This is a genomic window from Streptomyces coelicoflavus, assembly GCF_003112555.1.
GTDB lineage: Bacteria > Actinomycetota > Actinomycetes > Streptomycetales > Streptomycetaceae > Streptomyces > Streptomyces coelicoflavus.
Genome location: NZ_BEWB01000018.1, coordinates 115,344 through 173,014, shown reverse-complemented (window position 1 = coordinate 173,014; position 57,671 = coordinate 115,344). Strand labels below are relative to the sequence as shown.

Genomic DNA, 57,671 nt, shown 5'->3' with positions numbered 1-57,671 from the left:
ACTTCATTCCAGTCCCCGAAGGGAGACGCAGTCCCTATGATCCGCCGGCGTGAACCCGTGCCGTTCGCCTTCGTCGCCGAGGCCGACAGGTTCCGCAGCAATGTCACACCCCCGCCGCCCGAGCGGGCGTCCTTCGGCCAGCTGGCCGGACGCTGGCTCCTCGGCGTCACCGTCGTCGCCGGTCTGGTGGGCTCCCTGGTGATCGGGATGCCCGCTCTGTCGGCCGACCAGCCCTCCCCGCACAAGCAGCCGTCACAGGCGTCCGAGGGACGCTAGGAGCGCACGGGACGGCCGGTCGGACTCCGTCCGGACCCCCGAGGGTGGTGACGGCAGACACAGGTCGGTAGCCTCACCGGGCACAACACTTGCCATGGAACGAGTGAGGACCAGCCGTGCCCCTGCCCTTCCTGACGGCCGACCGCGCCTTTGACACGGCCGACGACGTCGCGCTGCCGTACGACGACCGCGACCTCTGGCGCCGGCCCTACCGGCCGGGGCCGTGGCGCGTGGGGACGGCGGCGCTGATGCTGCTGCTCGCCTCGTTCGTCCTGTTCGCGGCGGTCATCATCGCGGCGACCGGCGGGGTGTCCTCCGCCGGGGTGGTCTTCGGCGTCGCGGTCGTCGTCATCCTCTGCGCCCTGCGGATGCTGCGCATGGGCGCGTGGGTGAGCGCGCACGGGGTGCGTCAGGTGGGCTTCCTCACCACGCGCACGGTGGCCTGGCAGCAGGTGGCCAGTGTGCGCACGGTGCAGCAGCCGGTGCGCTGGCTCGGACTGCCGCGCACGGTGCAGGGGCAGGCTCTGCTGCTCGTCCGCAACGGCCGGTCCGCCGAGCCCATGGCCCCGCTGCTGACCACGCACAACTCCGACTTCCTCGCGCGCGACGGCGCCTTCAACCGGGCGGCCGACGCGGTGGAGGCGTGGGCCGCCGAGTACCGACGGGACTGACGCACCCGACAGTCGGGACGCCGGGGCCCGGACCGCACAGCTGCGGTCCGGGCCCCGGCGTCTGGCGTGCGGTCCGCTCAGGCGGCCTCGACGTGCTTGCCGTCGTGGAGGGCGATCGCCCGCTGCATCGCCTTGCGGGCGCGCGGGGTGTCGCGGGCGTCGTGGTAGGCGACGGCGAGGCGGAACCAGCTGCGCCAGTCGCCGGGGGCGTCCTCGGTCTCGGCCCTGCGCAGGGCGAAGACCGCGTCGGCCGACTCCCGGTCGACCCGGCCGCTGGGGGTGCGCTTCAGCTCGTCGACGGGCAGTCCGCCCTCGGCGTCCAGCTCGGCGGCGAGCTGGTTGGCCCTGCGGACGAACTGGGTGTTCTTCCACAGGAACCACAGGCCGATCACCGGCAGGATCAGCACCGCGACGCCGAAGGTGACGGTGAGCAGGGTGCCGGTCTTGATGAGCAGCACGCCGCGGCTGCCGACCAGGAGGAAGTAGAAGACCAGGACGGCGGCCGTGACGAGGTAGGTGATCTTCGCGCGCATCAGGGTGAGGGCCTCAGTTCAGGTCCAGGAAGTGTTCCAGGCCGAAGGTGAGGCCCGGGGTGGTGACCACCCGGCGGGCGCCCAGCAGGATGCCCGGCATGAAGCTGCTGTGGTGCAGGGAGTCGTGCCGGACGGTGAGGGTCTCGCCCTCGCCGCCCAGCAGGACCTCCTGGTGGGCGAGCAGTCCGCGCAGCCGGATCGCGTGGACCGGGACCCCGTCCACGTCCGCGCCGCGGGCGCCGTCCAGGGCGGTGGCAGTGGCGTCGGGCGCCGGTGCGGAGCCTGCCTTCTGCCGGGCCGCAGCGATCAGCTGGGCGGTGCGGGTGGCGGTGCCGCTGGGGGCGTCCACCTTGTTCGGGTGGTGCAGCTCGACGACCTCGACGGACTCGAAGTACGGGGCGGCGATCTGCGCGAACCTCATGGTCAGCACGGCGCCGATGGAGAAGTTCGGCGCGATGAGCACGCCGGTCTCCGGGGAGGCGTCGAGCCACGCGTTGAGCTGCGCGAGGCGCTCGTCGGTCCAGCCGGTGGTGCCGACGACGGCGTGGATGCCGTGGCGCAGGCAGTAGTCGAGGTTGTCCATCACCGAGGCGGGGGTGGTCAGCTCGACGGCGACCTGGGCGCCGTTCTCGGCCAGCGCCTCCAGACTGTCGCCCCGGCCGAGGGCGGCGACCAGCTCCATGTCCTCGGCGGCCTCGACCGCCCGGACCGCCTCGGAGCCGATCCGGCCCTTGGCACCGAGGACGGCCACGCGCAGCTTGCTCATGTCACATGCTTCCTTCTCGAACGTTTCGCGACGGAACCGTCAGGCGACGGCGTCGTGCAGCCGGGCCGCCTGCTTGTCCTTGAGCGGGCCGATGACCGACAGGGACGGCCGGCGGCCCAGGACGTCGCGGGCGACGGCACGGACGTCGTCCGGCGTGACCGAGGCTATCCGGGCCAGCATGTCGTCGACCGACATCTGCTCGCCCCAGCACAGCTCGCTCTTGCCGATACGGTTCATCAGCGCGCCCGTGTCCTCGAGGCCGAGGACCGTGGAGCCCTGGAGCTGGCCGACGGCGCGGCCGATCTCGTCGTCCGTGAGGCCGTGCTCGGCGACGTGGTCCAGCTCGTCGCGGCAGATCTTGAGCACGTCGTGCACCTGGGAGGGCCGGCAGCCCGCGTACACGCCGAACAGGCCGCAGTCGGCGAACCCGGACGTGTACGAGTACACGCTGTACGCCAGCCCGCGCTTCTCCCGGACCTCCTGGAACAGGCGCGAGGACATGCCGCCGCCGAGGGCGGTGTTGAGCACGCCCATCGCCCAACGGCGCTCGTCGGTGCGGGCCAGGCCCGGCATGCCGAGGATGACGTGCGCCTGCTCGGTCTTGCGGCCGATGAGCTCGACGCGGCCGGCGGCACGGACGGTGCGCCGTCCCTCGCGCGGGGCGAGCGGTTCGGCCCCCGGGTTCCTGAAGGCGCCGGCCTTCTCGAAGGCGGCGCGGACCTGGCGTACGACCTTGTTGTGGTCGACGTTGCCGGCCGCGGCGACCACGAGGTGGGTGGGGTCGTAGTGCTTCTTGTAGAAGCGGCGGATGCGGTCGGCGGTGAGGGCGTTGACCGTGTCGACGGTGCCGAGGACGGGGCGGCCCAGCGCGTTGTCGCCGAACATGGTGTGCGCGAAGAGATCGTGCACGCAGTCGCCGGGGTCGTCCTCGGTCATCGCGATCTCCTCGAGGATCGCGCCGCGCTCGACGTCGACGTCCTCCTCCTGGATCAGCGAGCCGGTCAGCATGTCGCAGACGACGTCGATGGCGAGCGGCAGGTCGGTGTCGAGCACGCGCGCGTAGTAGCACGTGTACTCCTTCGCCGTGAAGGCGTTCATCTCGCCGCCGACCGCGTCGATGGCGGCGGAGATGTCCAGGGCACTGCGCTTGCGGGTGCCCTTGAAGAGCAGGTGCTCCAGGTAGTGGGTGGCGCCGTTCAGGGCCGGGGTCTCGTCGCGGGAGCCGACGTGCGCCCAGATGCCGAAGGTCGCCGAGCGGACCGAGGGGAGCGTCTCGGTGACGATGCGCAGGCCGCCGGGGAGGGTGGTCTTGCGGACCGTGCCGATGCCGTTCTCCCCCTTGATCAGGGTTTGGGTACGGGCGACGGCCCGCGCCTCCGAGGAGGTGCGGGCCGTCGCCTTGGCGCTACGGGACGTCACTTGTCGGCGTCGTCCTTCTTGTCGTCGCCCTCTTCGCCCTCGATGACGGGGATGAGGGAGAGCTTGCCGCGGGAGTCGATCTCGGCGATCTCGACCTGGACCTTCTGGCCCACACCGAGGACGTCCTCGACGTTCTCCACGCGCTTGCCGCCGGCCAGCTTGCGGATCTGCGAGATGTGCAGCAGACCGTCCTTGCCGGGCAGCAGCGAGACGAACGCGCCGAAGGTGGTCGTCTTGACGACCGTGCCCAGGTAGCGCTCGCCGACCTCGGGCATGGTCGGGTTGGCGATGCCGTTGATCGTGGCGCGGGCGGCCTCGGCCTGCGAGCCCTGGGCGGCACCGATGTAGATGGTGCCGTCGTCCTCGATCGTGATGTCGGCGCCCGTGTCCTCCTGGATCTGGTTGATCATCTTGCCCTTGGGGCCGATGACCTCACCGATCTTGTCGACGGGGATCTTCACGGTGATGATCCGCGGCGCGTTCGGGGACATCTCGTCCGGCGTGTCGATCGCTTCCATCATCACGTCGAGGATGTGGAGGCGGGCGTCACGGGCCTGCTTGAGGGCGGCGGCCAGGACGGAGGCGGGGATGCCGTCCAGCTTGGTGTCGAGCTGGAGGGCGGTCACGAACTCCTTGGTGCCGGCGACCTTGAAGTCCATGTCGCCGAAGGCGTCCTCCGCACCGAGGATGTCGGTGAGGGCGACGTAGTGCGTCTCGCCGTTGCTCTCCTGGGAGATCAGGCCCATGGCGATACCGGCGACGGGGGCCTTGAGCGGCACACCGGCGTTCAGCAGCGACATGGTGGAGGCGCAGACCGAGCCCATGGACGTCGAGCCGTTGGAGCCGAGGGCCTCGGACACCTGGCGGATCGCGTAGGGGAACTCCTCGCGCGTCGGCAGCACCGGCACGATGGCGCGCTCGGCGAGGGCGCCGTGGCCGATCTCGCGGCGCTTCGGGGAGCCGACGCGGCCGGTCTCGCCGACGGAGTAGGGCGGGAAGTTGTAGTTGTGCATGTAGCGCTTGCGGGTCACCGGGGAGAGGGTGTCCAGCTGCTGCTCCATGCGGAGCATGTTCAGGGTGGTGACGCCCAGGATCTGGGTCTCACCGCGCTCGAACAGCGCCGAGCCGTGCACGCGCGGGATGGCCTCGACCTCGGCGGCCAGGGTGCGGATGTCGGTGACACCGCGGCCGTCGATGCGCTTCTTCTCCTTGATGACGCGCTCGCGGACCAGGGACTTGGTCAGCGCGCGGTACGCGGCGGAGATCTCCTTCTCGCGGCCCTCGAACTCCGGCAGGAGCTTCTCGGCGGCGATGCCCTTGACGCGGTCCAGCTCGGCCTCGCGCTCCTGCTTGCCGGCGATGGTGAGCGCCTGCGCCAGCTCGGGGCGGACGGCGCCGGTCAGCGCCTCCAGGACGTCGTCCTGGTAGTCGAGGAAGATCGGGAACTCGCCGGTCGGCTTGGCGGCCTTGGCGGCGAGGTCGGCCTGGGCGCGGCAGAGCACCTTGATGAAGGGCTTCGCGGCCTCGAGACCGGCGGCGACGACCTCCTCGGTCGGCGCCTCGGCGCCGCCCTCGACCAGCTTGACGGTCTTCTCGGTGGCCTCGGCCTCGACCATCATGATCGCGACGTCGCCGTCCTCCAGGGCGCGGCCCGCGACGACCATGTCGAAGACGGCGTCCTCGAGCTCGGTGTGCGTCGGGAAGGCCACCCACTGGCCGCTGATCAGCGCGACGCGGACGCCGCCGATCGGGCCGGAGAAGGGCAGGCCGGCCAGCTGCGTGGACGCGGAGGCGGCGTTGATCGCCACGACGTCGTACAGGTGGTCGGGGTTGAGGGCCATGATCGTCGCGACGACCTGGATCTCGTTGCGCAGGCCCTTCTTGAAGGAGGGGCGCAGCGGGCGGTCGATCAGGCGGCAGGTGAGGATCGCGTCCTCGGAGGGCCGGCCCTCACGGCGGAAGAAGCTGCCGGGGATCTTGCCGGCGGCGTACATCCGCTCCTCGACGTCCACCGTGAGCGGGAAGAAGTCGAGCTGGTCCTTCGGGTTCTTCGAGGCGCTGGTGGCCGACAGCACCATGGTGTCGTCGTCCAGGTACGCCACGGCGGAACCGGCGGCCTGACGGGCCAGACGGCCCGTCTCGAAGCGGATGGTGCGGGTGCCGAACGCGCCGTTGTCGATCACGGCTTCGGCGTAGTGGGTCTCGTTCTCCACTAGTGATTTCTCCGATACTTGTCGTCTTTTGTCCCGCCCCGCCCGTGTGGCGGGGGGAACGGTGCCGGAGAAGCGTTCCGTGCAATGCGGGCCGGTCTTCGATCGAAGCACCCGGGGATCTGCCCCCGGGGGCCACTACCGAGGACCGGCGGCGGCGTGAGGTCCGCTTCTCCTTGGTTCGTTCGTCTCGTTCGTACTCGTTCGCACGCGTTCGTGCGTCGTACCGACGCGTCGTGCTGGTGCGTCGTGCGTCCTGTGTTCTGTGTTCTGTGTTCTGTTACCACACTACAAAGAGGCGGCGACAGTGCGCACGTACAGCAAAGGGAGCGGCCCCCGAACGATGGGAACCGCTCCCTTCACGGCGTCCTAGCGGGCGCCCGCCGCACCGCGGCGGATGCCGAGGCGCTCGACCAGCGCACGGAAGCGCTGGATGTCCTTCTTGGCGAGGTACTGCAGCAGGCGGCGACGCTGGCCGACCAGGATGAGCAGACCACGACGGGAGTGGTGGTCGTGCTTGTGGGTCTTGAGGTGCTCGGTCAGGTCGGAGATCCGACGGGACAGCAGAGCGACCTGGACCTCGGGGGAGCCAGTGTCGCCCTCCTTGGTACCGAACTCGGTGATGATCTGCTTCTTCACTGCGGCGTCGAGCGACACGCGTACTCCTCTGGGTCTGTGACTGGCCACCGAGTGCCCCCGGTCTACGTCTCGGGGGATCTTCCGTAACTCGGAAGGCGGGGATCCGCCGGGCGCGACCTCCAGGGCTCGGGGCTCCGGGGGCGCGTACACAAGCGGCCGTCACACAGGGTACCAGTCGGGAGACGCGCCACTTACCCGGCGCTTTCGATGCCCACTGCGACCTGGTCGGTCCCACCGACCTCGCCCTCGTTGTACGGGCCCACGACGGTGCGCGCGGCGAAGAATACGCGCCCGTGCTCGTACACGATGTCGTTGTGCGCCGGATCGTCCAGTGCGCTGACCTCCGCTCCCCCGGCGAACAGGAGCAACAGGGTCTCCTCGCCGGACTCGGGGTCCAGGGCGACGATCGCGTCGGGGCGGCCCAGGCCCCGGCCCGGGCGGTAGGCGATCAGATGGTCCCCGCTCATCTTCAGGGGGTGCATCTCGCCGCCGGCGGGAGCGTCGAACTTCTCGTCGCTCCGGCCGGTGGCCAGGTCGTAGGAGACGATGTGGTCCTCCTCCGAGAGATACAACTGCCTGTCGCCGACGACGATCGCGTCGCAGCTCTCGACCACGGCGCTGAAGGTCCGGTCGCAGTCGAGGACCTGGTGGTCGCGGTTCAGGCGGATGGTCGCGCGGCGCTTGCCCCGCTCGTCGAGGGAGATCAGGTCGGTGACGACGACGTCGCCCGCAGCCACGGCGACGACGGCCGGTGAGCTGGAGACCAGGTAGACGCCTTGGACGCCCCGGGCGACCCGGTACGTCCACTCGGCGTCGCCCGTGCGCGGGTCGATCTTCTGCACGCGGTAGGCGGGATCGGCCGAGTCGCCGCAGGAGAGGAGGGCGAGAAGGTCGCGGCCACCGGCGAAGCCCTCGTCGGTGCACGCCGACGGATCGGTGTCCGCCCACAGCCTCTTTCCACCGGTCAGCTCGTACGCCGCCGAGCCCTGGCCCCAGGCGGTGACGACGGTGCCGTCCGTCATCGTCACGTTGACGGCCAGGGAGGAGCCGGCGCCGGCCAGCTTCGTGTCCCACATCTTCTTGCCGGTGTCGATGTCGAACACCGCGAGCCGGTCGCAGACGCGGGTGAGCGGGTCGGAGTCCGGCCCGCCGCCCGAGTCTTCGCCTTCCCCTTCGCCTTCGCCTTCGTCTTCGCCGTCGCCGGCGCCGGCGTAAGCGATGGCGGTACGGCCGTCCACGCTGACGTGCCGGGTCACCGCGCAGAGCGGGCCGGGGAGGGTGAGATGCCAGGCGGTCTCCGACGCTTCGGAGCCGCCGAGCCGGAAGCCCTTGATCTCGTTGCCGAAGCTCTTGGCGAAGACCTTGTCCGTGGCCCAGGTGCCCATCGCCGAGACGTTCCGTCCGACGGTACGGAGGGTCTCCTCGTACGACACGGCCGCGGTGCCCTCCACGGACGGCGGCCGGGTCTCCACGGTCTCCCTGATGTCGTCCGGGGCCTGATGGGCGGCCACCGGACGTCCGTCGGGCGCGGAGTCCCCGTCGGCCCCTCCCGTACCGAATGCCCACAGCCCGGCCGCCAGGGCCACGAGCGCGACCGCCGCGACCGCACCGACGGCCGCCCTCCGGCGCCCGGAGCGCGGCGGTGGACCGGGGCGGGTGTCCTGCGCGGGCGCGTTGTAGGGGGTGGGCGGGGGCCCGAAGCTCACAGTGGACGCCTTCCGAACAAGAGAGTCGATGTCTCGAGGAGTCGAGATGTCAAGAAGTCGACGGCATCGTCACTCCCTGCCTGGTGAGACGTGCGCGAACCGCGAGGCACGAAGGTGGGCAGCAAGTAGGGTAGCCGCACAGTTCGTTGGCACAGCAGGGAGGACCGGAGCCACGATGGCCGATGCCGAGGACAAGGAACTCCGAGCACGCAAGGACCGGGAGCGGGACGAGCTCTACGCCCTCGACATCTCCGGCGTCGAATGGCACAGCGCGCCCGGCACCGAGGCTCATGAGGAGCGGGTCGAGATCGCCTACCTCCCGGAAGGCGCCGTCGCCATGCGGTCGTCCCTCGACCCGGACACCGTGCTGCGGTACACGGAGGCTGAGTGGCGGGCCTTCGTACTCGGCGCGCGGGACGGGGAGTTCGACCTGGAGCCGGCGCCCCAGGACAGCGGGAACGACACCGAGTGACACTTTGGTCGGGCGGCAAGCCGATGCCGCCCGTTCGTCGTACCGTCTCGCCGGGCGCCCCAGGGGGTGTCCGGCTTTTCTGGCTCCTTGCTCCTCGGCCCACTCGTCCCTGACCCCGGCCTGTCCCTCCGGTCCCCACGCGTGGCGCCGCGCGGGCGCCGTCCTCAGTCGCTCGTCATCGACCGTGCCGAGGCGTAGACGTCGAAGACCGCGAGGGCCAGGGGAATCAAGGTGAGGAGAACGAAGACCTCGGCGATCTCCATGAAGCGCCCCCAGAAGGGCGTCACACCGCGACGAGGAGTGATCAGACCGATCGCGGTGACCAGAGCCACGGCCACCCCCACCGCCGCGACCAGCCACACGCTGCGCATGTCGAGGGCCGCGGTGTCACCCTTGAGAGCGTCGTGCCAGTACTCCGTCGGCGGGTTCATGGCCAGTCCCAGGCCGAGGGCGACCAGGCACATGAGGCCGGCGGCCAGCGTGGCGGCGACCTGGGTGGTGTAGCGGAACAACTGCGCCCGCATCGCCATCGCGATGCCCGTGGCGAGCGTCAGCAGTTGCGCCGACACGTTGCCCGTGAAGCCGAGGACGATCGACGCGCCCACGGAGACCAGCGAGCAGCCGCCGACCAGCCCCGCGAGAAGCTCGTGTCCGCGACGGGCCTGGGCCGCCACGCGTTCGGCGTCCACGGGCTCCGGCACACCGGCCTCGTCCGGCGCGTAGGAGCCGCGCGGTTGATTGGGCGGTTCGTAGCCGAGGGGGAGCCTCGCGAAGCGCACGGACAGACCCGGCAGGAACGCCAGCGCGCACACCGAGAGGACCGCGCAGACCGCGGCTGTCTCCATCGGCTGCAGGTGCGTCAGCATCGCCACGAACGTCGCGAGCAGACCGATCGCGGAGGAGAAGACGAACGCGACGAAGGCGCTGTCGCCACTCGGTGACACCAGGGTGAGCACGACGGAGGCGACCAGGACCGCCGCGCACGCCAGGAGGAACTGGAGCCTCCCGATGCCGTGCCCCTCGGCGAGCGGGACCAGTCCGGAGCCGGCCACAGCCACGTTCGCGAGTCCACCCAGGCCGAGGGCCAGAGCGGAACCTCGGTCCCGGTAGATGCGCGCTCGGACGCAGGCGAAGATGACGAGCAGGACTCCGGCAACGGCGGCGAGGATGCCCTGGAGACCGTGCATGTCATGGCGGACCTGGGAACTCCAGGCCACGAACGCCAGCAGCACCGGGAAGACTCCCGCCGCGGCCAGACACGCCGCGCGGGTGAGCGCGCCGTCCCACAGCGTGCGGTCGTGGACGACGGCCGACGCGACCGCCTCCGACACGTCGTCGAACACGGCCGGGGGCAGCGAGTCGGCGAACGGACGCAGAGTGAGCAGCTCGCCGTCCAGGATGCGCTGCGCCGCGAAGGAGCGGGCGCTGTCGAGGACGGTGCCGTCACGGCGTACGAGGTGATACCCGACGGGCGCGCCCTCGGCGGGGCTCTGCCGGGAGAACCGCAGGATCTCGGGGTAGAGGTCGGCGACCGGCACGTCGTCGGGCAGGGCCACGTCGATACGGCTGTCGGGGGCCACGATCGTGACTCGGCAGAAGCCGAGTCCCGAGCCCGCTGCGGCAGCGCTTCCGGCACCGGTGCGTGTTCCGCCCGTCGCACCGGTCGGCGCGGAGGCCGTCATGCTCACCCGTTGTCCCCCTCATAGGTGATGTCGGCAAGGTGCGGCGCCGACGCCCCGCCTCTTGGCAACGATCCTGCTCGGTTGTTCCGTCGCCCCCTTCACCGCTGCGGGGCTCGGGGGCCGCTCGTACGCGGCGTTGCTCTCCCTGCGGGATTCACTTCTCTCCGGGCAGGTTCGCAACTGCTCACGCGTCGCACAGGCACCCTACCGCCCACTGTTGTCCGTGTGTGTCAGTAGGATCGCTCTTCGCGATCGACGTGCACCGGTAGACGGACGGTGGACGGAACAGTTCGGGCCGGCAAGGGAATTGGTGCGGAGTGAGCCACATCGTCGTCAAGCGTCCGCCTCGGGCGCTGCCGAAGAACGTGCCCACGGAGGAGGTCCACCTTCAGTCGCCGCCGGAGCTGCCGCGCGGACAGCAGGAGGGCGCGTGGATGCAACTCCTGCCCATGCTCGGCATGGGGGGGTCCGTGGTGTTCTTCTTCAACCCCTCGGCCCAGCCCATCATGAAGATCATGGGCATGGTGATGATCGCGTCCACGATCGCCATGGGCATCGCGATGCTGGTGCGTTACCGTCGCGGCAACCAGGGCCAGATGGCCGACACGCGCAGGGACTATCTCCGGTATCTGTCGCAGACCAGACGCACCGCCCACGAGACGGCGAAGGCCCAGCGTGACGCGCAGTACTACCTGCATCCTTCGCCGGACCAGCTGTGGGCGCTGGTCGCCGAGGGCAGCCGGCTCTGGGAGCGGCGCACGGGCGACGAGGACTTCGCCCAGGTGCGCGTGGGTCTCGGCCCGCAGGCCCTGGCTACTCCCCTGGTACCCCCGGAGACCGCTCCGGTGGACGAGCTGGAACCGCTGACCGCCGGTGCCATGCACCGCTTCCTCGCCACACACAGCACCCTCGAGCACCTCCCGATGGCGGTCTCCCTGCGGGCGTTCTACCACCTGACGATCAGCGGCGAGCCGGTCACCGTGCGCGGCACGGCGCGGGCCGTCACTGCTTCACTCGCCGCGCTGCACTCCCCCGAGGACCTGGTGATCGCGGTCGCCACGGGGCGGGAGGCGGCGGCGGAATGGGAGTGGGCCAAGTGGCTCCCGCACGCTCAGGCGGGGGGCGAGGCGGACGGTGCGGGCTCCCGGCGTCTGATGACGGCCGATCCGGCCGCGCTGGAAGAGCTGCTCGGCGCGCGTCTCGAAGGCCGCCCCCGATTCCATCCACAGAGCCGCCCGGTGCCCGACCAGCCTCACCTGGTCATCGTCCTCGACGGGGTCTCCCTGCCACCGACGTCGCTGCTGGCGAGCCCCGAGGGCCTGCAGGGGGTGACAGTCCTCGAGCTGGTCCCCGGCACCCTCACCACCGGACGCGGAGACCTCTCGGTCGTCGTGCAGCCGGACGAACTCCGCCTGGAGGCCGTCCACGGAGCGGTCTACGAGGGCACCCCCGACATCCTGTCCCAGGAGAGCGCGGAGGCCCTGGCGAGGCAGCTCGCGCCGTTGCGCGCGGGCACGGGCGGTGACGACGACGAGCCGTTGCTCGCCAACCTGGAGTTCACCGACCTCCTCAACCTCGGCGACGCCGCATCCGTCGATCCGCGTCGGACCTGGCGGCCCCGCTCCCAGTCCGAACGGCTCAGGGTGCCGATCGGCGTCGGCGAGGACGGCCGGCCCGTGATGCTCGACCTCAAAGAAGCGGCGCAGGAGGGCATGGGTCCGCACGGCCTGTGCGTGGGCGCGACCGGTTCCGGCAAGTCGGAGCTGCTGCGCACCCTCGTCCTCGGCCTGGCGGTGACCCACTCCTCCGAGACCCTCAACTTCGTACTCGCCGACTTCAAGGGCGGCGCGACCTTCGCCGGCATGGCGCAACTGCCGCACGTGGCAGCCGTGATCACCAACCTCGCCGACGACCTGACCCTGGTCGACCGGATGGGCGACTCGATCCGCGGCGAGCTCAACCGCCGTCAGGAGATGCTCCGGGACGCGGGCAACTACGCCAACATCCACGACTACGAGAAGGCCCGAGCGGCCGGCGCCGCGCTGCAGCCCATCCCCTCCCTCGTCCTCGTCATCGACGAGTTCAGCGAGCTGCTCACGGCGAAGCCGGACTTCATCGAGATGTTCGTCCAGATCGGCCGTATCGGCCGGTCCTTGGGTGTCCACCTGCTGCTCGCTTCGCAGCGCCTGGAGGAAGGCCGCCTGCGCGGCCTGGAGACCTACCTGTCGTACCGCATCGGTCTGCGCACCTTCTCCGCGGCGGAGTCCCGGTCCGCTCTCGGTGTCCCGGACGCCTACGAACTGCCGAACGTCCCCGGTTCCGGCTTCCTGAAGTTCGGTACGGACGAAATGGTGCGCTTCAAGGCCGCCTACGTCTCGGGCGTGTACCGCACGACTGCTCAGCAGGCGGCGGCACCCGGCGGTCCCCGACCGGTCGACCGGCGTCCCGTCCTGTTCACCGCCGCCGAGGTCCCGGTGCGTTACCTGGCGGTGCCGCCGCAGCGTGAGGAGACTCCGGACGAGACGGGCGACGCCCTCGCCGACACCGTGCTCGACGTCGTCGTCCGGCGCCTGGAGGCGCAGGGTCCGGCGGCCCACCAGGTGTGGCTGCCCCCGCTGGACAGCCCGCCGTCGCTCGACACCCTGCTGCCCGGCCTCGCCCAGGTGGCGGGGCGCGGGCTGACCCAGCCCGGGTACGAGGGCGCGGGGCAGCTCGTCGTGCCCGCCGGCATCGTCGACAAGCCGTACGAGCAGCGCCGGGACCCGCTCTGGTTGAACTTCGGCGGCGCGGCCGGTCACATGCAGATCCTGGGCGGCCCGCAGTCCGGCAAGTCGACACTGCTGCGCACGATCGTCGCGTCCTTCGCGCTCACGCACACTCCGCACGAAGTGCAGTTCTACGGATTGGACTTCGGTGGTGGCGGTCTGTCGGCGGTGGCCGGTCTGCCCCACGTCGGAGGCGTGGCCTCACGTCTCGACCCCGAGAAGGTACGGCGTACGACGGCCGAGGTCTACGGCGTGCTGACCCGACGCGAGGAGTACTTCCGCACGGCCGGCATCTCCTCGATCGCGGAGTTCCGCGCCCGCCGTGCGCGAGGGGACATCTCGGTGACCGACCAGCCGTGGGGCGACGTTTTCCTCGTCATCGACGGCTGGGGCAACTTCCGCACGGACTACGACGGACTGGAGCCGCTGGTCCTGGACATCGCGGCACGCGGCCTCGGCTATGGCATCCACGTGATCCTCACCGCGTCCCGCTCCATGGAGGTTCGCAGCAACCTCAAGGACCACCTGATGAACCGCCTCGAACTGCGGCTCGGGGACACCATGGACTCGGAGTTCGACCGCAAGGTCGCGGCGAACGTGCCGACGGGCGTGCCCGGTCGCGGCCAGACGCCGCAGAAGCAGCACTTCATGGCGGCGGTCCCGCGCATCGACGGGCTCTCCTCCGACACGGACCTCGCCGAGGCCACACAGGCACTCGGAAGCGAGGTCACCCGGCACTGGCAGCAGCCCGGTGCGCCAGCGGTGCGGCTGCTGCCGCGCGAGTTCCCGGCGCACCAGCTCCCCCCGGGGGACCGGTTCCCGCGACGGGGGGTGTCCTTCGCACTCGACGAGGACAACCTGGAACCGGTGTTCGTCGACTTCGAGCAGGACCCGTTCTTCCTCATCTTCGGCGAGAGCGAGTCCGGCAAGTCGAACCTGCTGAAGCTCCTCATCCGGCGGCTCTCCGAGCGCTACGACGGCGACTCCTGCAAGCTGTTCGTCATCGACAACCGCCGTACGCTGCTGGGCGTCACCCCGCCGTCGCACCTGGCCGAGTACGTGCCCATGTCGAACCAGATGCAACATCACATGGACGCGCTGGCCGAGCTGATGCAGCGCCGCACGCCGACCGCCGACGTCACGCCGGAGCAGTTGCGCGACCGCAGTTGGTGGCAGGGGCCGACGGTGTACATCATCATCGACGACTTCGACCTGGTCGCCACGTCCAGCGGCAACCCGCTGGCCCACCTCACCGAGCTCCTGCCCTTCGCCCGCGACGTCGGCGTGCGCTTCATCATCGCCCGCTCGACCGCGGGCGCGGGCCGCGCCGGCTACGAGGCCTTCACGCAGCGCCTCAAGGAACTCGGCGCCCAGGGCGTCGTTCTCGGCGGCGACCCGGCCGAGGGCGACCTGCTGGGCGGGGTGCGGCCGCGTCCGATGCCGCCGGGCCGGGGCGTGTTCGTGTCGCGGCGGCGGGGGAAGCCGTTGGTGCAGGTGGGGTTGGTGGAGGACGGGCACCAGACGTGAGAGTACTCCGGAAAGCCGGGCTCTTCGGTGTCCTCCCCCTGGTGCTCGCCCTCACGGCCGCGTACGTCTGGTATCAGGTGAGCGACACCGGCAGAGGCTGGCGGTACGAGGACAAGCTCGCGACGTATTGCGGCGGACTGATCCCGTACGACGAGTCGGCTGTCTTCACCGGCCTCAACACCGAGGTCGGCCTCTCGCATGACGCGGAACACGGGTTCGGCGAGGACCGTTTCCGCTCCTGCCGCGTCGCGGACCTGGCGGTGAGTGTCGGACTGATCCGTGCCGACGCGACCCGCTCGGACGTCGTAGCCGACATGCTGAGCACTCTGGACCGAGAGGCGTCGGACCACCTGCCCGTGGGCCTGGGCGGCGGTTGGCGCGGCTTCACGGACGGGCGGACCACGGCTGTCGTACTGCCCTGTACCAACAAGGACGCGTCCCTGGTGGTGAACATCGCGGGCGATGAATCCCACGGGAACGGCGACGAAAGCCGAGCCGTGGGGGAGCTGGCCACCGCTGTCGCGCGCAAGGCGGCCGACCAAGAGTCGTGCGAGGCGTCCTTCGGCGGACACATACCGGAACTCTCGCTCTCGAACGAGCAATACGCCGCGGCCGGTGCTTCGGGCACCTGCGAGGGCCTCGAGATACCGGAGACCCAGTGGGTCAACTGGGTCCAGGGAAGCGTGGCTTCGGACAGCTCACCGCTGGAACTCTGTCTGCTGGGCGAGACGAAGGCGCGGGACGAAATCCTGTACTCCATGGAGGCATCGTTCGGCCCCTACGCACAGCGTCTCCGGCCGGCCGACCACGACGAGCAGTGGCCAGAACCAGGCCTCACGCACGACAGCGCGACGGCGACGGCGTCCTGCCCCGGCAGCACCGTTCCAGCCGTCTTCCGCATCCATGCGACGGTCTACGCCGCTCCGACGGAGCAGTTCCTCCGCTCGGCCCTGCGCACCTTCGCCGAGCGGTCGGCGGCCCGGCACGGCTGTACGGACCTCGAGCTGCCCGACTGACGGCGGCCTCGAACACCGCGAGGGTGGGCGTCTCCCGCGCACGCCCACCCTCGTTGCTTGTCCTTGCGCCTACTGCAGGTACTTGGACGCCGCCAGGTCGCCCTCCATGTACGTACCGCCGGAGGTGCCGACGACATGTCCGATGCCCATGAGGGCCTCGTGAATGGCGGTGGTCTCCGTGCGCCAGGCCGCCAGCTTGACGTTGAAGGCGCCGTGGGCCTTGCCCTCCCAGTACTGCTGGCAGTCTTGCACCAGCTTGGTGAGATGCTGAATGTCCTCGTCGAGGAGCTTCGCCTCGTTGGCGAGGTTCGTCGCCGCGAAGTCGAGTCCGTCGTACGTTACCGCCAGACCGTCGGCGTTACGCCCCATCTCTGCCTACCTCGTTTCGTTCCGGAGATGCTCCGGCTGTAGCTGATGTCTGCATCCCGAATGGTGCCCAAACAGTTCTTCGGCGCCCTAGTGGCCGTTCCTCTCAGAACGAGCTGAGGGGCGACGACCGAAGCGAGGCAGCACCTTCGTAGACGTCGATCTTGTTCACGGCGGCAAGGACTTCGTCTTCCTTGCTGTCCTTGATCTTGCGCGTCGCGGTGATCCCGTCCACGACGTCCGCGAGGATGCGGCCCATGTTCTGCAGCGACTGGTTGATCTCGAGCTGCTTCTTGTCGAACGCGGCACGGCCGACGCCCTGCCACTGACCACCAGTCTCGAGAGTGTCGATCACGCCCTGCAGATTGTGCACCCGCTTGCGGATGTTCTCGAACTTCTCGTAAATGTCCTTCTGCAGCTTGTCTACGGCTAGGTCTTCGAGCTTCTGGTCGGCCATGATCCGCCCCTGCCCTCCCTGTTCCTTTTCTCGTTACGACACCGACGACGCCGGTGTCAGTTCGCGCGCTTCGCCCGCAGCACGGCGAAGGCGCCGCCTCCGAGCACGACCACGGCTGCGGCGGCGCCGAGCGCGATCCACAGCGTGCTGCCGCTGTCGTTCGACGCGTCCGACGCCACGGTCTTCGCGTCATCCGATCCTGCAGCCGCCTGCTCGTCCTTGGGCGCCCCTTCCGCACCTTGTGACGCGGCTGTTGTCCCCGCGGACGGCTTGGCGGAGGCGGACGCCGGCGGAATCTCCGTGACCAGCTTCTCCCCCTCCTGCGTGTTCTCCTTCCGGAGCGGGTCGGAGTACGGCTCGCCGGGGTCGTAGTCCGGGTTCGCCAGCACCGACCGAGGCCGGATGGTTCCGTAGCCGGCGGTCGAGGTCGGCTTGTCCTTGGGCCACTTGCGACCGGCCGTGTCGATCAGGGAGCGGGTGACCTGGTTCGCCGTCCAGTCCGGGTGCGCGGACCAGATGAGGGCGGCTGCGGCCGAGGTGATGGCGGTGCTGAAACTGGTGCCGTTGAGGTTGTGGCAGTACTCGTGGAAGTTCCCATTGCAATAAGCGGGCAGGCCTTCACCCGGCGCCACCAAGTCGACCTGGCCACCCGACTGACCGAAGTCCGAGATGCGACTTTTCTCGTCGATCGACGACACACCAATAACGTATTCGTACGCCGCTGGATATTCGATGTAGCCACTGTCCTGGCCACTGTTGCCGACGCTCGCGATCAGGACTTTTCCCTTGGATGCGGCATACCTTACCGCTGCTGCTTCTCCTGCCCCGTAGAACTCGTTTCCGACGGACATGCTGATGATGCGCACGTCGGTGTCCGCAGCGGCCCTGATTGCTTCCTGCAAAGTGGGCGCCAATTCATCATCCTTGGCGCTGGGCGAGTCTCCCAATGCCGCTTTGTACGGCACAATTTGCGCATCAGGCGCCAGGCCCTGGAGTCGCCCGTCCGCGCCGCTACCAGCGATCAACTCTGCCATGGTCGTCCCATGGCCAACATCATCGTCCGTGGCACCGTACGCAACTTGCTTCGGCACTTCGTCGGCCAGGACCCGGCCTCTGAGGGAAGGCGTGTCGGGGTTCACGCCAGTGTCGATCACGGCGACCTTGATACCCTCCCCCGTGCTGGTCTTCCACATCTTCTCGGCCTGCATCGGCCCCAGGTACCACTGCTCCGACTGCACGTCGGCCGCAGTGGCACCAGGAGCAAAGCTCACGCCGACGACGATCAGGGCGCTCGCGACAGAGCCCCCTACGCGCACTCGCAGCCCTCGGCGTGTTGCTGACTTCATGATGGGATGAGTCCTCGCTCGCGCTCAGTTGACAACCGGCGGCACATCGCGCCGCGGATTCGTAGGCAGGTGTGTCTCTTCGTCCTCGACCAGGTAGTCGGGGCGCTCCGCGCCTTCCTCCCTGCGTTCGTCACGACCGCGCCCACGTCCGCCGGGACCTCGTACGAGCCCCGCACCACCACGGGTCATGCCGTTCCGTTCGGCGCGGGCGGCAGACCTCGACCCCGCGGGCGCACCGGTGATACCGGGCTTCGCCGCGGAGCGGCCCTTTCCCGACTGCGACCCGGCGTCGGCCCCGACGACCGTGCCACGGGGCAGCTTCGGACCACTTCGTCCCGCTACGCCTGTAGTGCTCGCTGGCCGACCGCCAACCACACCACCGGTCCGGCCGGCTCCAGTGACCGGGCCACTCGCCGGTCTCGGCGCCATCGTGGGATTGGGACGTGGTGTACCGCCGCTCACCCCGTGCCCCACGGGGGAGGGCTTGGCTCCTGACGTGATCCCCTTAGCCCCCGGCTGCTGCCCAGCAGGCGTCGGACGTCCCACCTGATTGAAGGGACCCTGGTTGCCCGGACGTCCCGGACCCGGGCCCCCACCCGAACTGGGAGGAGTCACACGCCCCTGAGCGGAAAACGGTGCCTTGGTACGGCCGGTTCCACCATCGGTCCGGCCAGGGCCGCCACGGGGCAGCGGACTGCCGAAACCTGGACCGAACGGCCCAGTAGGCCCACCACCGTCGCCCTGGGGCAGCGTGGTCGGCAACGTGTGACCGGGAGCGGGAGACGTGGGAAGCGTCGGCGTGCCGACACTGTCGATGTTCGTCCCGACAGGAACATCAGTGTAAACATTCTGCCGTGTGATGCCCGCAGGTGAAACGACTGAACCGTCCGCTGCATGCGGCTGAGTCCGGCCCTCCATGACCGAAGTCGAATGACCGTCTGAGAAGTTCCCGCTCTCGCTTCCCTGGGTGCGACGCGGCTGAGGATCGGTCGGCACGCCGACGCGGCGCGCGACTCGAGGCTTCGGAACTCCCACATCCGGCATAGCCTTGAACGTCGGCGGTTCCAGCCCCGCCAGCATCTCCTCCGACACAGCGTAGTAGGACGACAACCGGTTCATCTGGTTGATCGCCTCTTGGCGATTCTTCTCGACACGGACCGCTGCTGCGTACTCGCTGTTGCCATCGACCTGCATAGGCGTCGGAATCTGCTCGGGGCGCAGCGCCTTGCTCGTCGGCCTCGTATCACGTTCCGGCATGGCCGTGCGCACATTCGCCAAGCCCACAGCGGCAGCGGTGATCTGGTCTCCTGCCCCGCCGGCAAAGGTACTCAGGGCGTGTGTGCTGGTGACGAGAGAGCGCCCCCACTTGCGAAACGCTTCGCCCGCCTCGCCGACCCAGTGGACGTTACCGATGTGACCGTCCAGCTCCTTGGCGGCCTCCTTGATGGCGTCCCGTGCATCCCACAGTGCTTTGCCAGAGCTCTCCAGATCTTCCGGATTCGTCTGTTCCACGAGCTCGAGCATCTCGTTGAGGTCGTGGTTCTCGAAGTTTGTTCGGCCCTTCATGGCCGAGCCCAGCGGCGTCGATTCGACAGCCGACTTCAGCATGCCGCCGAAAAGCCTGAACGAGGGGCGCTCTTCCAGGCCTCGGGTCAGATCCGCAGCGGCGTTCTGCTGAGAAACTCGGTCGTAGTCCGCCTCATGGTGCTTGTCGGACATCGTTTAGAGACTCCCGCTGGTAGCCGCCTGATTGCTGTGCAGAGCTTCGCCCTTGGCGCCCTCGATCTTCCTGATCTCCGTCTGGATCTGCGCGAAGCGGCGGCGCTGTTCCTCTTCGAGGTTGTCGAAGCCCACGTGCGCGCCCCTGACAGCGATGCCGATGGCCTCGATCTGAAGATGCAGTGTCTTCGAGAGGCTGGTGAGCTCTTCGTGGACCCGGTTGTACTGCAGGTATAACGCGTGGGCCTCAGGGAAGGCGGCCGTGCTGCCGCTGTTGAGTGAAGAGGGCTTGATCCTCTGTGCGCCGATGCGCGTCGGATCGCCCGCCGACCCTTCAAGATTGCGAAGCGCGCTGTCCACCCGCTTCACGAACGTCGACAGCGCCTCGCCAGTGACCTCCAGGTTGGCCGCCCTGGCGGCGGACACCCCTCCCACCATGTCAGCTGGAAGCATGCTGCTACCTCCCCCGCTTCCCCGTACACCCATCGGCCGAGCCAGACTGAACGGCTCGCGCCCGCAACTGATCGTAACCTCAAGGCTTCGTCACTGTAGTCGCCGGGCAGTTCCTGCCCAACTGCCATTTACGCCAGGCCCGTTACAACCCCACACTGGTTTCGTGTTCAATCACTACGGCAGCCGGGGCCTCGCGCTCGTCCTCGCCAAGCCTGCCTCATTTCGTCACGCCTCCACCATGAGTACTCGTACTCATACGTCGCGGCGGGCACGTCGCACACTGGCCCCTGACAGCCGGGGACGAACGCCAGGAACGTCAGGCTTCCGCGCCGTACATCACGAAGGCTCCCCATGCCTGACTGCCCACGGCGAAAGTGGGACCCTCGGCGTTCTTCGAATCGCGGACGTGGACGGCGCTGGGAGCATGCGCGATCTCGACGCAGGTTTCACCGTCGGGGCCGCTGCTGTGGCTGCTCTTGAACCACGCCAGTGCGACTGCATCCCCGGCGGTGGATTCGTAGATCGTGTCTCTCCCAGTAATTGCTCGATGAAGGCCCTTGAGTCGCCCGGTGGAAGCGCCTGGGCACGGATGGTGCCGTAGCGCAGTTCAAGGATGCGCAGTTGCCTCGGTTCGTGAATGGGCCGACCGTTGAAGACGCCGTCCGAGCGGCCCACCGCCGTCCCGTCCGCGAACTTCAGCACCTCGATCCTGCCGCCGATGCCAGCGTGAGGTCCGCTGTTCATCGGCATCACCTGAAGGGTGACGTTAGCCAATAGCCCTACCTCCAGGAGGCGTTCGACCTGTTGTCGTCGCACCCGTGTGCCTCCGACGCGACGGCGAAGCGTCGCCCCCTCCAGGACGAAGCAGAGTGCCGGCGCCGGACACCGGTCATAGACCGCCCTGCGTGCGATGCGCGCCGCCACCAGGCGTTCCGGGTCCTCCGGGGAGTAGGCGGGCTGCCGGCACTCCAGCAGGGCCCGGGCATGCTCGGGTGTCTGCAGCAGGCCCGGGATGCTGTTGCATTCGTACGCTCCGATCTCCGCCGCCTTGGCTTCCAGCCGAGTCAGCTCGCGCACCTTCTTCGGATACCGAACCTTCGCCACGTCCTCCTTCATGGCGGCGAGCAGCCCGCCAGCACCCAGCAGTTCGTCAGCCGTGTCGAGGTACTCGGGGCGGGGAATCCGCCTCCCGCCCTCGATTTTGTAGATCAGGTCCTCGCCGTACCCGGTCGCCTACGCGAAGTCCGGGACTGTCATCCCCACCACCTCACGCCGCAGCCTCAGCTGCCGCCCCACGGTCTCGATGACCGCGACACCCCACTCGTCGTCGGGATCGACCTCCCGCCCCGGCTCGTCCGATTCACTTCTGAGCAACCCCGCGTCGCCATCAATCGCCACCATGCCCGTGCCCCTTCGTCGTGGCGCATCGGCTCAACGTCGCCCTACCGCACCGCGTTTCCCGGTAGGCCCGGACATGACTGGACAAGACCTGGACGGTGACGATATGTAGCAGGATTGTCACGATTCACGATAGGTGCAGGCCAGCGCGGCGCGCGGCGCGAACAGCGAGATCGCTGGCCTCGGGCCAATCCGGCGGCTCAGCCTCTACGGTCACCAGGACTACGTCATCGCCCTCCGCCGCCATGCCGGCGACACGGACCGCCCCATCAGCCTCTTCCCGACCACGTGACCGGCGGCTTCGTCGGGGCCCTGTACCGGCGTTCCACCCGGTTGCGGCGTCGTCACACGCGCTCCTTGGCGCTCCATCTCACCGCCTCAAAAGGACTCCGGCGACCGACCGTTGTCGAAGACGACCCCGTGCTCGCCCACGCTCACCGGGACATCGACCCATCGGGCCTCGCCGTCGACGGTCGAGACGTACTGACAGTGGTGGCCGGTGTCCTGGTCGTACGCGACGCCTTCGACGTCCGGCACCTTGTCGCAGCGCAGATGCTTGCTTACGCCGTTGTACTCCCTCCAGAGTTGGCCGTAAACGGACTTCGCCGTCAGCACGGCCTGGCCGGCGTTGGTGATGTCGTAGGAGTTCAGGTCGTCGGTCAACTTCTCGAACTCGATCGACCAGGTGACCTCTTGGCCCTCGTAGGTGACGGTGCACCCCGTGGTGGCACCCGGCTCCTCGCTCACCTTGCCGCCCTCGCACGTGGCGCTGGTCTTCCCGGGCGTCCCGGCCATGGCCACGGTCTTCTTGCGCAACTCCCACAGCGTCCGCTCGGTGAACGGGGCGTCGTCGGCGGGCTCCGGCGGCAGGGCGCCGCTCAGTGTCGTCACCGTCAGGAGTGCTGGCTCGGCCGAGGTGATCGCGACGGACAGTTGCTTGCCGTTCTTCGGCGGTGCGGTGCCCGCGGGGCGGGAAGCGCTGTCGTCGGCCGATCCCGACCCACTGCAGCCTGCGGCGACGAGCGTGATCAGGGCCACGCCCGCGAGCTTTCCACCGATACGCATGAGGCCTCACGCTAATCCATGGGCGAGGCCCGGGTACCGTTCGCCGAACGCCCCGTCGGCGGGTGATGGTATAAGCGACAGGTGATCAGGTCGGTGGCCGGGCGAGCGCGGTGCAGTGGCCTGCCCGAATGGAAATGGGGGAATTCATGACGTTCGAGCAAGAATGGGCTCACCTGCACACGGCGGCGGCCGAGCGGACCGGCATGCAGATCGACAGCCTGTCGGCCGAGGGCGGCGGAGGCGGAGGCGGCGGCAAGGACCTGGTGGTCCACCGGGACGACCTCGGCGCCATCGGCAATGACGCCTACGACCTGCTGGGGCGGCTGACGAAGGACGGTGACCACGCCCGGGTCGCCACGTTCGACGCGGCGACGGCACTGACGAACGGGAACTTCGCGAGCGGTTCGGGGCTGCTGAAGGTGCACGACAACTGGCAGACCCATCTCCGGACATTGCTGGACGCCTGCGGACAGATATCGAATCACCTCGATTACAGCAAGGCCCGGCACGCCAAGGACGAGGCAAAGGTCGAAGGGGATCTGACTCGGATCTCCGTACTCACGAAATACATGCAGTAGGGCTCGGGGGAGCGTGCAGCGTGCTGAAGTACGAGGACATCATCGACGCCCCGCTGGGCAAGCTGAAGACCGCCGTCGACGACTGGTCGGACATGGTGGGAAAGCTGGACACCCTCGCCACCGACGCCGGCGACGGAATGAAGGCCAAGGCGGACAAGGCGGCCTGGGAGGGCGTCAACGCCGGCGTCACCAAGACGTTCATCACCAAGACCGTCAAGGAGTTCGCGGACGCCGTGGTCGAGGCCAAGGGCGTGCACCGGATCCTTCACGAGGGCTACACGGCCATCAAGAAGGCCATGGACGACCTGGTCAACATCAGGGACCACGAGGGCCCCGCGGCCGGTGTCCGCGTCGACGGCAAGGGCAAGGTCACGGCGAAGCAGCCGCTGTCCGAGATTCCCGCGGCACGCCACGACCCCGACTACAGCAAGCTCCTGCACGAGGAGCGGAAGAACATCGAGTCGTGGCAGAAGAAGATCGACGATATCGTCGACAACTGCAACGACACCGACGTCTCCCTGAACAACACCCTCGCCGCCAACGCCACCGGCCGCAAGGACTTCGGCGCCCCCAAGTACACCAAGCTGGACCAGGAGGAGGCCGACCGTGCCGCGGCCCTGGCGGCCAAGGGCCGGGACATCTCGCACGAGGACCTGGAGAAGCTCAACGAGCTGCTGAAGGACAACAGTTCGTCGGCGGAGTTCTCCACGCACTTCTACAACAAGCTCGGCCCCGAGAAGTCCCTCGCGTTCTTCGGGCAGCTCGCCACGGACACGTACGACTACAGCAAGGTCGACCCGGAGCGCCTCAAGGACGTCCAGGAGCTCCAGAAGAACCTCGGCCTCAACCTTGCCACCGCCTCCCACGACAATGCGTTCACCGACAAGTGGGGCCCGGAGCTGCGCAAGCTGGGCACCGAGCACATCCCGCTGTCCAAGCACGATGCGGGCGGGCCCTTCGGGTATCAGCTGCTCGGCGGGATCATGCGGTACGGCAACTACGACGCGAAGTTCCTCAACCCGATCGCCGAACACGTGGCGCAGCTGCACGCCAAGGACCCCGGCCTGTTCGCCGAGACCAAGATGGTGAACAGCTGGCTCAAGAACCCGTTCAACCCCTCGGGAGTGAACGGCGCCGGCTACGAGCCGACCACCGCCATGCTGGAGGCGCTCGGCAACAGCCCGGAAGCGGCGAAGAAGTTCTTCACCGATCCGCCGACCGCGTACAACGAGGACGGCACGGTCAACCACGGCGCGACGGCCGACCTCGGCAAGGACAAGGACGGCCAGGCGTTCGACAACTACCTCGACTTCTTCACCAACGAGAAGTGGGAGTCCTTCGGCGACGTCAACTCGCTCGACCCGAAGGAGCTCGAGGCCTCGCTCGGCTACATGCCCGACGCCCTCGGCCACGCCCTGGAGTCGGCGACCCTCGGCTACCCGGCCGGGCACCCGGACGCCGACGTGGTGCGCGACGAGGCCAACGTCGCGGTCATGCAGCAGGTCATGGAGAAGTACTCCGAGGACCCGGGTCTCCTCAAGGAGCACCACGAGGCGATGGCCGACAGCCTGGGGGTCATGGGCGCCGGCTACATCGACGACATCAACTGGGCGTTGGCCAAGAACGATCAGGAGAGCGTCTTCGCGCCGAGCAAGAACCCGGAAGGGCACCTCGACTTCTCGGACACTGTGGACGGGAACGGGCGGAGCGTCGTCCGGGGCTTCCTCAGTACTCTGGGGCAGCATCCAGACGCCTACGCGACACTTTCAACCGCGGAGCAGGTCTACACCCGTAGCGTGCTGGAGGGGACCGTCGGCCCGGACGGAATCATTGAGGGTGCTGCCAGGGCGACCGTGCGTGTGGGCGCCGAGGTGCAAGGCATGCTTGACCAGTCCCGAGCCGACCAGGTGGAGGCGACGAACCTCAAGACCCACGAGGACTACGAGAAGGCGGTCGCCAAGCGGGCGGGCTGGGTCGAGTTCGGAGCCACAGCTGGCATCGCTGCGGGCGTCGCCTTTCTGCCCGCGACTGCGGCCGTGGGCACGGCTGCGGTGCTCATCCCGTTGGCCACCGACACTGCCAGCGGGGCTGCGGAACAGCTCATCAGTCAGATGGTCGGCGACGTGTCCGACAACTCGGTGGATGAGCACAAGGAGAAGATCGAGGACCTCACCGAGAAGGAGAAGGAGAAGATCTACTCTGCCGGTGAGAGTATGGCTGAGGCTCCGATGGAGGAGTTCCTGGCATACAACGGCGTGGACGAGAACAGCGACTTCAATCAAGACCTGCACGAATCAATGCTGATCGGTTACGGGGTCGGTAACGACCGGGAGAATCAGCAGGGCAACGGTCCGGAGACCGGCTGATACCGGCGGACGAAGGGCCGAAGACACTTAAGGATGGGGACAGTGATCAGTCGTGGACCGGTACGCGGGAGGCTCCTCTCCATTGCCGTGGCCGGTGCCTTGCTCGTAGCGGCCACCGGTTGTGGAGACGACGGGGACGAGGACGGGGTTCCAGACGACTACAAGGTCGTTGCGGGAACAGAGCTTTGTGGTGGCAGCGCCATCTCCTCCGACGCGGCCAAGTCACTCAAGGTGATCACGGGCTCGTCGCGCTTCGAAGCGTCGGCGGAGGAGTACACGGTCAAGCAAGCAACAGCAGACCTTGCCGACGCGTACCCGCGCGCCACCGGGAACAACGACATCTGCCGTATCTACACGCCCCGCGGCACCCCGGACTTCGACCTCAGAATCACCTGGGACCTGGCGGACGGCCCTCCGACAGGTGACTCGGCCCCGGAGTTCACCGAACTGAAGATGGGAGAACTGGCCGTGACGGCCGCGGACAAGGCCTATGTCTTTTTCGCATGCCAGAGCGACAAGCTGGGCTTCCCGCCAGACGTTCACGTCGTCATCGGGGTGCGGCACTGGGCCACGCCGACAACGCCCGAAGGTGACATCCAGGCGCTGAAGGACGCCTATGCGACCGTGGCCCACTCCGTCTCACTGGCCATGGCCAAGGAACTGGGCTGCAAGGACAACGGCGGGCTTCCCGCAAAGCCCGTGCTGGATCCCGCGTAGCCGCCGGTGAGGCGCCACGGGGACTATGGCACCGTCACTCCTGGCTCCGCCCTCCACCACCCCGCCGCCGCGAATCCCGTACCGCCACCGCTGTACCGCCCAGGCCGGCTGCCAGGACCAGGGCGCCGACGGCCACGTAGGTGCCCAGGCGGGTGTTGCGTTCCTCTGCGGTTTCGCCGAGGTGGAGAGGTGGGACGTCGGGGGCTATGGCGTGGACGTCTGGTTGTTCGGCTGCGGGGGACTCCACCGGGTGGGCGGGGTCCACGGCGGTCAGGGCCCTGACCGGGTCGATCACGCCCCAGCCGACGAGGCGGTCGTGGCCGGGGATGGAGCGTTCGGCCGTCTGCTCGATCTGGGCGACGATCTGCTCGGCGGTCCACTTGGGGTAGGCCGACTTCAGCAGGGCCGCCACCCCGGCCACGTAGGGCGCGGAGAAACTGGTGCCGTTGTCCGAGCAGTGGCCGCCGCCGGGGACGGTGGAGATCATGTCGACGCCGGGGGCCGCCACGCCGACGAACTCGCCGGCCTGGGAGAAGGGCGCTCGTTCGTTGTTGCGGTCGGAGGATGCGACGGCGAGGACGCCTTCGTACGAAGCCGGGTAGGTCGTCTTGTCCTTGCCGCCGAGGCCGTCGTTGCCCGCCGAGGCGACGACCACGACCTCCTTGCCCAGGGCGTAGTCGACGGCCGACTCCAGGGTCGAGTCGGGTTTGATCGCCTTGGCCGTGTCCTGGGAGATGTTGATGACGTCGGCGCCGGCGTCCACGGCGTAACGGATCGACGTGGCCAGGGTGCCGGCCGTGCCGTTGCCCTCCGCGTCGTTCTGCTTGATGGGGATGATCGTGGACTCCGGGGCCAGGCCGACGAATCCGGTGCCCTCGGCGGGGCGGGCCGCGATGATGCCGGCCACGCGTGTGCCGTGGCCGACGGTGTCGGTGGTCCCGTGGGCGTTGCCCCGTTCGATCTTCTCGCCCTTGTCGTTCTTCTCGGGCAGGTAGTTCTTGCCCTTCGACGCGTCGACGGCGTCGGTGAGTTGGGGGTTCTTCACGTCCACGCCCGTGTCGATCACCGCGACCTGGACACCCTTGCCCTTCGACTGCGCCCACAGCTCGTCCAGGTTGACGCGCTGGAGGGACCAGGGCCTGCCCTCGTAGTTCTTGGAGGGGAAGGTGCACTCGGCCGCACGCGCCACGGGGGCGGCCGGGAGGAGAGTGAGTACGGTCGGTGCGGCCAGCACGGTGGCGGTGAGCATGGCCGTCCTCATGCTCCGTGTGCGGGTGCGGGGGCTGGTCCGCTGCTTCTGCATGTTTTCCGTCTTCCGGGGAGCCACTTCGTCACGAGCCCTGCGGCTGGCGTGCTGCCGCCTCGGACAGGCGTGGGCCGGTGGGCAGGAACGTGGACCACTGGGCCGGGACGGGTGAGGGTTCCACGCTCTCGTAGCCGAGCCGCGTCTGGGCGATGCGGGACTCGCTCAGCTGCTTCTCGCGCTTCTTCTCGGAGGTGCCGATCCCCTTGTCGTCATCGGCGCTGTCGCTGTTGGACTGCAGGGCGTAGCGCAGTCCGGTGTCGGTGACGAGGAAGACCCCGCCCGCCTTCGTCTCGCTGCCCTGGAACTGGCGGTACAGCTGGCCGGATCCCGGTGTCACGTAGGCGCTGGAGGAGCCGGTGGGCAGTTGGGCGGGGAAGTCGGTGCTCGCCCAGGTGGACAGGGTCGTGGTGCCGTTCTTGGTGTTCACCGAGCGCAGGACGTTGCAGACGGTGTTGCGGCCGGAGTTCGCGGAGGTGCCGTCGTTGACGGTCTTCGGGCGGTACGACGGCCAGTTCCGTTGCCCCTCGAACTCGACGCTGTCGACGACCGCGCCCGGGCTGACCTGCTGGGCCTCGCCTGCCTGCCCGACATCGACGAGGGCGCCGCTGTTGAGGAGCAGGGTGGCCGTGAACTCCGAGACGCGGGCCACGGCGCCGCTCTGCACGACGTAGTACTGCATGCGTCGGCCGTCGTACGCCTTGATGACCATGCCGACCTTGTTGTACTCCCCGAGCGTGTCGGAGGCTCCCGCGTCCGCGCCGGGCGTGCCCTTGATCTCCGGGATCTCGATCGGGTCGCCCTTGTGGAGGGTGTCCAGCCACTCCTGGGAGACGCGCTGCGGAGCCCGGCCCTGGGTGTCCAGGGCCTTGAGGAGTTCCTTGTCGGCAGGGTCGGCCAGAGGGTAGGCGGAGCCGCGGGAGTCGACCACGTAGGGCGACGTGCCGTCCGGTCCGACGACGTACATCAAGTCGCCCCCGGCGAGTTTGTTCTTGCCCTCCGTCCTGGGCCATTCCTTCTCGGCGAATACGAACGCCGCCTTCTGGATGGCCCGGCCGCCGGGGCCGGGGCGTTCGCAGACCGCCCAGCGCTTGGCCTTCTCGGCCTCGTCGGGGCCGGGCAGGCGGTCGGGGGCGTAGGGGATGCCGATCGTGGCGCCGTGCGGTGGCTCGCCGCTGTCGAGGACGCCCTCGTCGACCGTGATGACGCCGTCCTTGTCGGGGTCGAGGAGGAGCTTGGCGGAGGCCATGTTGAGGACCGGGTGCAACTGCTTCCTGCCGTCGGTCTTCAGGACGACGTACCGCGTCGTGGAGTCGCTGGCCACGATCACGTGCCCTCCGACGTCGTCCCAGCCCTTCGGTGCGGTCGGGCTGAACAGTCCGACCGCACCGAACACGGCGAGGACGACGACGCCGACGACCGCGCCGGGCACGATCGCCCGCAGCGGCCGGGGGGCGCCTTCCTCCGAGCCGGAGGGTGAAGGCTGCAGAAAGGACGCGAGTGTGCGGCGCTTCGCGAAGGTGTAGGCGTTCAGTTCATCGCGCCGTGATGCCATGTGTGTTCGTCGTCTCCCCGTACGCGGGCTTGGCGGAGCGGGGGCGCAGCGGACGCCACTGAATTCCCTCTCCCGCTCCGGTTGCCTCCGGAACCTCGGCTGTCGGACCCGGCACCTACTATGCCTGTTGCCGAACGGTGCGGGAGCCACGGGTAGGCTTCCCGGGCCTGCCGTGTGCTGAGCACGATGTCTTCGGTGAGAGTTCGGGGGATTTGGAGTGATGGCTTCCGCATCGCGGACCCGGTCACGCACGCATTCGGCGCCCCGTCGGGCCGACGCTCCGCCGGACGCCGGTCGCACGGCGTCGGCTGTCCGAGCCTCTGTCACACCGCAGTTGCGGGCGCGGCCGGCCCGCGGTGGTTCCTCCGTTCTGCAGCGGTTGGTACTGCTCGAGTTGGCCGCCGCGCTGGCGGTGTGCGGCTGGCTCGTCGGGCCGGTGGCGATGGTGCCGTCGGCCGCCGTCGCCGTGGTGCTGGTGCTGCTGGCGGTGGTACGTCGACGTCGGCGCTCACTTCCCGAGTGGCTGGCCAGCCATCTTGCCCTGCGCGCCCGTCGGCGCGCGGCACCGCAGACTCCGGTGCCGCAGGACATCGACCCCAGCCTGGTCCCGGCGGTGGAGTGCGAGCCGAACCTGCGCACGTACAGCTTCGTTCACCGGGACGAGCGCGATCGTCGGCCGGTCGGCATGGTGGGTGACGGCGGCTTCCTCACCGCCGTGCTCCAGGTGGAGGCCGACGCCGGGGCGCTGCGCGCCGAGCGCGGCCGCAGACCACTCCCGCTGGCCCTGGTTCGGGACGCGCTCGACGTGGACGGCATTCGTCTGGAGTCGGCGCAGATCGTGTTGCACACGCAGACCGCGCCCGCGCCCCATCTGCCGCGGCAGTCGGTGGTGGTGGCCAACTACGCGCAGTTGCAGTCCGAGATCGCCGCCCCCGCCGTCCGCATCATGTGGATCGCGTTGAAGCTCGATCCCGAACTGTGCCCCGACGCGGTGGCCGCGCGCGGCGGCGGACTGCCGGGCGCGCAGAAGTGCCTGGTGCGGTCGGCCGAGCACCTCTCCAGCCGGCTGACCGGTGCCGGTTTCCGGGTGAACCTGCTCACCGAGGAAGAGGTGTCGTCCGCCCTCGCCACCTCGATGTGCGCCAACCCGATGGTGACCGTCCAGTCGGGTCAGGGCGACACGCCCCTGCGGCGGACCGAGGAGTCGAGCCGCAGCTGGCGCTGTGACAACCGGCGGCACACCACGTACTGGGTGCGCCGCTGGCCGCAGTTGGGCGGTCAGGGTGTCGGTCTGCCCCAGTTGGTGGCCCAGTTGACCGCGGTGCCCGCGTTGGCGACCTCGTTCAGCCTCACCCTGGCGCGGAGCGGGCACCAGGACGTGGCGATCACCGGGCACGTGCGGGTGACCGGTCGCAGCAGCCAGGAGCTGGCCGACGCACGCCGGGGTCTGGAGAACCTCGCACGCCAGGCGCGGACCGGACTCGTGCGTCTGGACCGTGAACAGCTGCCCGGCCTGCTCGCCACCCTGCCCCTCGGAGGTGCCCGCTGATGGCTGCTACGCCGTCCACCGCTCCCACTCCCCCGGCGGCCATCCCGGGGCAGCCGGTCGCGACGCTCCGGGAGCGTCTGCGGGCCGGGTTCGGGCTCCTGGGCCCACGTCATCCGCGGCACACTCTCTCCATGGCGCAGGTCGACACGCTCGGTCTGCCCGTCGGGGACGACGGTGTCGTGGTGGGGGTCAACGGCGAGGGTCAGCCCGCCGTGCTCGGGGTGAACCGCCCGACGCCCTTCGACATCCTGCTGATCGGCGGACTCTGGACCACGCAGGTCCTGGCGCTGCGTGTGGCGGCGACCGGGGCCCGGGTGGCGGTGGAGACCGGTCGCCCGGCGCACTGGGCTCAGGTGGTGCAGGCGGTCGGCGGCGGTCAGTCCGGCATGACCGTGCACGAGGTGGGCCGGGTCCCGCCCCAGGGCGCGTCGGCGACGGCTCCGGTCCTCGTCATCCGGGACTGCGGCATGCGCCCACCCCGCGGGCGGGTGGTTTCCGCGCCCTGGCAGTCCGTGCTGACACTGCTGCCCTACCTGAGTCCCCTCGCACCGCGGTTGATGCGCCAGGCGCGCCTGGTGGGCGTGCAGCGCGTCTCACCGGACGAGGCGGCGGAGATCGGCCGGGTGACCGGCCTGCCCCGCTCCGAGTACGAGGCGTTGCCGACCCTCGCCGACGGGGTCACCCTGTGGTGTACGGAGCGGGACCGGCAGTACGTGATGACGCAGCCGACCGATGTGGAGACCGGGCTGCTGGGCACGGCGCGCCGGATGGACTGATCACCGGGTGCCTCACCCCATCGGTCCGGGCGGTCCGTCAGGACTTCTGCGGTGCGCTGCCTTCGATGCCCAGTACGAGGTACATCCACTGCTTGGTCTTGGCATCGGTGGGGACTTGCGCGGACTTGACGCCGAAGAAGAGGCGGCCGTTCTGGACGATGATGTCGTTGTGCTCCATCATCGTCATCAGTCGCGCCTCGTACGGCAGCCCGAAGTAGAGGTACGGCACCTCCTCGTCCGTGCCCGGTTCCAGGGCGACGAGCGAGTTCGGGGCGATGTTGTCCTCGCTCACCCGTAGGGCCAGGAGCTGGTCACCGCTCATGCGTACCGGGTAGAGCAGTGCGCCCCGACCGGAGTCGAACTTCTTGGTGGTCTTCCCGGTGGCGAGGTCGAAGCCGATGATCCAGTTCCACGTCGGTACCTCGGGCTGGTCCTTGCTCCGGATGAAGACCTGGTCCTTGCCCACCGTGATGGTCGGGCAGTCGTCGATCAGGAGATAGTCGGTGAGGAGGCACTCGGCGACGTAGGCGCCGTTGCGGAGACTGATGGTGGCGCGGTTGTGGCCCTGGTCGTCGAGGGAGATGAGGTCGGTGACCTCGCTGTCACCGGCGGACACGGCTATGACCGCCGGGTCGACGGATGGTACCTGAACGTCGCGGACGCCCTGGTCCAGGGAATAGGTCCACAAGGCCTTGCCCGTGGCCGGGTCCAGCTTGCGCAGCTTGTACGTGATGGACCGCCAGACTCCCACGGAGAGCGGGTCCTCGCCGCTCACGCACTGTTCCCGGACGATCAGTCCGCGGCCGCCCGCGACGCCCATGTCCTGGCAGGGCGCGGTGGTTGTCGTGGACCAGCGGGTGTCACCGTTCTTCATGTCGTAGCCGAGGGTTCCACCGCCCCAGGTGACGGCCACAGTGCCGTGGGCGACGGCCACGCCGGGGCGGTCCTTGTCGGTGCCCGGGGCGTCGGCCGACTCGGATCCGGCCTGGGAGACGGGGAATCGGGCTTCCCAGACCAAGCGGCCGTCGTCGAGGTCGACGAAGGCGACCTGGTTGCACAGGGCTTCGTCCGCCCGGTCGTTCGCCCGGAAGAGGACGGCGGTGCGGTTGTCGCCGGTGACGTGGCGTGTGTAGCCGCAGATCGGGCCGTCGAGTGCGAGCCGCCACTTCTCGTCGCCCGGCGCGGCGTCGGTGCCGATGCTCATGCCGACGAGTGTCTTGTTGATGCCCTTGGCGAGGATGCGGTCCGTGGCCCACATCCCGGGCATCTCCACATGCTCCCCGGGCTTCATGTCGTCCACTGTGAACCGGAAGGCCATCTTGCCGTTGATGCTCGCGGGCGGTCTCTCGACCGTCTCACGGACGTCGAGCGGTCCCTGTGCGACCGGATCCTGCGACTTGCCCGATGCGTCGGATCCTCCGCCGCCGCGTCCCCACAGCAACCAGCCGCCGGTGCCCAGCGTCCCGGCGAGGACCAGTGCGAGCAGCGCGATCAGCAGCTTCCGGGGGCCCTTCCGTCCTGTGCCGTTGCCGCTGCCGTGGGGGCCGTGCCGGCTCTCCGTGGGCACAACGGCGGTCGGTGGGCCTGAAGGCATGGACGGGGGCGGGCCGAAGCTCACTCGGGGTCTCTTCCTCTTTCTGGGAATTCCGGTGGTTCTGTCATGGAATTCGTGCGACGGGATGACGGAGATCGTCCCCAACTATGCCGTGCTCACGATCACTCGTTGGAACCGGGTGGTGACGGACGTGGCCATCCTCCTTACGGGGGTGGGCAGATGAGACGGTGTGACGCTTCCGAAACGCCTGTGACGCGATGGGCAGGACTTCGAGGGAGGGCGGGGGCTGCCGGGGCGGGGCTCGTGATGATTAGGCTGGTGTCGGGCGCGACACCAGAACCCGTCAGCGGGCGTCGGCGTCTCAGGGGGAGAACCGGTGGATCGGACGACCTCGGACAACTTCGAATGACGAGCAAGGGTCGCCCCAGCACGGCTTGAGGGTGCTCGACCACACCAGGAGGAACTGTGAGCAGCGACCGGGACGGGATCCGCGGGGGCTGGGCCACACCCGGCGATGACCAACCCGAAGCGGAGTCCTCCATCGAGACGACCGGCGAGTTCACCATCGACTACGCGCCGCCCGCCTGGTACACGCAGAACGCGTCCGGCGACAGCGGGCACGGGGAGGGTGAGAGTGAGGGGGCCGGGGCGGCTTCCGATTCATCCGCTTCGTCCGCCGACACCTCCGGTTCGGCCGTCTCCTCCTCTCCGTCCGGTCCGGGCGTTCCGCCTGGGCCGTCCGTTCCGCCTGCTCCTCGCGGTCCCGTTCCGCCGTTGCCGGGACTGACTCCGCCGCCGCACGCGACGTCCAACGGGGCTCCCTTCGCTCCGGCTCCCGCGCCGGGGGCGCCGTTCACGCCGCCACCGGCTCCCGCTCCGGGTACCGCGTTCACGCCGCCTCCGCCTCCGGGGCCCGGTGCGCCGTTCACGCCGCCGGCGCCGCCGAGCGGGGGGCCGGCCGGGGTGCCCAGGCTGCCGGTCGGGAGCGGGTTCGAGCCGCAGCCGTCGGCGCCTGAGGGGCCCGAGCCCGGGCCGGAGGCCGACCCGGCGCCTGCCGCGGGGCTCGCGTCTCCCACCGCCCTGCCGGCGTTTCCGGCCGGCGGGTTCCAGCTCCAGGCCCCCGCTCCGCCGCCCCCGGCCGAGGAGCCCGCGGCGGTCACCGAGCCCGTGGCAGCCGCTGAACCCGAGTCCGACATCGGGGATCTCGACAACGGCGATCTCGACAGCGGCGCCACCATGCGCTTCTCCTCGGTCGCCCTCAAGCGTGAGATCGCCGAACGGGCCGCCGCGGAGGAGGCCGCCGAGGCGGAGCCTGCCGCCGGTTCCGACGAGGCCGAGGACACTCCGGACGAGGTGTCCGTGCTTGCCGACGGGACCGCGGAGCCCGAGGGCGGCGTCGGCGGTTCGGAGTCCACCGGGCGGGACGACGCCGACCCCGACTCCCATTCCCACTCCGACTCCGACTCCACTGCCGACATGGCTTCCGACGACGCGTCCGACGCGGTCGCCAGTGCCGGGGACGGCGACGTGGAGGACGACCCCCGCCTCGGCGGGCCGGTCCAGGACGCCGAGCCGGAGCCGGCCGCCCCGGCCGTCGTACCCGACCCGGAGCCCGTGTCCGAGGACGCGCCGGGCGACGAGCCCGCGGACGCGGTGCCCGCCGATGCCGCCTCACCCGCCGACGCCGCGCTCCCCGCCGACAGCGCGCCCCAGGACGCCGTTCCGCAGGACGCCACGCCCCCGGCACCCGGCGGAATGCCGCCGCTGCCTCCTTCGTACCCGCCGGTCGCGCCCGCGCCGGCCCAGCAGTGGCCCGCACAGCCGCAGCCCGCTCCCGCCGCCCCCGTTACTCCCGCTGCTCCCGAGCAGCCGGCGGTTCCGGCTCAGCAGCCTCCGTTCCAGCCGCAGGCCCCGCAGCCGGCGCCCGCCGGGTGGCACCAGCCGGCCGCCGCGCCGGTCCCGCCCGACCAGCCGGCCGCTCCGCCTGCCGCTCCGCCGACCGGATACGGCTTCCCCCAGCCCGGTGTCCAGGCTCAGCAGCCCGCGCCTCCGGCTCAGCCGCACTCCCCCGCCCAGCCCGGCGGTTACGGCTTCCCGCAGGCGCCGCACGGGCCGTCGCCGCAGCAGCCGTACCCCGGCGTGCCGCAACAGACACCGCACGCACAGCAGCCCCCGCAGGCACAGCAGATGCCACCTGCCCAGCCGGGGCAGGGCCCCAACGCGCCCCAGGCGAATCCCCAGGCACCTCAGACGCCCCAGGCGCCCCAGGCAATGCCTCAGCCAGGGCAGCAGCCGGAGTACCAGCCCCAGCCGCACCAGCCCCACCAGCCTCAGCCGCCGGCACCGCAGCCGCATCAAGCACAGCAGCCCTCCGACCCCCGGCTCGGTGCCGCCTGGCCGCAGCCCATGCAGCACGACCAGCGGCAGGCCACCAACCCGGGGGCCGCGCCGCTCGGTTACACCGCGGCCGTGGAGCTGTCGTCCGACCGGCTGGTGAACAACAAGCGGCAGAAGGCGAAGAGCAGCCGCCCGGCGGCCGGCGGTTCGCGGTTCAAGCTGGGCGGGAAGAAGGAGGAGGCGGAGCGGCAGCGGAAGCTGGACCTGATCCGCACCCCGGTGCTGTCCTGCTACCGCATCGCCGTGATCAGCCTCAAGGGCGGTGTCGGCAAGACGACCACCACCACCGCGCTGGGCTCCACGCTCGCCACCGAGCGGCAGGACAAGATCCTCGCGATCGACGCCAACCCGGACGCCGGTACGCTCGGCCGCCGGGTGCGCCGGGAGACCGGGGCCACCATCCGTGACCTCGTCCAGGCGATCCCGCACCTCAACTCGTACATGGACATCCGGCGGTTCACCTCGCAGGCCTCGTCCGGGCTCGAGATCATCGCCAACGACGTCGACCCCGCCGTGTCCACGACCTTCAACGACGAGGACTACCGGCGCGCGATCGACGTGCTCGGCCAGCAGTATCCGATCATCCTCACCGACTCGGGCACCGGCCTGCTCTACAGCGCCATGCGTGGCGTGCTCGACCTCGCGGACCAGCTCATCATCATCTCGACGCCCTCCGTGGACGGCGCGAGCAGCGCCAGTACGACGCTGGACTGGCTGTCCGCGCACGGGTACGCCGACCTCGTCTCCCGTTCCATCACGGTGATCTCCGGAGTCCGTGAGACCGGCAAGATGATCAAGGTCGACGACATCGTCGGGCACTTCCAGACCCGGTGTCGGGGTGTCGTCGTGGTCCCGTTCGACGAGCACCTGTCCGCGGGCGCCGAGGTCGACCTCGACATGATGCGGCCGAAGGTGCGGGAGGCGTACTTCAACCTCTCGGCGATGGTCGCCGAGGACTTCGTCCGCCACCAGCAGTCGCACGGACTGTGGACGTCCGACGGCAACCCGCCGCCGGTCGCCGCCCCGCCCATGCCGGGCCAGTCGACGCCCGGCCAGCCGTACCCGCCCCAACCGCAGCCGGGACAACCGGTGCCGGGCCAGCCGTACCCGCCGCAGCCGGGACAGCCGTACCCGCCGCAGCCCGGGCCCGGAGCCGGACAGCAGCCGTATCCGCAGCCCGGCTACGGACAGCAGCAGCCCTACGCCCAGCCGGGGTACGGGTACCCGCAGCAGGGGCAGCCGGGACAACAGGGACAGCAGGCGCACCCTGGACAGCCGGGACAGCCGGGACAGCCGGGGCAGCCCGGGCAGGCGCCCCCTCCGCCGCCGCAGCAGTAGCTTCCAGCCCCCTCCGAAGGCCCGCGCCGTTCCCACGGCGCGGGCCTTCTCGCGTGTGCGATCGGTAACGCCCGCCCCAGGCGTCACCCTCTCACCAGGCAGGCACCAGTGGTCTGCACCAATGAGGGTTACACGTTGGTCAACCAGCCGTTTCCGCAGGCCACATGGGGTTTGCCAGACCGTTGACGCGCGCAGAATGCCGCTGGTAGACACACTCCATTCCGCGTTCACCACCGTTCGAGCCCGCCCCACGCGAGGATGCCCGGCGTCTGCGCGTGCGATGACGCGAGGTCAGGTAGTCATGAACAGACACGATCAGCACGGCAGCGGACGTACCTCCCACCGGCGGCGGAAAACCCGCCTCCTCGCGGCAGCAGGCGCCGGCGCGCTGCTCCTCGCCTCGGGCGCGTTCGCCCCCTCGGCCTCGGCGAAGGAGGGCGGCGACGGAGGTGACGGGGGCGACCAGGTGCTCACCGTCGCCGTGGCGCAGAGCGTGGACTCGCTCAGCCCCTTCCTGGCGGTCCGGCTGCTCAGCACGAGCATCCACCGGCTGACGTACGAGTACCTGACCAACTACGACCCCAAGGACAACCACGTCATACCCGGGCTCGCCACCGAGTGGAAGTCCTCGCCGGACAAGCTGACCTGGACGTACACGATCCGCTCCGACTCCAAGTGGTCGGACGGGGAGCAGGCCACCGCCGAGGACGCGGCCTGGACGTTCAACAAGATGATGACCGACCCGGGCGCCGCCACCGCCAACGGCAGCTTCGTCGGCAACTTCGCGAAGGTCACCGCGCCCAGCCCGACCCAGCTGGTGATCCGGCTGAAGAAGCCGCAGGCCACGATGACCGCGCTGGACGTGCCGATCGTGCCCAAGCACGTCTGGGAGAAGGTCGACGACTTCTCGAAGTTCAACAACGACAAGGACTTCCCCGTCGTCGGCAACGGGCCGTTCGTGCTCACCGACTACAAGCCGGACAGTTATGTGCGGCTGAAGGCCAACAAGGACTTCTGGCGCGGCGCACCGAAGTTCGACGAGCTGGTCTTCCGGTACTACAAGGACCAGGACGCCGCCGTCGCCGCCCTGCGCAAGGGAGAGGTGTCGTTCGTCGCCGGTTCGCCGTCGCTGACGCCGGCCCAGGCGGACTCGCTCAAGGACGAGGAGAACATCCACGTCAACGACGCCCCCGGGCGCCGCTTCTACGCCCTCGCCACCAATCCGGGCGCGCGGGCGAAGGACGGGACGAGGTTCGGTGACGGCGATCCGTCGCTGCTGGACCAGCGGGTGCGCAACGCGCTGTTCATGGCGGTGGACCGCAAGGCGATCGTCGACAAGGTCTTCCAGGGGCACGCGGTCGAGGGGGCGGGCTACATTCCGCCGCGCTTCTCCTCGTACTTCTTCGAGCCGTCGGCCGACCAGAAGCTCGCCTACGACCCGGAGGCGGCCGCCGAGCTGCTCGACGAGGCTGGCTACCGGACGAACGCCGACGGCAAGCGCCTCGGCAAGGACGGCAAGCCGCTGAACTACCGCGTCCTGTGCCACGCGACCGACCCCAACGACAAGGCGGTCGGCAAGTACCTCCAGGAGTGGTGGGGCGAGCTGGGCATCTCGATCACCCTCGACTGCCTGGACAACGTGACCGACCCGTGGCTGGCCGGCGAGTACGACCTCGCCTTCGACGGCTGGTCCGTCAACCCGGACCCGGACTTCGTGCTCTCCATCCACACCTGCGACGCGCTCCCGGCGACGCCGAAGGACACCGGCGCCACCGACAACTTCATCTGCGACGAGAAGTACGACGCGCTGTACGCCCAGCAGTTGGGCGAGTACGACGCCGGCAAGCGCGCGGAGATCGTCAAGCGGATGGAGTCCCGGCTGTACGACACCGGGTACATGAACGTCATGGCGTACCCGAACGCCGTCGAGGCCTACCGCACGGACCAGATCGAGTCGATCACGACGATGCCGTCCGACGCGGGCAACATCTACGGGCAGGACGGCTACTGGAGCTGGTGGTCGGCGGTGCCCGCCGGCTCCGGGGACTCCGGCGGCAGTTCGTCGTCGACCGGGACCGTGATCGGGATCGCCGCGGGCGTCGTCGTCCTCGTCGGTCTCGGGGTGCTCTTCGCCGTCCGCCGCCGGGCGTCGGCCGACGACCGTGAGTAGCGCCACCGGCCGGGTCGTCGGGAAGCGTGCGGAGGACGGGGAGCGGGCGTCCGCGGCGCCGCGAGGGCAGCGCACCCGCAGCGGGTATCCGCGGTACGTGGCGGGCAAGTTGGCGGGCGCGGTCGTCTCCCTGTTCGCCGTCCTCGTCACCAGTTTCTTCCTCTTCCGGCTGATCCCCGGCGACCCGGTGAAGTTCATGACCGGCGGCCGTCCGGTCTCGGCCGAGCAGCTCGCCGTGTACAAGGAGGAGTTCGGGCTCGACCTGCCGTTGTGGGAGCAGTTCACGGACTACTGCGTCAAGGCGCTGACGGGGGACCTCGGGACGTCGTACCAGTTCCACGCGCCCGTCGTCGACAAGATCACCGAGGCACTGCCGAACACCTTGCTGCTTACCGGCACGGCCTTCGTGCTGTACACCGCGCTGGGTGCCTTCCTGGGCACCCGCTCGGCGTGGCGGCACGGCGGGCCCGGCGACCGGCTCAACACCGGTCTGGCGCTGACGCTCTACTCCATTCCGTCCTTCTGGCTGGGGCTGCTGCTCATCATCGTGCTGTCGGTTGGGGTGGATCCGATCCCGGGGCTGTTCCCGACCGGGGGGATGGAGTCGGGTCGTGAGGAGGGCTTCGCCCATGTGCTCGACGTGGCGCACCATCTGGTGCTGCCGGTGGTGACGCTGGTCGCCGTGGAGTACGGGCAGACGCTGCTGGTGACCCGGTCGGCGCTGCTGGACGAGATGGGCAGCGACTATCTGACGACCGCGCGGGCCAAGGGGCTCAGGGACGACCTGGTCCGGCGCCGGCACGCGGTGCCCAACGCGCTGCTGCCGACCGTGACGCTGGTCTTCGTCAATCTGGGGCGGACCGTGGCGGGGGTCATCCTCGTGGAGACGGTCTTCTCCTGGCCGGGTCTCGGCGGACTGTTCTACCAGGCGCTGAGCGTGCCCGATCTCCCGCTGGTGCAGGGGTTGTTCTTCGTCTTCGCCGCCGCGGTGATCCTGATGAACACGCTGGCCGACCTGTTGTATCCGATGCTCGATCCGAGGGTGGGCCGATGAGCGCCGAGACCACCGAACCGCCGGTGAAGCCGGGTGAACCGGGTGCGCGTGCCCTCGCCCGACGGCGTCGCCGTGCCTCCGTCGCCCGCTTCTGGAGGGAGTATCGGAGGCACCGCGCGGGGGTGTTCGGACTGGCGGCGCTGGTGCTGTTCGTGCTCGTGGCACTGACCGCGCCGCTGACCGTCGGGTCGGACGTCGACAGCGTGACCGACGCGCCGGGGAAGCCGCTGGAGAGCCCGAGCGGACGGTTCCCGCTAGGCACCGACCAGTTCGGGCGGAGCCTGCTGGGGCTGCTCGTCTGGGGCTCGCGGGTCTCGCTCCTGGTCGGGCTGCTAGCGGCGGCGCTGTCGGTGCTGATCGGCGCGCTCATCGGGATCACGGCCGGGCACTTCCGCGGCTGGTACGCCACGGTGATGATGCGGATCACGGACTGGTTCCTGGTGATGCCGACGCTGGTGCTCGCGATCGTGCTGGCGACGGTGCTGTCCCGGTCGCTCGGCACGATCGTGCTCGCGATCGGCGTGACCACCTGGCCGACCACGGCGCGTCTGGTGCGGGCGCAGACGCTGGCGGTGGAGTCCCGGCCGTACATCGAGCGGGCGAAGGCGCTCGGGGGCGGGCACTGGCACATCATGTCTCGGCACGTGCTGCCCAACGTCATGCCGCTGATCCTCGCGCAGACCACCCTGATTATCTCCTCCGCGATCCTGGCCGAGGCGACGCTGGCCTTCCTCGGGCTCGGGGATCCGATGGTGGTGTCCTGGGGCGGGCTGCTTCAGGACGCGCGGGAGGCGGGGTCGGTGAGTTCCGGCGACTGGTGGTACCTGGTGCCGCCGGGCATCGGGATCGCCGCCGTGGCGCTGGCGTTCACGCTGTGCGGGCGTGCGGTGGAGGCCGTTCTCAATCCCAGGCTGGGGGTGTCCCGTTGAGTCTGCTCGAGGTCCGGGACCTGAAGGTGACGTATCCCGGCGGTGCGGCCGCCGTGCGCGGGGTCGACCTGTCCCTGGAGGCGGGCGGGAAGCTCGGCATCGCGGGCGAGTCCGGCTGCGGCAAGTCCACGCTGGCACTGGCGCTGCTGCGGCTGCTGCCGCCGGGTGCGCGGGTCGGCGGGGAGATCCTGCTGGACGGCGAGGACGTGCTCACGATGAAGTGGGGCCGGCTGCGGGCGGTGCGGTGGGCGGGGGCGTCGATCGTCTTCCAGGGCGCGATGCACTCCCTGAACGCCGTCCACCGCATCGGCGACCAGATCGCCGAGCCGGTCGTGCTGCACCGCAGGGCCACCGCGGCCGGTGCGCGCAGGAGGGCCGGTGAGCTGCTGGAGCAGGTGGGGCTGCCGGCCGCGCGGGCGAGTGCCTACCCGCACGAGCTGTCCGGCGGCCAGCGGCAGCGGGTGATGATCGCGATGGCGCTGGCCTGCGACCCGCGTCTGATCGTCGCCGACGAGCCGACCACGGCGCTCGACGTGATGATCCAGGCGCAGATCCTGCGGCTGATCGAGGGCCTGGTGGGCGCGCAGGACGTCGGCCTGGTCATGATCAGCCACGATCTCGCCGTGCTGGCCGACACCTGCGACCGGCTCGCGGTGATGTACGCGGGCCGTGTGGTCGAGGAGGGCCCGGCCCGGCAGGTCTACGACGACGCGCGGCATCCCTACGGCCGGGCCCTGTCGGGGGCGTTCCCCAGGATCGGCGACCCGGCCTCGCGGTTCGCGCCGCGCGGGCTGCCGGGCGATCCGCCCGACCCGGCGGCCGTGCCGTCCGGGTGTGCCTTCCATCCGAGGTGCCCGGTCGTGCTGGACCTCTGTGCCACCGAGGACCAGGCACTGCGGGCGGCGGGCCCGCGGCGCCGGGCGGCGTGCGTGCACGTGGGGTCGGACGGCAGGGGCGCGTCGGGCGGCGGCGAGGCCGCCGGCGACGGCGGGCGGGCCGCCGGGCGCGGGCCTGCCGCTGCCGAACGCGGCGTGCGCGCCGAGAACACAACCGCCGGTGACGGCAGAACACCTCCCGGAGCCGGAGAGCCCGCCGGCACCGCGACACCCGGCGAGGGCCGGGCCACCGCCGAGCCCGCCGAGCCCTGCGAGCACATGGAATCCGACGGGCACGCGGAGCCGGCCGGGCACGCGGAGCCCGCCGAACGCACGGAATCCGCCGAACGCACGGAGCCCGCCGGCAACGGCGCCACCACCGACAGCTCACCATCCACCGGCGTCACGAGGCCACCCGGGAGCGGCGGCGCGAGCGGTGCCGTCGCCGGTGACGGCCCTGGTGGCGGCCCTGGTGGCGGCCCTGGTGGCGGCCCTGGTGGGACCGGGGCGGCGGAGGACGACGGAGTGAGGAGCAGTGCCCCATGAGCAGCACCAGCAGCACCACGTCCGGCGACGCGCCCGGCCGCACCCCCACCGGTGCCGCCGCGCCCCCGCTGCTGAGCGTCCAGGGACTGCACGTCACCTTCTCCGGCCGGCGCGGAGCAGCCGCCGCGCGAGCCGTGGACGGCGTCGACCTCGACATCCGGCGGGGTGAGATCGTCGCGCTGGTCGGCGAGTCGGGCTGCGGCAAGACCACTCTCGCCCGTTCGCTGCTGGGCCTGGTCAGGCCGACCGGGGGACGCGTCACTTTCGACGGTGCCCCTCTCGGGTACTCCGCCCGGGCACTCAAGGCGTACCGCGGGCGGGCGCAGCTGGTCCTCCAGGATCCGAACGGCTCACTGAACCCGCGGCACACGGTGTACGACATCGTCGCGGAGGGCCTGCGCATCCACGGTCACGCCGGGGACGAGAGGACGGCGGTCGCCGAGGCGCTGGCGCGGGCCGGGCTGCGGCCTCCTGAGCGCTTCTTCCTGCGTTACCCGCACGAGCTGTCCGGCGGCCAGCGTCAGCGGGTCGTCATCGCGGGCGCGCTGGTCCTGCGGCCCGAACTCCTCGTCGCCGACGAACCGGTGGCGTCCCTCGACGCCTCGGTGCGCGGCGAGATCCTGGCGCTGCTGCTGCGGCTGCGCACCGAGCTGGGCCTGGCCGCCCTGGTGGTGACCCACGACCTGGGGCTGGCCTGGAACATCGCCGACCGGGTCGCGGTGATGTACCTCGGCCGGATCGTCGAGACGGGCGCGGTGGAGCAGGTGCTGACGGCCCCGCGGCACCCGTACACCCAGGCGCTGCTGTCCGTGCTTCCGGAGGCGCCCGGCGCCCCGGTGGTGCTCACGGGCGAGCCGCCGGACCCGTCGTACATCCCCGGCGGCTGTCGCTTCCACGTCCGCTGCCCGGTCCTGGCGGGCGGTGAGGCCGAGCGGGCCGGCGTCGCGGACGCCTGCCGGGACGGGGAGCTGGAGATCCTGCGCGGCGGCGACGAGTCCCAGGTCGCCTGCCACTGGGCCCGTGCGGAGCGGCCCGCCGCCGAACAGGCGGGCTGACTCCGGAGAGGGGAGGGCGTCCTCAGGGCCTGGGGGCGTCCGCCGCGGTGATCTCGCGGCACCTGTCCACGTCCGCGGCCATCTGCACGAGCAGCGCGTCCAGCGTCTCGAACTTCGCCTGCCCGCGTACGAAGGCCACGAAGTCCACGGCGACGTGCAGGCCGTACAGCTCGAGGTCGACGCGGTCGATGGCGTACGCCTCGACCGTGCGCTCGGTGCCCTCGAACTGCGGGTTGGTGCCGACGGAGATCGCGGCCGGCATCGCCTCGCCCTGGGCGTGCAGCCAGCCGGCGTAGACGCCGTCGGCGGGGATCGCGGTGTGCGGGAGGGTCTCGACGTTGGCCGTCGGGAAGCCCATCTCACGGCCGCGCTGGGCGCCCCGGACGACCACGCCCTCGACGCGGTGCGGGCGGCCCAGGATCTCGGCGGCGCCTGCCACGTCGCCCTCGGCGACCAGGCGGCGGGTCAGGGTGGAGGAGAACGGCTCGCCGCCGCCCGCCTCGCCGGTGACGTACAGGTCGACGACCTCGACCTCGAAGTCGTAGACCTTGCCCTGCTCGATGAGGAAGTCGACGTTCCCGGCGGCCTTGTGGCCGAAGCGGAAGTTGGGGCCCTCGACGACCGCCTTGGCGCGCAGCCGGTCGACCAGGACCTTGACCACGAAGTCGGCCGCGGAGAGCTTCGAGAACTCCTTGGTGAAGGGGAGGATCAGCACCGCGTCCACGCCCAGGTCGGCCATCAGTTCGGCCCGGCGGTGGTGCGGGGCGAGCAGCGGAGGGTGGCTGCCGGGGCGGACGACCTCGCTGGGGTGCGGGTCGAAGGTGACGACGACGGCCGGGACGCCCAGCTCGCGGGCGCGGTCCACGGCGTGCCTGATGATCAGCTGGTGCCCGCGGTGGACACCGTCGTAGGAGCCGATGGTGACGACGCTGCGTCCCCAGTCCTCGGGGATGTCCTCCAAGCCACGCCAGCGCTGCACTGTGTCCGCTCCTTGGTGCTTCCGTGGTTTCCATGGTTTCCGTGGTGACCCTTGCGCAGGACTAAGGGTGCCATGCCGTCCGGCTCCCGCCCGCATCGGCATCGGCGCTGTGACCGGGTGCACGCCGTACGGGCCCGGCGAGGGCCGTGGCGGGGGCGCGGCCGGTCAGGCGGGGACGCGGACGCCCGCCAGGCGCTCGATCGTGCGCCGGGTGCTCGGACCCACCAGCGCGGCCCAGTCCTGGGGCGCGTCGGTGAGCCAGCCGGTCAGCCGGGTCGCGAACCCGGGGAGGTGGCGGGCCAGGTCGACCAGGGCGCGGTCGAAGCGGGTCGCGCCGTCCGGGCTGCGGACCAGGAGCAGCCCGGTGCGGTGGACCAGGTCCCGCAGCTCCTCCCCCGCCCACCGGGCGGCGGCGTGCAGCAGCGCGTCCAGGACGGCGGGTTCGTGCTCGTGGGCGAACAGGTGCTCCCGCAGTTCACGGCGGAGCGGGGCGCCCGCCGCGGCGCCGTCGGCGGCGAGGACGGTGGCGAGCGCGGCCCGCACCGGCTCGGGACCGTCGTCCAGGAGGCGGGTGACCAGCGGGAGGAGTACGGCGCCGGGTGCGGGGTCCCGGTCGAGGCGGCGGTCGACGTACGCGGCCAGGTGTCCGGCGGTCTCGGGGCGCTCCGCGACGGCCCGCCCGACGAGGTCGGCCACCCGGTGGGCCAGCGCGGGCGTGGTGGCGTCGGCGAGCGTGCGCAGCGCCTCGCCGGCGTCCGGGCCGAGCAGGCGGGCCCGGAAGGCCTCGAGGACGGGCCCGGGGTGGGTCGGCAGGGCGGTGGCCACCGCGCTCGGCGGGAGGTACGGGTCGCGGGCGGCGAAGTGGTCGAGGGCTCTGGGCAGGTGGCGGTCGCGGCAGCCCGGGTCCTGGACGAGCAGGGCGAGCGCGCCGCCGCGCAGGGGGCTGCCGGAGGGGCCGGCGAGCAGCATCAGGGCGGCGTGGCGGAGCAGGGTGCGGTCGGCGCCGGTGCGTGCGTGCGGGGCGGTGCGCAGGCCATGGGTGACCGCCGCGGTCTGCCGTTCCATGCGCTCGTCGCGCGCCCACCGCTCCACCGCGCGGCAGAGCGCCGACGGCTCCTCCTCGGCCAGGACGCCGAGCAGTTCGTCGGCGCGTCGGTGCGCGCTGTCGACGAGCACCTCGGTGAGGCCGTCCAGGCCGCGGTGCCGGTGGGTGTGCAGCAGCGCCTGTGCGGCCGTGGCGACGGTGGCGTGCGGCGTGGCGGGCAGCGGCCGGTCGTCGTCGAACCAGCGGACGAGCAGCGGTTGTACGGCCGCGGGGTCGGCGGTGAGCAGTCCGGCCACGGTGTCGAGGTGGCGGGGGCCGGGCGCGTGCGGGGGGCCGTCGGCCAGGACGAGGCGGCGCAGCAGGTCGAGACGGGTGGCCCCGGGTAGGCGCAGGGACGTCCAGAATCCGGGGCCGAAGTCTCGAGGCGTCGGCCGGCCTTCTCCGCCCCGTTCCGCGATGCCGTCGGCGAGCAGTCGCAGCACCTCCGTGTACGGCGTCGCGTCGGGTACGCGGGTCAGCACTTCGGCGAGCAGCCGGGCGGCCCACCAGGAGTGCGGGTCGAGGTCGAGGGCGTGCACCAGCTCTTCGAGGGTCAGGGCGAGTTGGGGGACGCCGTGCTGCCGGGCGAGGAGCAGGACCGCCTCGACGACGGAGCCGATGCGGTGGTGGGGGACGGGGAGGGTGTGCGTGCCGTGCGGGGTGCCACGGCGGTGGACGAGGGCGCGCAGGGCCTCGTCCAGGTCGAGGTGGGTGCCCTGGATCCAGTCGGCGACTTCCTCGTGGGCGAAGCGGTAGCCGCTGCCCGCGGGGACGAACAGGCCCTCGGCGAGCACGGCGGGCGCCCAGCCGGTGCCGCCGCCCAGCCGGGCGGGGGCCGGCCCCCACGGGAACAGCGCCTCGAAGGACTCCCGGTCGAGGGCGCCCTGCCCGGGCCCGAGGCTGCGGCGGGCGGCTTCGTGGACCTGCCCGGAGACCTTCGCCGCGAGCCGGCGCACGGCGGTGCCGTGCAGGCCGTTCTCCCCGGCCAGGCGGTGGGCGACACGCAGGCACATCAGGTCGAGGTACGCCTCGAAGACCGCGTCGCGGGTGACCGGTACCGGGGCCGGGGTGCCGGGGAGTGCGGCGTGGACCTCCGAGAGCAGGCGGAGGGTGAGGGGGTGCCCGGCGTCCGCTTCCGCGAGGACGCCTTCCGGTACGCGGTGGCGTGCGCGCGCCTGGCGGGCCTCGTCGCCGCACAGGTCGCCGAGACGGACGCAGGGCGGGAGTCCGGCTGGTGCGGCGGACGCCGGTTCCGGTCCCGGCCCACCGGCGGCGACGGGGGGCGGCCACGGCGCGTCGGGGGTCACCCCGGGTGCCGGCGCGGGCCCACGGGTCGCCTCCGGTGGCGATGCGACTCCACGGGTCGCCTCCGGTGCCGGTGCGGCTCCGCGGTTCGCCTTCGGTGCCGGTGCGGCTCCGCGGGTCGCCTTCGGTGCCGGTGCGGCGGACGCCGGTTCCGGTCCCGGCCCACCGGCGGCGACGGGGGGCGGCCACGGCGCGTCGGGGGCCGCCCCGGGTGCCGGCGCGGGCCCACGGGTCGCCTCCGGTGGCGATGCGACTCCACGGTTCGTCTCCGGTGCCGGTGCCGGTGCGGCTCCGCGGTGCGTCCCGGGTGCCGGCGCGGGCCCGCGAGGCGTCCCCGGTGCCGACACGGCACCACGGATCGCCCCAGGTGCCGGCGCGGCTTCGGCCGGTCCCGGCGACGGTGCCCTGTCGGCCGCGCCGCGCGGCGGCACGGCGCGGTCCGCGTCGGACGCCGGCTTCCGGGGCCCCCGGAGCTCCGGAAGCCCCCGCGCGCCCCCGGCCGACCCGGACAGCCACCCCTCCCCCGCCGCCCCCGCCACTCGTCGGTCGGCACCGGCACCGGCACCGGCACCGGCACCGGCCGCGACGAATCCCGCTCGCCCGGTGTCCGGCCCGTACAGCAGCTCCCTGGGGAACTCCGCCCCCGCGTGCTCCCAGTACTCGGCGCGGCAGGCCACCACGAGCCGTGCTCCCGTCTCCCGCAGCCAGCCGGCCGTGCCCTCGGTCCACTCGGGGAGGCGGTGGGCCAGGACGGGCGGCATCTCCTCGGGGCCGTCGAGGAGGACTAGGAGGGGCCGTCCGGCGGTGCGGGCCAGGTGGGCGAGACGTTCCGGGGTGATGTCGCCGAGGCCGGCGGGGCGGGAGGGGGCCGAGGCGGCCACGATGCGGGCCGCCCTGGCCAGCGTCCGGCGGGCCGCGTCGGCCAGCGACATGTCGTCGTCGTGCAGATCGGCCCCTCGCAGCCACAGCGTGGGCGCCGCTTCCCGGCCCCGGGAACGGCGGGCGGCGAGGGCCGCCAGCTCGGTCGTACGGCCGCTGCCCGGCGCGCCGACCAGGCCGAGGACGCGGGCGGGGCTCGCGGCGAAGGCGGCGAACGCGGCGGCCGTCGCCGCGCGTCGCACCGGTTGCGCCGCGTCCGCTCCGCCGACCGGGCCGGCGGCGGGGTTCCCCTCCGTGACCGATGTCGCCGTGAGGGCGAGCACCCCGGCCAGGTTGAGGTCGGCGCCGTACGCCGGGACCGTCGCCGCGTTCTCGGCGAGGAGGGCGGCGAGCGGGCCGGTGGCCGCGCGGCGCAGCGGTACGGCGAAGCCGACGTCGCTGTGGCCGGAGCTGAGGGCGGTGCCGACGACGCCGAGCACGGCGCCGGTCGTCACGTCGAGGACGGGTCCGCCGGCCGCGCCGCCGCCGAGGCGCAGGGCGTCCCGCCCGGACGTGCCGACGGCCAGCTCCAGGGCGTCGCCGAGGAGGTGGAAGCGGTCGGTGGCCGTGTAGGTGACGTCGGTGGAGCCCAGGACCCGGGCCTCGCGCCAGCCGCCCGCGGCGATGCGGACGTAGGTCCCGGCCTCGACGCGGTCCCGCGCGGTCAGGGGCAGCGGGTCGACGCCGAGGCCCTCGGTGCGGACGAGGGCCAGGCCGAGGGCGGGCAGCGGGGTCACGTCGGCGGCGGCCACCACGCGGCGGCGGTCCCCGGCGGTGCTCAGGACCAGCCGGGACAGGCCGTCGACGGCTTCGTGGCTGGTGAGCACCGTGCCGTGGTGGTCGGCGACGAATCCGGTGCCCCGGGGGCGGCCGGCGAGGTCGTGGACGCGGATCAGGGCGGCATCGGGCGGCTGTCCCGTTGCGTCGGCCTCCCGGACGGCCGGCAAGCCGCCTCGCGCCTCCCGGGAGCCGTCCCCGGGCCGCTCCCCCGCCGTGCCGCCCGTCGCCTCCCGGGACCGGTTCCGCGACGCCATCGTCGAACCTCCCCGCCGTACACCCCTGCTGTGTGCTCGACGGTAGGCGCGTGATGATCAGCGGGACAGATCCCCTGACGAACGCGCCCCCTTCCACTCCCCCGGTTCACTCCGAGCGCCTGCCCGGACGGGTGAACAGAAGGGGTGGGCTGGATAGACCCTAGAGGGTGGGGGAACCGAGGGGGGACCGTGGAGCGGCGGCAGTGGTAGTCCCCGTGATCGCCGCTCCACGGGCGGACCTGACTGTCCGTCGGTTCAGCCGAAGACGGCCAGGCTCTTCGCCTTGCCCTTGTGCTCCTCCACGAGCGCGAGGAGGCGCCCGTCGGGATCGAAGACGGCGACGGCACCGGCGCCCGCGTACTGCTCGGGCATCTCCAGCCGTACGCCGTTGGTGAGCAGCCGGGCCCGCTTGGTGTCGACGTCCCAGCGGGGGAAGGCCGCACCGGCCGCGTCCGCGACGGGCATGACGGTGAGGTCCTGCTGGAGCTGGTCCAGCGTCCGGGCGCTGTCCAGCTTGTACGGGCCGACGCGGGTGCGGCGCAGCGCCGTGAGGTGCCCGCCGACGCCGAGACCGGCGCCCAGGTCGCGGGCGAGGGCCCGGATGTAGGTGCCGGAGGAGCAGGTCACCGAGACCACCAGGTCGAGCACCGGGGTGCCGTCGTCGGCGACGGCGTCCCGGACGTCGTACACCGCGAAGGAGGAGACGGTGACGGGGCGGGCGGGGATCTCGAACTCCTCGCCCTCGCGCGCCCGCTTGTAGGAGCGCACGCCCTTGATCTTGATGGCGCTGACCTTGGACGGCACCTGCATGATGGCGCCGCTCAGCTCGGCGACGCCGGCGTCGATCGCCTCCCGGGTGACCTTCGAGGCGTCTCGCGACCCCGTGATCTCGCCCTCGGCGTCGTCGGTGAGCGTCGTCTGCCCGAGCCTGATGGTGCCCAGGTACTCCTTCTCGGTGAGGGCGAGGTGCCCGAGGAGCTTGGTCGCCCGCTCCACCCCGAGGACCAGGACGCCCGTCGCCATCGGGTCGAGCGTGCCGGCGTGCCCGACGCGCCGGGTGCGGGCGATGCCCCGCATCTTGGCGACGACGTCGTGCGAAGTGAAGCCCGACGGCTTGTCGACGATGACAAGGCCGTCGGGCGTGGTGTGCTTCTCGCTCATTTAGCGGTGTCGTCCGTCTCGTCGGCCTCGGTGTCGTCCTCGCCCGGCTTGCGGTACGGGTCCGCCTCGCCCGCGTACGCGGCGCCCGCGGACGCCTCGCGCACCTTCTCGTCGGACTGCCGCGCCCGGTCGAGGAGGTCCTCGATGTTGCGGGCGGTGTCCGGCAGGGCGTCCATGACGAAGGTCAGGGTCGGCGTGAACTTCACGCCCGCGGCCTTGCCGACCTCGGAGCGCAGGATGCCCTTGGCGCTCTCCAGGCCGGCGGAGGCGGCCTTGCGCTCCTCCTCGTCCCCGTAGACCGTGTAGAAGACGGTCGCCTCCCGCAGGTCACCGGTGACCCGCGTGTCCGTGATGGTGACGTGCGAGCCGAGCCGCGGGTCCTTGATCCCGCGCTGCAGCTTCTGGGCCACCACCTCTCGGATGAGGTCCGCCAGCCTTTTCGCCCGCGCGTTGTCGGCCACTGGTCCGTCTCCCGTTCTTTCTTCTCTTGCCCGATCCGGCTTCTCTTGCCCGATCCGGTCGATCCGGTCTTCTGCCCGGTCTGGTCAGTCGTCGTCGCCGTGGAAGCGCCGCCTCACCGACAGCAGTTCCACCTCGGGGCGGCCGGCCACCAGCCGTTCGCACCGGTCGAGCACGTCGCTGAGGTGGCCCGCGTCGCCGGACACCAGGGCCAGGCCGACGACGGCCCGGCGATGGAGGTTCATGTGCTCCACCTCCGCCGCGCTCACCGCGTACTTCCGCTGGAGTTCGGCGACGATCGGGCGGACGACGGAGCGCTTCTCCTTCAGCGAATGTACGTCGCCGAGGAGGAGGTCGAAGGACAGCGTCCCCACATACATGTGAAACCGGTTCACCCGCCGGTCCGGGATCGATGGCCCCGCCGCGAACGGGCGGGATCATCTGAACCGTACAACGAACGGCCGGGGCCGATCGACGGATATTGTGCTCCGCCGACCGGCCCCGGACCGGTCACTCCCGGAAGTCGCGGTACTTACACCCGCGGCTTCTCGCGCATCTCGTACGTCGCGATGACGTCGTCGACCTTGATGTCGTTGAAGTTTCCGAGGTTGATACCGCCCTCGAAGCCTTCGCGGATCTCGGTGACGTCGTCCTTGAAGCGACGCAGGCCCACGATGTTGAGGCTCTCCGCGATGACCTTGCCATCGCGCAGCAGACGCGCCTTGGTGTTGCGCTTGACCTCGCCGGAGCGGATGAGGACACCCGCGATGTTGCCCAGCTTGGAGGAGCGGAAGATCTCGCGGATCTCCGCCGTGCCCAGCTCGACCTCTTCGTACTCCGGCTTGAGCATGCCCTTGAGGGCCGCCTCGATCTCCTCGATCGCCTGGTAGATGACCGAGTAGTACCGGACGTCCACGCCTTCGCGCTCGGCCATCTGCGCGGCACGCCCTGCGGCGCGCACGTTGAAGCCGATCACGATGGCGTCGGAGCCCATCGCCAGGTCGATGTCGGACTCCGTGACCGCACCGACACCGCGGTGCAGGACGCGGATGTCGACCTCTTCGCCGACGTCCAGCTGGAGCAGGGAGGATTCCAGCGCCTCGACCGATCCGGACGCGTCGCCCTTGATGATCAGGTTCAGCTGCTGGACCTCGCCGGCCTTCAGCACCTTGTCCAGGTCCTCCAGGGACACGCGGCGCGTGCGCTTGGCGAACGCGGCGTTCCGCTCGCGGGCGGCACGCTTCTCCGCGATCTGGCGGGCCGTACGGTCCTCGTCGACCACGATGAAGTTGTCACCGGCGCCCGGGACGTTGGTCAGACCCAGCACCTGGACCGGCGTGGACGGACCCGCCTCGGCGACGTTGTTGCCGTTGTCGTCGAGCATGGCGCGGACGCGGCCGTAGGCGTCGCCCACCACCATCGTGTCGCCGACCCGCAGGGTGCCTCGCTGCACGAGGACCGTCGCCACGGCACCGCGGCCGCGGTCGAGACGGGACTCGATGGAGATGCCCTGCGCGTCCTGGTCCGGGTTGGCCCGCAGGTCGAGCGAGGCGTCGGCCGTGAGGATCACGGCCTCCAGCAGCGAGTCGATGTTCTGACCCTGCTTGGCGGAGATGTCGACGAACATGGTGTCGCCGCCGAACTCCTCGGCCACCAGGCCGTACTCGGTCAGCTGACCGCGCACCTTGGTCGGGTCGGCACCCTCGACGTCGATCTTGTTGACCGCGACGACGATCGGGACGTCGGCCGCCTGGGCGTGGTTGAGCGCCTCGACCGTCTGCGGCATGACGCCGTCGTTGGCCGCGACGACCAGGATCGCGATGTCGGTCGACCGCGCACCACGGGCACGCATGGCGGTGAACGCCTCGTGACCCGGGGTGTCGATGAAGGTGATCTTGCGATCCTCTTCGTTGACCTCGGTCGCTACCTGGTAGGCACCGATGTGCTGGGTGATGCCGCCGGCCTCGCCCGCGATGACGTTCGTCTTGCGGATGGCGTCGAGCAGTCGGGTCTTTCCGTGGTCGACGTGGCCCATGACGGTCACAACCGGCGGACGGACGACCAGGTCCTCGTCGGAGCCCTCGTCCTCGCCGAACTCCAGGTCGAAGGACTCGAGCAGCTCGCGGTCCTCCTCCTCCGGGCTGACGATCTGAACCGTGTAGTTCATCTCGCCGGCGAGGAGCTGGAGCGTCTCGTCGGAGACGGACTGGGTCGCGGTGACCATCTCGCCGAGGTTCATCATGACCGCGACGAGCGACGCCGGGTTGGCGTTGATCTTCTCCGCGAAGTCGGTGAGCGACGCACCGCGCGACAGGCGAATGGTCTCGCCGTTGCCGCGAGGCAGCATCACGCCGCCGACCGACGGGGCCTGCATGGCCTCGTACTCCTGGCGCCTCTGCCGCTTCGACTTGCGACCGCGACGCGCGGGACCACCGGGACGGCCGAAGGCGCCCTGCGTGCCACCACGGCCACCGGGACCGCCGGGACGACCGCCGAAGCCGGGACGGCCACCGCCGCCACCGAAGCCACCGCCGGGACGACCGGCGAAACCGCCGCCGCCACCCGGACGACCGCCACCGCCGCCACCGGGACGACCGGCGAAACCGCCGCCGCCACCGGGACGACCGCCGCCGCCGGGACGACCGGCACCGCCGGGACCGCGACCGCCGCCACCGGGGCCGGGACGCGGGCCGGCAGCGGGACGCTGCGGCATCATGCCGGGGTTCGGACGCGGGCCGCCGCCGGGACGGGGACCTGCGCCGCCGCCCTGCGGACGGGGCATCGAGCCCGGGCTCGGACGGTTGCCGCCCGGAGCCTGGGGACGGGGACCGCCGCCCTGGCCGCCGGGACCCTGCGGACGGGGACCGCCGCCGGGAGCACCACCGGGACCGCCCGGGCGGGGGCCGCCCTGCGGACGGGGCGCCTGCGGGCGCGCCATGCCGGCGTTGCCGCCGGAGGTGAAGGGGTTGTTGCCCGGACGCGGACCGCCGGGACGGCCGCCGGGACGCTGGCCCGGAGCGCCGGGACGCTGGCCACCGGGACGGCCCTGGCCGCCCTGCTGACCGCGGTCCTGACCCGGACCGGACGGACGGGCACCGCCGGGCTTGGGGGCACCGGGACGCGCGCCACCGGGCTTCGGACCGGCCGGAGCCTGGGACGAAGCGGCCGGGGCGGCCGGAGCGGCCGGCGGAGCGGTGAACTCCGGGGCGGCCGGGGCCGGACGCGGCGCGGGCTTGGGGCCCGGCGTCGGGCGCGGACCCTGGGACGGCGCCGGCGCGGGGGCCGACGGAGCCGCGGGCTCCTCGGCGGCCGGAGGCTTGGGAGCCGCCGGAGCCGCGGGACCCGGACGGGGCGCAGCCGGACGGGCCGCCTGCGCCGGGGAGGGCGCCGACGGCCTGGGGGCAGCCTTCTTCGGGGCCGCGGGACGACCGGCGGACCGGCCGTTTCCGCCACCCTGCTGGAAGGCGTCTGTCAGCTTGCGTACTACGGGCGCTTCGATCGTCGAAGACGCCGAACGGACGAATTCACCGAGTTCCTGGAGCTTGGCCATGACGACCTTGCTCTCGACGCCGAACTCCTTGGCGAGTTCGTAGACCCGGACCTTAGCCACTTCGCTCCTCTGAGGTCCGGGTTGCGTCCGGACCGTCGCTAGTTCATGGGCGTACTCATCGCGTACTCATCGAGTGCTCATCGCAATCTCGACCTGCTTTCGACTCGCGAGGTACCAAGCCGCGCGGGGTCTCGCGCGGCATGTCTTCCTTACCATGTTGCTCACACGCTGCTGTCAGCAGCCTTGTCGCAACCTTGTGCCTGCTCGACGTAGTGGCGCAACGCCTTTACGTCGAGCGGACCCGGGACGCGGAGCGCCCGCGGGAACGCCTTGCGGCGCACTGCCTGGTCGACACAGACCGGGACGGGATGTACGTACGCACCCCGGCCGGGCAGCGTACCGCGTGGATCAGGGGTGCAATGACCCTCGTCCGCGACGGTGCGCAGCAGCTCGCTCTTGACCGCTCGCTCCCGGCACCCCACGCAGGTGCGCTCGGGGCATGTTCGGGTACGTGTCCGGCCAGACACTGCTAAGTCTACCTCCCCGGACCGACCTCACCCCTTCGGGGCAAGAATCGAACACGTGCCGCACGCAAAGCTGTCGTGATCTCAGCGGCGTGCGGCTTGGATCTATTCCCCGGCTAGTCGGACGGCCGGTCGTCACGCCGGTCGTCACGCTGGTCGTCCGGCTGCTCGGTGTCCGGGCGGATGTCGATCCGCCAGCCGGTCAGCCGGGCCGCGAGCCGGGCGTTCTGGCCCTCCTTGCCGATGGCCAGCGACAGCTGGTAGTCGGGCACGATCACGCGCGCGGAGCGGGCCGCGAGGTCCACGACCTCCACCTTGGAGACGCGGGCCGGGGAGAGCGCGTTCGCCACCATCTCGGCCGGGTCGTCCGACCAGTCGACGATGTCGATCTTCTCGCCGTTCAGCTCGCCCATCACGTTGCGCACCCGGCCGCCCATGGGGCCGATGCAGGCACCCTTGGCGTTCAGGCCCGAGCGGGTGGAGCGTACGGCGATCTTGGTGCGGTGGCCGGCCTCGCGGGCGATCGCGGAGATCTCGACGGACCCGTCGGCGATCTCCGGCACCTCGAGGGCGAACAGCTTCTTCACCAGGTTGGGGTGCGTGCGGGACAGCGTCACGGACGGGCCGCGCACGCCCTTGGCCACGCGGACGACGTACGACCGCAGCCGCGTGCCGTGCGGGTAGGTCTCGCCGGGCACCTGCTCCTGCACCGGCAGGATGGCCTCCAGCTTGCCGATGTCGACCAGCACGTTCTTCGGGTCGCGGCCCTGCTGGACCACGCCGGTGACGATGTCGCCCTCACGTCCGGCGTACTCGCCGAGCGTCGCGTCGTCCTCGGCGTCGCGCAGCCGCTGCAGGATGACCTGCTTGGCGGTGGTGGCGGCGATACGGCCGAAGTCGGACGGGGTGTCGTCGAACTCGCGGGCCGCCTGGCCCTCCTCGAGGTCGTCGGGGTCCTCCTTCGCCCACACGGTCACGTGTCCGGTGTTCCGGTCGAGCTCCACGCGCGCGTGCCGGCGGCTTCCCTCGGTGCGGTGGTAGGCGATGAGGAGGGCCGACTCGATCGCTTCGACCAGCAGGTCGAAGGAGATCTCCTTCTCCCGTACCAAGCCCCGCAGGGCGCTCATGTCGATGTCCACGGCTACGCCTCCTCCTCTTCCGTCTTGTTGTCGGTGTTGTCGGTGTGCTCGGTGTTCTCGGTGCTCTTGGTGTCCTTGCGGTTGAACTCGACCTGGACGCGTGCCTTGTCGATGTCGCCGAAGGGCAGTCTGCGGGTGGTGGGCCTGCGGCCCTTCACTCCTGGTACTTCGAGGTCGAGTCCGTCCTCGTCCACGGCGAGGATGCGGGCGACCAGCTCGCCGCCCTCGTGCAGCTGGAACCGGACCAGGCGGTCCGTGGCGCGCACGTAGTGGCGGTGCTGGGTGAGCGAGCGCTCCGCGCCCGGGGTGCCGACCTCGAGGGTGTACTCGCCCTCGCCCATCGCGTCGGTCTCGTCGAGCTTCGCCGAGAGCACGCGGCTCACATCGGCGATGCGGTCCAGGTCCGCTCCGGTTTCGGAGTCGACGACCACGCTCAGTACACGCCTGCGGCCGACCGAGTCCACCGCGATCTCTTCGAGGTCCAGTCCCTGGGAGGCGACGAGCGGCTCCAGCAGCTCTCGCAGCCTCTCGCTCTGGGTGGTGCTCATCCGGGTGACTCCTCGGCCGCGTGTGCTGTTGTGGGACGGTGCGCGTGTCTGGTCAAAGGGTATCCGGTCGCGGGGGGTGTTGCCGTCCACCCCGTCCGGTGGGCCGGATCGGAGGGCGGGTCGAGTTCGCGGGTCGGGTTCGGGGGGTCGGGTTCGGGGGCGTGGTGCTGCCGATGAGTGGTGCCCGGGCGGGGCACGGGTACCGTGATCACGGGCGGGCCGCAGGCCGCACCGCGGGTTCCCGACGCGTCGCCCGCCGCTCTGCCGTCGCTTTGCCTCCGCTTCCGTACGAGCCTGTCGAGGACGTCTGCCGTGTCGCTTCCCCCATCGCCGCGCCCGCTCCGGGGGCCGCGCAGAAGGAGCCTGCTCGCGTCGGCCGCCGGGGCCGCCCTTCTCGTCGGTTGTACCGGGGGGTCGGACTCCGACGCCTCCGGGACCGGCCCGTCGGCCGCCGACCGGGCACGCGCGCGTGCGGCCCGGGACAGCGAGGCCCTGGCCGGGCGGTACGCGGCGGTGATCGCGGCCCATCCGGGGCTGGCGGAGCGGCTGGGGCCGCTGCGGGAGGAGGTCGTACGGCACGCGGAGGCGTTCGGTGGTGAGCGGGTGGCCTCGCCCGGGGCGTCGTCTGCCGCGTCGTCGGCAGCGTCGCCGGCCGCGTCTGCTTCGGTCTCGCCCTCGGTCTCCGCTCGGGCCGCCGGTCCGGCGGCCCGTGACGCCGGTGCCGTGCCCGCGGACGAGAAGGGCGCCCTGGGCATGCTCGCCGACGCCGAGCGGAAGCTGGCCGACCGGCGGGCCGGGGCGCTGCTCGACGTGCCGGGTGAGACGGCGCGGCTGCTGGCCTCGGTCGCGGCGGCCGGGGCGGCCCACGTGTTTCTGCTGACGGAGGGTGACGGGTGAGCAAGGCGGAGGACGGGCGGCTGGACGCGGTCCAGGCGGCGCTGGCGGCGGAGCACGCGGCGGTGTACGGCTACGGGGTCGTCGGCGGGCGGATCGGTGAGGAACGGCGCACCGAGGCACGGGCGGCGTACGACGCGCACCGGGCGCGGCGGGACGCGCTGGCGCGTGACGTCCGGGGCCTGGGCGGTGAGCCGGTCGCCGCGGCGGCCGGGTACGCGCTGCCGTTCTCGGTGCCGGACTCGGCGGCGGCGGTACGGCTGGCGGCCCGGCTGGAGGACCGGGTGGCCGGGGTCTACTCCGACCTGGTGCGGGCGGCCGAGGGCGACCTGCGGGCCACGGCGGCCGGTGCGCTGCGGGAGGCCGCGGTCCGCGCGGCGCGCTGGCGGGGCGGGAGCGTAGCCTTCCCTGGGCTCGCCGAGCGGGCCGGCACGCCGACCGGGCGGGGTCCCGCTCCGGATGCCTCCGACACGGCGACGGGGCCGGCGGCCCCGTCGGCGACGGCTTCACCGACTGCGTAACGCGTACGGCTTTCCGTACGGGAAGGGAACGGCTCGCGCATGGCATTCGAACCGCCGCGGCGTTTGATCAGGGCGCTCGGCGAGACGGCGCCGGACGGTGACAGCTGGTTGGCGAAGCTGCCCGAAGCGGCGGAGCGGGCCGTGGCGGTGCGGGGGCTGACCGTTGAGCGGGTGCAGGTGCCCGGCGGGCGCAGCAGCCTGGTGGTGCTGGTGCGCGGGGCCGAGGGGGCGCCTGCGGTGCTGAAGCTCGCCCCTCCCCGGGCGCGTCCGGAGAGTGAGCGGGCCGCGCTCGCGCACTGGGGCGGG

Annotated in this window: 44 protein-coding genes and 2 pseudogenes (1 of these 46 only partly in view); 19 read left to right on the top strand and 27 right to left on the bottom strand. The window is 71.0% G+C overall.

Features of this window, described 5'->3' with window-relative positions; genetic code table 11:
* Positions 1–36 precede the first annotated feature (36 nt).
* Positions 37–276, top strand: coding sequence for a hypothetical protein (locus Sco07f_RS35395; protein ID WP_007387840.1), 240 nt, complete (start codon positions 37–39; stop codon positions 274–276).
* A gap of 116 nt (positions 277–392) precedes the next feature.
* Positions 393–947 carry an SCO5741 family PH domain-containing membrane protein gene (locus Sco07f_RS35390; RefSeq protein WP_007387839.1) on the top strand — a complete coding sequence of 185 codons (555 nt, stop codon included), beginning with the start codon at positions 393–395 and terminating at the stop codon, positions 945–947.
* 77 nt (positions 948–1,024) lie between these two features.
* Here the strand turns inward: Sco07f_RS35390 and Sco07f_RS35385 are convergent, their stop codons facing one another.
* From Sco07f_RS35385 to Sco07f_RS35360, 6 genes are all read right to left on the bottom strand, one after another.
* Positions 1,025–1,480 carry a tetratricopeptide repeat protein gene (locus tag Sco07f_RS35385; RefSeq protein ID WP_003973287.1) on the bottom strand — a complete coding sequence of 152 codons (456 nt, stop codon included), beginning with the start codon at positions 1,478–1,480 and terminating at the stop codon, positions 1,025–1,027.
* A 13-nt stretch (positions 1,481–1,493) separates the two neighbouring features.
* Positions 1,494–2,246, bottom strand: a complete 753-nt coding sequence (gene dapB / locus Sco07f_RS35380) for a 4-hydroxy-tetrahydrodipicolinate reductase (RefSeq protein WP_007387858.1) — start codon at positions 2,244–2,246, stop codon at positions 1,494–1,496.
* Positions 2,247–2,285: 39 nt separating this feature from the next.
* Entirely contained in the window at positions 2,286–3,665 is a 1,380-nt protein-coding gene (locus Sco07f_RS35375; RefSeq protein ID WP_007387857.1) for a M16 family metallopeptidase, read from the bottom strand.
* Positions 3,662–5,878, bottom strand: coding sequence for a polyribonucleotide nucleotidyltransferase (locus Sco07f_RS35370; RefSeq protein WP_054100886.1), 2,217 nt, complete (start codon positions 5,876–5,878; stop codon positions 3,662–3,664). Before Sco07f_RS35370 ends, Sco07f_RS35375 begins: the two co-directional genes overlap by 4 nt.
* Positions 5,879–6,244: 366 nt before the next feature.
* The gene (gene rpsO / locus Sco07f_RS35365) at positions 6,245–6,532 is read right to left on the bottom strand and encodes a 30S ribosomal protein S15 (protein WP_003973291.1); all 288 of its coding nucleotides are present in this window, start codon (positions 6,530–6,532) and stop codon (positions 6,245–6,247) included.
* A 173-nt stretch (positions 6,533–6,705) separates the two neighbouring features.
* Positions 6,706–8,220, bottom strand: coding sequence for an outer membrane protein assembly factor BamB family protein (locus Sco07f_RS35360; protein ID WP_108990289.1), 1,515 nt, complete (start codon positions 8,218–8,220; stop codon positions 6,706–6,708).
* 175 nt (positions 8,221–8,395) lie between these two features.
* On the opposite strand from Sco07f_RS35360, the gene Sco07f_RS35355 reads away from it, so the two are divergent.
* Complete coding sequence (locus Sco07f_RS35355) at positions 8,396–8,692, top strand: DUF397 domain-containing protein (RefSeq protein WP_108990288.1); 297 nt, start codon at positions 8,396–8,398, stop codon at positions 8,690–8,692.
* A gap of 164 nt (positions 8,693–8,856) precedes the next feature.
* On the opposite strand, the gene eccD is transcribed toward Sco07f_RS35355, so the two are convergent.
* Positions 8,857–10,374, bottom strand: a complete 1,518-nt coding sequence (eccD, locus tag Sco07f_RS35350; RefSeq protein ID WP_108990295.1) for a type VII secretion integral membrane protein EccD — start codon at positions 10,372–10,374, stop codon at positions 8,857–8,859.
* Positions 10,375–10,691: 317 nt separating this feature from the next.
* Between eccD and eccCa the strand changes: the two genes are divergently transcribed.
* Both eccCa and Sco07f_RS35340 read left to right on the top strand, forming a co-directional pair.
* Entirely contained in the window at positions 10,692–14,666 is a 3,975-nt protein-coding gene (gene eccCa, locus Sco07f_RS35345; RefSeq protein ID WP_108990287.1) for a type VII secretion protein EccCa, read from the top strand.
* Positions 14,663–15,682 (top strand): hypothetical protein, encoded by a 1,020-nt coding sequence (locus tag Sco07f_RS35340; RefSeq protein ID WP_108990286.1) that lies wholly within the window; start codon positions 14,663–14,665, stop codon positions 15,680–15,682. Before eccCa ends, Sco07f_RS35340 begins: the two co-directional genes overlap by 4 nt.
* A 69-nt stretch (positions 15,683–15,751) precedes the next feature.
* On the opposite strand, the gene Sco07f_RS35335 is transcribed toward Sco07f_RS35340, so the two are convergent.
* The 8 genes and pseudogenes from Sco07f_RS35335 to Sco07f_RS35300 all read right to left on the bottom strand — a co-directional run bounded on the left by Sco07f_RS35335 (position 15,752) and on the right by Sco07f_RS35300 (position 22,486).
* Positions 15,752–16,051, bottom strand: coding sequence for a WXG100 family type VII secretion target (locus Sco07f_RS35335; protein ID WP_108990285.1), 300 nt, complete (start codon positions 16,049–16,051; stop codon positions 15,752–15,754).
* Between the two features lie 103 nt (positions 16,052–16,154).
* Positions 16,155–16,505, bottom strand: coding sequence for a WXG100 family type VII secretion target (locus Sco07f_RS35330; protein WP_174855465.1), 351 nt, complete (start codon positions 16,503–16,505; stop codon positions 16,155–16,157).
* Between the two features lie 56 nt (positions 16,506–16,561).
* Positions 16,562–17,821 carry a S8 family serine peptidase gene (locus tag Sco07f_RS35325; RefSeq protein ID WP_280524577.1) on the bottom strand — a complete coding sequence of 420 codons (1,260 nt, stop codon included), beginning with the start codon at positions 17,819–17,821 and terminating at the stop codon, positions 16,562–16,564.
* A 54-nt stretch (positions 17,822–17,875) separates the two neighbouring features.
* The gene (locus Sco07f_RS35320; RefSeq protein ID WP_108990282.1) at positions 17,876–19,570 is read right to left on the bottom strand and encodes a WXG100 family type VII secretion target; all 1,695 of its coding nucleotides are present in this window, start codon (positions 19,568–19,570) and stop codon (positions 17,876–17,878) included.
* A gap of 3 nt (positions 19,571–19,573) precedes the next feature.
* Entirely contained in the window at positions 19,574–20,023 is a 450-nt protein-coding gene (locus Sco07f_RS35315; protein ID WP_108990281.1) for a DUF2563 family protein, read from the bottom strand.
* 316 nt (positions 20,024–20,339) lie between these two features.
* Positions 20,340–20,456, bottom strand: a complete 117-nt coding sequence (locus tag Sco07f_RS41380) for a DUF397 domain-containing protein (protein WP_439959708.1) — start codon at positions 20,454–20,456, stop codon at positions 20,340–20,342.
* Positions 20,457–20,548: 92 nt separating this feature from the next.
* Positions 20,549–21,424: pseudogene (locus tag Sco07f_RS35305) on the bottom strand (helix-turn-helix domain-containing protein); the annotation flags it as partial.
* A 375-nt stretch (positions 21,425–21,799) separates the two neighbouring features.
* On the bottom strand, positions 21,800–22,486 hold the full coding sequence (locus tag Sco07f_RS35300) for a hypothetical protein (protein WP_159107020.1): 687 nt from the start codon (positions 22,484–22,486) through the stop codon (positions 21,800–21,802).
* A gap of 146 nt (positions 22,487–22,632) precedes the next feature.
* Here Sco07f_RS35300 and Sco07f_RS35295 point away from each other — a divergent pair, with 146 nt between their 5' ends.
* Genes Sco07f_RS35295 through Sco07f_RS35285 form a run of 3 tightly spaced genes read left to right on the top strand, consistent with a single transcriptional unit; the run spans position 22,633 to position 26,147 of the window.
* Positions 22,633–23,064, top strand: coding sequence for a hypothetical protein (locus tag Sco07f_RS35295; protein WP_108990279.1), 432 nt, complete (start codon positions 22,633–22,635; stop codon positions 23,062–23,064).
* Positions 23,065–23,084: 20 nt separating this feature from the next.
* The gene (locus tag Sco07f_RS35290; RefSeq protein ID WP_108990278.1) at positions 23,085–25,430 is read left to right on the top strand and encodes a hypothetical protein; all 2,346 of its coding nucleotides are present in this window, start codon (positions 23,085–23,087) and stop codon (positions 25,428–25,430) included.
* Positions 25,431–25,463: 33 nt separating this feature from the next.
* Positions 25,464–26,147, top strand: a complete 684-nt coding sequence (locus Sco07f_RS35285) for a hypothetical protein (protein WP_174855464.1) — start codon at positions 25,464–25,466, stop codon at positions 26,145–26,147.
* A gap of 34 nt (positions 26,148–26,181) precedes the next feature.
* Here Sco07f_RS35285 and mycP read toward each other — a convergent pair whose 3' ends face one another.
* Together mycP and eccB are read right to left on the bottom strand one after the other, a co-directional pair.
* Entirely contained in the window at positions 26,182–27,396 is a 1,215-nt protein-coding gene (mycP, locus tag Sco07f_RS35280) for a type VII secretion-associated serine protease mycosin (RefSeq protein WP_108990277.1), read from the bottom strand.
* 82 nt (positions 27,397–27,478) lie between these two features.
* Complete coding sequence (gene eccB / locus Sco07f_RS35275) at positions 27,479–29,005, bottom strand: type VII secretion protein EccB (protein ID WP_108990276.1); 1,527 nt, start codon at positions 29,003–29,005, stop codon at positions 27,479–27,481.
* Positions 29,006–29,225: 220 nt separating this feature from the next.
* On the opposite strand from eccB, the gene eccE reads away from it, so the two are divergent.
* Together eccE and Sco07f_RS35265 are read left to right on the top strand one after the other, a co-directional pair.
* The gene (gene eccE, locus Sco07f_RS35270; protein WP_167468316.1) at positions 29,226–30,554 is read left to right on the top strand and encodes a type VII secretion protein EccE; all 1,329 of its coding nucleotides are present in this window, start codon (positions 29,226–29,228) and stop codon (positions 30,552–30,554) included.
* Positions 30,554–31,330: a hypothetical protein gene (locus Sco07f_RS35265; RefSeq protein ID WP_007387831.1), complete on the top strand. Its 777-nt coding sequence runs from the start codon at positions 30,554–30,556 to the stop codon at positions 31,328–31,330. Before eccE ends, Sco07f_RS35265 begins: the two co-directional genes overlap by 1 nt.
* Before the next feature lie 37 nt (positions 31,331–31,367).
* Here Sco07f_RS35265 and Sco07f_RS35260 read toward each other — a convergent pair whose 3' ends face one another.
* Positions 31,368–32,897, bottom strand: coding sequence for an outer membrane protein assembly factor BamB family protein (locus Sco07f_RS35260; RefSeq protein ID WP_244942217.1), 1,530 nt, complete (start codon positions 32,895–32,897; stop codon positions 31,368–31,370).
* A gap of 453 nt (positions 32,898–33,350) precedes the next feature.
* Here Sco07f_RS35260 and Sco07f_RS35250 point away from each other — a divergent pair, with 453 nt between their 5' ends.
* The 6 genes and pseudogenes from Sco07f_RS35250 to Sco07f_RS35225 all read left to right on the top strand — a co-directional run bounded on the left by Sco07f_RS35250 (position 33,351) and on the right by Sco07f_RS35225 (position 43,249).
* Positions 33,351–36,620, top strand: coding sequence for an SCO5717 family growth-regulating ATPase (locus Sco07f_RS35250; RefSeq protein WP_108990272.1), 3,270 nt, complete (start codon positions 33,351–33,353; stop codon positions 36,618–36,620).
* Positions 36,621–36,921: 301 nt separating this feature from the next.
* On the top strand, positions 36,922–38,790 hold the full coding sequence (locus tag Sco07f_RS35245; RefSeq protein ID WP_108990271.1) for an ABC transporter substrate-binding protein: 1,869 nt from the start codon (positions 36,922–36,924) through the stop codon (positions 38,788–38,790).
* Entirely contained in the window at positions 38,783–39,844 is a 1,062-nt protein-coding gene (locus Sco07f_RS35240; RefSeq protein ID WP_108990270.1) for an ABC transporter permease, read from the top strand. The genes Sco07f_RS35245 and Sco07f_RS35240 overlap by 8 nt, the downstream gene beginning before the upstream one ends.
* Positions 39,841–40,773, top strand: coding sequence for an ABC transporter permease (locus Sco07f_RS35235; protein WP_087789370.1), 933 nt, complete (start codon positions 39,841–39,843; stop codon positions 40,771–40,773). The genes Sco07f_RS35240 and Sco07f_RS35235 overlap by 4 nt, the downstream gene beginning before the upstream one ends.
* Positions 40,770–41,831: pseudogene (locus Sco07f_RS35230) on the top strand (ABC transporter ATP-binding protein); the annotation flags it as partial. The gene Sco07f_RS35235 and the pseudogene Sco07f_RS35230, both read left to right, overlap by 4 nt.
* A gap of 359 nt (positions 41,832–42,190) precedes the next feature.
* Complete coding sequence (locus Sco07f_RS35225) at positions 42,191–43,249, top strand: ABC transporter ATP-binding protein (RefSeq protein WP_108990269.1); 1,059 nt, start codon at positions 42,191–42,193, stop codon at positions 43,247–43,249.
* Between the two features lie 22 nt (positions 43,250–43,271).
* Here the strand turns inward: Sco07f_RS35225 and Sco07f_RS35220 are convergent, their stop codons facing one another.
* The 9 genes from Sco07f_RS35220 to rimP all read right to left on the bottom strand — a co-directional run bounded on the left by Sco07f_RS35220 (position 43,272) and on the right by rimP (position 55,950).
* Entirely contained in the window at positions 43,272–44,228 is a 957-nt protein-coding gene (locus Sco07f_RS35220; RefSeq protein ID WP_007444996.1) for a bifunctional riboflavin kinase/FAD synthetase, read from the bottom strand.
* A gap of 165 nt (positions 44,229–44,393) precedes the next feature.
* On the bottom strand, positions 44,394–48,569 hold the full coding sequence (locus Sco07f_RS35215; RefSeq protein ID WP_108990268.1) for a trypsin-like peptidase domain-containing protein: 4,176 nt from the start codon (positions 48,567–48,569) through the stop codon (positions 44,394–44,396).
* 255 nt (positions 48,570–48,824) lie between these two features.
* On the bottom strand, positions 48,825–49,730 hold the full coding sequence (gene truB / locus Sco07f_RS35210; protein ID WP_108990267.1) for a tRNA pseudouridine(55) synthase TruB: 906 nt from the start codon (positions 49,728–49,730) through the stop codon (positions 48,825–48,827).
* Entirely contained in the window at positions 49,727–50,191 is a 465-nt protein-coding gene (rbfA, locus tag Sco07f_RS35205) for a 30S ribosome-binding factor RbfA (RefSeq protein ID WP_087789374.1), read from the bottom strand. Before rbfA ends, truB begins: the two co-directional genes overlap by 4 nt.
* An 84-nt stretch (positions 50,192–50,275) precedes the next feature.
* Positions 50,276–50,569 (bottom strand): DUF503 domain-containing protein, encoded by a 294-nt coding sequence (locus Sco07f_RS35200; protein ID WP_003973319.1) that lies wholly within the window; start codon positions 50,567–50,569, stop codon positions 50,276–50,278.
* A gap of 152 nt (positions 50,570–50,721) precedes the next feature.
* On the bottom strand, positions 50,722–53,799 hold the full coding sequence (gene infB, locus Sco07f_RS35195) for a translation initiation factor IF-2 (RefSeq protein WP_087789375.1): 3,078 nt from the start codon (positions 53,797–53,799) through the stop codon (positions 50,722–50,724).
* Positions 53,800–53,960: 161 nt separating this feature from the next.
* Positions 53,961–54,266, bottom strand: coding sequence for a YlxR family protein (locus Sco07f_RS35190; protein WP_042825294.1), 306 nt, complete (start codon positions 54,264–54,266; stop codon positions 53,961–53,963).
* Positions 54,267–54,379: 113 nt separating this feature from the next.
* A complete protein-coding gene (gene nusA, locus Sco07f_RS35185) occupies positions 54,380–55,402 on the bottom strand; it encodes a transcription termination factor NusA (protein WP_007444953.1) in 1,023 nt (340 codons plus the stop codon).
* Between the two features lie 2 nt (positions 55,403–55,404).
* Positions 55,405–55,950 carry a ribosome maturation factor RimP gene (gene rimP, locus Sco07f_RS35180; protein ID WP_108990266.1) on the bottom strand — a complete coding sequence of 182 codons (546 nt, stop codon included), beginning with the start codon at positions 55,948–55,950 and terminating at the stop codon, positions 55,405–55,407.
* Positions 55,951–56,262: 312 nt separating this feature from the next.
* On the opposite strand from rimP, the gene Sco07f_RS35175 reads away from it, so the two are divergent.
* The 3 genes in view from Sco07f_RS35175 to Sco07f_RS35165 are tightly spaced (at most 39 nt apart) and all read left to right on the top strand, a layout consistent with a single transcriptional unit that may run on beyond the window.
* Positions 56,263–56,847 carry a hypothetical protein gene (locus Sco07f_RS35175; protein WP_108990265.1) on the top strand — a complete coding sequence of 195 codons (585 nt, stop codon included), beginning with the start codon at positions 56,263–56,265 and terminating at the stop codon, positions 56,845–56,847.
* Complete coding sequence (locus Sco07f_RS35170; protein ID WP_054100874.1) at positions 56,844–57,365, top strand: ferritin-like domain-containing protein; 522 nt, start codon at positions 56,844–56,846, stop codon at positions 57,363–57,365. The genes Sco07f_RS35175 and Sco07f_RS35170 overlap by 4 nt, the downstream gene beginning before the upstream one ends.
* A 39-nt stretch (positions 57,366–57,404) precedes the next feature.
* On the top strand, positions 57,405–57,671 hold the beginning of the coding sequence (locus Sco07f_RS35165; protein WP_108990264.1) for an aminoglycoside phosphotransferase family protein. 633 nt of this gene lie beyond the right edge of the window; the window shows 267 of its 900 coding nt (coding positions 1–267); it begins with the start codon at positions 57,405–57,407; its stop codon lies beyond the right edge, outside the window.

Coding starts and splice junctions, on each gene's coding strand:
- Sco07f_RS35395 (WP_007387840.1), top strand. CDS start 37: ATGATCCGCCGGCGTGAACCCGTGCCGTTCGCCTTCGTCGCCGAGGCC.
- Sco07f_RS35385 (WP_003973287.1), bottom strand. CDS start 1,480: ATGCGCGCGAAGATCACCTACCTCGTCACGGCCGCCGTCCTGGTCTTC.
- dapB (WP_007387858.1), bottom strand. CDS start 2,246: ATGAGCAAGCTGCGCGTGGCCGTCCTCGGTGCCAAGGGCCGGATCGGC.
- Sco07f_RS35355 (WP_108990288.1), top strand. CDS start 8,396: ATGGCCGATGCCGAGGACAAGGAACTCCGAGCACGCAAGGACCGGGAG.
- eccD (WP_108990295.1), bottom strand. CDS start 10,374: ATGACGGCCTCCGCGCCGACCGGTGCGACGGGCGGAACACGCACCGGT.
- Sco07f_RS35335 (WP_108990285.1), bottom strand. CDS start 16,051: ATGGGGCGTAACGCCGACGGTCTGGCGGTAACGTACGACGGACTCGAC.
- Sco07f_RS35330 (WP_174855465.1), bottom strand. CDS start 16,505: ATGGCCGACCAGAAGCTCGAAGACCTAGCCGTAGACAAGCTGCAGAAG.
- Sco07f_RS35320 (WP_108990282.1), bottom strand. CDS start 19,570: ATGTCCGACAAGCACCATGAGGCGGACTACGACCGAGTTTCTCAGCAG.
- Sco07f_RS35315 (WP_108990281.1), bottom strand. CDS start 20,023: ATGCTTCCAGCTGACATGGTGGGAGGGGTGTCCGCCGCCAGGGCGGCC.
- Sco07f_RS35300 (WP_159107020.1), bottom strand. CDS start 22,486: ATGCGTATCGGTGGAAAGCTCGCGGGCGTGGCCCTGATCACGCTCGTC.
- Sco07f_RS35295 (WP_108990279.1), top strand. CDS start 22,633: ATGACGTTCGAGCAAGAATGGGCTCACCTGCACACGGCGGCGGCCGAG.
- Sco07f_RS35285 (WP_174855464.1), top strand. CDS start 25,464: ATGGGGACAGTGATCAGTCGTGGACCGGTACGCGGGAGGCTCCTCTCC.
- mycP (WP_108990277.1), bottom strand. CDS start 27,396: ATGCTCACCGCCACCGTGCTGGCCGCACCGACCGTACTCACTCTCCTC.
- eccB (WP_108990276.1), bottom strand. CDS start 29,005: ATGGCATCACGGCGCGATGAACTGAACGCCTACACCTTCGCGAAGCGC.
- eccE (WP_167468316.1), top strand. CDS start 29,226: ATGGCTTCCGCATCGCGGACCCGGTCACGCACGCATTCGGCGCCCCGT.
- Sco07f_RS35265 (WP_007387831.1), top strand. CDS start 30,554: ATGGCTGCTACGCCGTCCACCGCTCCCACTCCCCCGGCGGCCATCCCG.
- Sco07f_RS35245 (WP_108990271.1), top strand. CDS start 36,922: ATGAACAGACACGATCAGCACGGCAGCGGACGTACCTCCCACCGGCGG.
- Sco07f_RS35235 (WP_087789370.1), top strand. CDS start 39,841: ATGAGCGCCGAGACCACCGAACCGCCGGTGAAGCCGGGTGAACCGGGT.
- Sco07f_RS35225 (WP_108990269.1), top strand. CDS start 42,191: ATGAGCAGCACCAGCAGCACCACGTCCGGCGACGCGCCCGGCCGCACC.
- Sco07f_RS35215 (WP_108990268.1), bottom strand. CDS start 48,569: ATGGCGTCGCGGAACCGGTCCCGGGAGGCGACGGGCGGCACGGCGGGG.
- truB (WP_108990267.1), bottom strand. CDS start 49,730: ATGAGCGAGAAGCACACCACGCCCGACGGCCTTGTCATCGTCGACAAG.
- Sco07f_RS35200 (WP_003973319.1), bottom strand. CDS start 50,569: ATGTATGTGGGGACGCTGTCCTTCGACCTCCTCCTCGGCGACGTACAT.
- rimP (WP_108990266.1), bottom strand. CDS start 55,950: ATGAGCACCACCCAGAGCGAGAGGCTGCGAGAGCTGCTGGAGCCGCTC.